The sequence below is a fragment of the Kluyvera sp. CHPC 1.2972 genome (genome assembly GCF_036759925.1).
GTDB lineage: Bacteria > Pseudomonadota > Gammaproteobacteria > Enterobacterales > Enterobacteriaceae > Kluyvera.
In genome coordinates, this window is sequence record NZ_JAPKIB010000010.1 from 57672 (window position 1) to 114781 (window position 57110).

A 57110-nucleotide genomic window follows, 5' to 3' on the forward strand; every position below is an offset into this window, starting at 1 on the left:
CGGCACCGGGAAAGAGCTAGTGGCAAAGGCGATTCACGAAGGCTCGCCGCGCGCAGTCAGCCCGCTGGTTTACCTGAACTGCGCCGCGCTGCCGGAGAGCGTGGCCGAGAGTGAGCTGTTTGGTCACGTCAAAGGGGCGTTTACCGGGGCTATCAGCAACCGCAGCGGCAAGTTTGAGATGGCCGATAACGGCACGCTGTTCTTAGATGAAATTGGCGAGCTGTCGCTGGCGCTACAGGCCAAGCTGCTGCGCGTGCTGCAGTATGGCGATATTCAGCGCGTCGGGGATGACCGCAGCCTGCGCGTCGATGTGCGGGTGTTGGCTGCGACCAACCGCGACCTGCGCGAAGAGGTGCTGGCCGGTAATTTCCGCGCCGACCTGTTCCATCGCTTGAGCGTATTCCCGCTGTCCGTGCCGCCGCTGCGCGAACGGGGTGACGACGTGGTGCTGCTGGCGGGTTACTTCTGTGAGCAGTGTCGGCTGCGGCTCGGATTGTCGCGAGTGGTATTAAGCAGCGGCGCGCGGGCGCATCTGCAAAGCTACGGCTGGCCGGGTAACGTGCGCGAGCTTGAGCACGCGGTACACCGTGCGGTGGTGCTGGCGCGGGCAACCACGCGCAGCAACGGTGAAGTGGTGCTGGAAGCGCAGCATTTTTCGTTCCAGGAAGGTACACCGACGGAAACAGTCGTAGAGGCGGTAGCCCCGGTGGCAATGGTGAACAACCTGCGCGATGCCACCGAGCATTTTCAGCGGCAGATGATTCGTCAGGCGTTAGAGACACATCAACACAACTGGGCGGCAAGCGCCAGAGCGCTGGAGACAGACGTCGCCAACCTGCATCGGCTGGCGAAGCGTCTGGGGCTGAAGGATTAAAGGATCCCGGCCTGGTAGAAGTTTTGCAGGTTAATCGCGCCGACCAGTCGATGATTTTCATCCACTACCGGGGCGGCGCTGATTTTCTGCTTCATCAACTGTTCTTTGGCGTCGACGGCGCGGGTCTGATCGTGCAGGGTCACGCCGCCCTTGGTCATCGCGTCGTTAACGCAATCCGCCAGAGAACCGCCGCTCACCAGCCAGCGACGCAGATCGCCGTCGGTGAACACGCCCTGAACCTGTGATTGATCGTTGCAGACCGCCACCATCCCCATGCCGGTGCGGCTGAGTTCCAGCATCGCATCCATTACGCTGGCGTGAACGGTGACCTGCGGGACATCGCTCTCTTGACGCATCAGGTGGTGAACGCGGTTGAGCAGTCTCGCGCCTAGCGCGCCTGCCGGGTGAGAGCGCGCAAAATCTTCTTCGTTAAAACCGCGCGCCTGCATCACGGCAATCGCCAGCGCGTCGCCCATCATCAGCGTGTTGACGGTGCTGGAGGTTGGCGCCAGGTGCATAGGGCAGGCTTCACGTTCAACGGAAATATCGATAACGGCGTCGGCCGCCAGCGCCAGCGCGGAGTTGGCTTTGCCAGTCATTGCCAGCAGCACCACGGATTTCTCTTTCAAACGTGGAATGATGTAGTCGAGCTCTTTGGCGCTGCCGGAGTAGGAGATAAACAGCATCACGTCGCGGCTTTCCACCATGCCCAGGTCGCCGTGCAGCGCTTCCGCCGGGTGAACGAAGAACGCGGGGGTGCCGGTGCTGGCGAAAGTGGCGGCCAGCTTTTTGCCGATATGGCCGGATTTGCCCATCCCGGAAACAATCAGTTTGCCCTTGCAGTTCAGGATGGCGTGGGCGGCCTGAACAAAAGTCTCGTCAAGACGGTCGGGTAGGCGGCTTGCTTCCTGCAGTTCCAGTAACAGGGCCTTACGCCCGGCCTCTAACAAAAAATCACTCATTGCTCTCTCCAGTTATGATCACTTCAATCCCTTTGTCTTCCAGCGCTTGACGAAACGCCGGGTCGATTCCCGCGTCGGTAATCAGCTTATCAACGCTTTCCAGACTGCACACCACGTTAGGGCTTTTGCGTCCGAATTTTGACGAGTCCGCCATCAGAATCACTTCGCGTGCGGCGTTGCACATCGCTTTACTGACGGTATAGACCTCGTTAAAGGTGGTCACACCGGCGTTCAGATCGATGCCGTCAGTGCCCATAAAGAGTTTATCAAAGCTGAAATGCTCAAAGGCATTTTCCGCCAGTTGCCCGTGGAACGAGGCCGATTTTTTGCGGAAGGTGCCACCGGGCATCAGGATCGTCTGCTCATTGTCCAGTTCCGACAGCGCGTTAACGATATGCAGGCTGTTGGTCATGACGGTGATGTTGCGAAAGCGGGCGAGCATGGGAACCATCTGTAGCACGGTGCTGCCCGCATCCAGAATGATGGAGTCACCGTCGTGGATAAAGGCAACTGCGGCCTCTGCGATGCGCTCTTTTTGGTGGGTGTTGATGAGCGTTTTGTGATCGATAGGCGGGTCGGTCTCATCTTTGTTTAACACCACGCCGCCGTAGGTTCGAATGACGGTTCCCGCGTTTTCCAGAATGACCAGATCCTTGCGAATGGTGGTTCCCGTGGTGTCAAAGTACTGGGCCAACTCTTCAACCGAGCATTTTCCCTGCTTTTGCAGGTGCTCAAGAATAGCGGCCTGACGCTGACGAGGTTTCATAGGCGTGATTACCCTGACATAAATTTGCGAAATGATAATTTCGCAAGCTATTAGCATTCACAACGAAATTACCCATGTTTCAGTTTAAGCGCCAATGATAGTGCATTCTGCGAGAGAGGATCATGGGGAAAGATCACATCAGGCTGTAATTCATCACGATGTTTTCCGTTCACTCCGTCAATTTTCCCCGGTCTGGCGAACACGGTAACCCCTTTCATAAACAGCGTATCGACGACATGGAAGTGCTCATCCAGCGCGATAGCAACCACGACGCGGGGTTTAAAGCGTCCGCCGGATCGCCCTACGCCAACTCGACCCTGTTGGCAGAGTTGGTCGAACGCCCGGTTGAAGCGGTGGATTTGCCAGCCGCCCAGCGCGAGCTGAGCACACCAGGCGATAACGGCAACGGTAATCAGAGCTGAGACCATGATGTGCTCCTTGGTTGCCCGGTAAGCGTAGCGCCACCGGGCAAAACGTTTAGAACATCACCTGTCCGCCGGTGACGTTGATTGACTGACCGGTACAGTAGGAGGCTTTCTGGCTGGCATAGAACAGCAGCATGTTCAGCACATCCTGGTAGTCGCAGCCGCGTTTTAGCGGCACTTTATCAATGTAGTATTGCTCCACGTCACCTGGCTCAATGCCAAGCTTAGTAGCGTACTGCGGCAGCAGCGACTGAAACATGGGTGATTTCAGCAGGTTGCCAAGCATTAGTGAGTGCACGGTAATGCCGTACTCGGCCAGATCTAACGCCAGCGATTGCGTTAAGCCTACGCCGCCAAACTTTGCCGCACTGTAGCCGGAGTTGTGCTTGCTGCCCACCTTGCCGGATTTTGAGTTGATTTGAATGATTCGCCCGGCAATACCGTCACGGATCATCAGTCGGGAGAATTCGCGGGCGCAGAGGAAATAGCCCACCAGATTGACCTGGAGCGAGCGGTCGAAATCACCAAGTTGGAAATCGCTGATAAATGCGGCTTTGGCAATGCCCGCGCTGTAGACCAGTAGATCCACGCGGCCAAAAATTTCATCGACGCCGCGCGAGAGTGCCAGCACGCTTTGCTCGCTGGTGGCATCGGCACCAAAGCCACAGGCCATTCCCTCGCCAAATTCGGCGTTAATCTCTTGCGCCACGCTGGCGGCTTTATCGCTTTGAATATCGACCACGGCGATGCGGTATCCTTCTGCGGCGAGGCCGCGGCAGAGGAATGCCCCCAGGGTTTGGCCTCCACCAATAACAACGGCAACCTGCTTCATTATTTTCTCCTTAAATATTAATCCATAAACTGCAAAATGGTGCCCGGTACGATACCGTCCGGCGTTGATCCAGCGAGGTGTACCGTGCCGGGAAACTTTGCTTCGCTTTGTCCATCGAAGCACAGGGTGATATGCCCCAGTTCACGTAAGTTCTGTTCGGCTACGCCGCCTACTGCGGTGACCCGATAGCGCTGCTCGCCAATCTCAAAGTGCATGCCGCTCTGGAGAGGGCCACTTAAACAGCCGGGGCGGTGGATGTAGCAAAACTCTTCAATATCTGCCGGTGCACCTTCCCTGAAGGTGATCAGCATCTGGTCGTCCAACGCCTCTGCGGCGCTCTGACCAATGCGGGTAATGGTGGTCTGATAAATCACGGTCATCACAGATTCCCTATTGGTAGATAAAGCCGGAAACAAACCAGGCAATCAGCACGGTTGGGGCTCCGGTCAGAAAGCGGCTCACCAGCACGGAAGGCACGCCCACGCGTACGGTGTTCTGCCGCGCCTCGGCGAGGGATAATCCCACTGGAATAAAATCGCATGCGGCCTGCGCGTTAATCGCAAACAGAGCAGGTAACGCCAGGTGTGGTGGGATATTGCCGAGCCCAATTTGCACGCCTATTAGGACGCCAATCACCTGAGCGATAACTGCCCCAGGCCCGAGGAAGGGGGATAGCAGGGGGAAAGAGCAGATTAGCGCCAGCGTGACCAGCCCGAGCGGGTGGCTGGCAAGCGGTGCCAGACCGTGGGCTATCCAGTCACCGAGGCCTGACGCCATGATGATGCCGATAAGCGCCGAGACGAACGCCATAAAGGGAAGAATGGTCTTGAGTACCGTATCAATGGTGTCGCTACCCGCCTGAAACAGTACCGCTACCGCCGAACCCATACCCATGCCGACTTTGGCGAGCAGGCCATCGCTCTGTTCGGTGATCTTTTTCGTGGCGTCGTAATCGCGTCCGCTGGCGGCCATTGGTTTTGCTGGTGGAACCGCGTTGGCTGCTTCGCTGGTTTCACCGGCAAAGTGGATGTTCTCTTCCCTGACGCCGGAGACGTAAATATCCTCCAGAATAAACTGCGCCAGCGGGCCAGATTTGCCGGTGGCATGGATATTAATGGTGGGAATACGGCGCTTCGGATAGATGCCGCAACGCAGTGTGCCGCCGCAATCGATGATTGCGACCCCAATTTCCGCTTCAGGCGGTTCACCTTCTTTAAATCCGTCTATCGCAGGCCAACCGGTAAGCTCCGCGAGCTTATCAACGATGGCCGGGCGAGTTCCGGCCGTGATGTAGACGATTTTCTTGCCGGGTTCGGCGTCCAACTCAAGCGGGCCACCCCAGCCGCCGGTTCCTCTTTCAATACGAATACGCGTCATGATGTCGCTCCCGACAGTTGAACGTTCTGTTCCAGTTGAATGCCCATTTTTTTCTCAAAGACGGTGGTGGTGAAGTCCGTAATCCAGCCGCGGAAGAAGTTGGTGACCAGACCAAGCAACAGGTAGCTCACCGCCAGCGGCCCGAGCGGCAGCCCGAGCGTGGTCAGGCCGTTGGCTATCCCCAGATAGACAAACAGTTCGCCAGGGTTGATGTGGGGAAATAGCCCGTTCATGGAGTGGCAGCTGTAGGAAGCCGCGGCGTAGTAGCTGGGCTTGTACTTCTCTGGCATAAAGCGCCCCAGGCTCAGCGTCATGGGGTTACAAAACACAAATGTGCCAATGCAGGGCAGCAACAGGTAGCGGGAGACCGGATTGCCGGCACAGCGCTGAGCAAATCGCTCAATACGATGCTGACCGATGAAGTTAATGAGCGCGTTCATGATAACCAGCAGGCTAATCAGCAGCGGAAGGATACCGGTCACCATGCCGGTGAAGACCTCTCCGCCTTTCTGAAACAGCCCGATGAACCATTCAGCACCGAGGGTAATGGTGTCGACCATAGTTATCTCCTGTAGGGATTTATCGTTTTATACACTTCATCCTTCAAGCCGCCTCGGCGTTGGCTGCGCTCGCTCACCCCAGTCACTTACTAGAGTAAGCTCCTGGGGATTCACTCTCTTGCCGCCTTCCTGCAACTCGAATTATTTAGGGTATATGACCAAAAGGTGGGTGATTTTAATCAGATTGAAAGATTTTAAAGTGTTATTATGATCGCAAAATGAAAGATAAATATTTTATTGTGAAAGTTATTGCGAGCGTGACCGCAGGAAAAAGAGAAAACGAAGTGTGGAAATGAGAAATTCTGCGAGTGAGCGCGACAACCGCTTCCTTGCAGCGTGGCGGATGCTTTACCATATTTAACTCTTGCTGATATTGTTAAACGGATGTCCCATGTTGAAGCGTCGTGTTCTGGCTTTACTCCCCCTGTGTGTCCTGCTCGCTGCCTGTAGCAGCAAACCTAAAACGGCTGAATCTCCGGCAACCACCTCCGGCGGTTTTCTTCTTGAACCTCAGCACAATGCGCTGATGCCAACCGGTGATTTTGCCAATAATCCGGCGGCCGAGCAGTTCATTGACAAGATGGTGAGCAAACACGGCTTTGACCGACAGCAGCTGCATGAAATTCTCTCTCAGGCCAAGCGCCTGGACTACGTGCTGCGCCTGATGGACAGGCAGGCGCCGACCGGCCTGCCGCCAACCGGCCCGAACGGTGCGTGGCTGCGCTATCGCAATCAGTTTATTACGCCGGATAACGTCCAGAACGGTGTGGTGTTCTGGAACCAGCATCAGGACGCGCTACAGCGTGCTTCGCAGGTGTACGGCGTACCGCCGGAAATTATCGTCGGGATTATCGGTGTAGAAACTCGCTGGGGCCGCGTGATGGGTAAAACGCGCATTCTCGATGCCCTGGCGACGCTCTCCTTCAACTATCCGCGCCGCGCGGCGTATTTCTCCGGCGAGCTGGAAACCTTCCTGCTGATGGCGCGTGACGAGCAGGACGACCCGCTGGATCTGAAAGGCTCGTTTGCCGGGGCAATGGGCTACGGGCAGTTTATGCCGTCCTCCTACAAAGAGTATGCGGTTGATTTCAATGGCGATGGTCATATCAACCTGTGGGATCCGGAAGATGCCATCGGCAGCGTGGCGAACTACTTCAAACAGCACGGTTGGGTGAGCGGCGACGCGGTGGCGGTGCAGGCGATGGGGCAGGCTCCGGGGCTGGAGAATGGCTTCAAAACCAAGTACAGCGTTTCGCAGCTGTCGGCGGCAGGCTTAACGCCGATGCAGCCGCTGGGTAATCATCAGCAGGCGAGCCTGCTGCGGCTGGATATCGGCACGGGATACCAATACTGGTACGGTCTGCCGAACTTCTACACCATCACCCGCTATAACCACAGCACCCACTATGCGATGGCCGTCTGGCAGCTGGGTCTGGCGGTCTCTCAGGCGCGCGGTCAGTAATCCTTCCTTCTGGCTCCCCTCGGTTCAGAGGGGGGCTTGTTACATTTAGCATCATTTCCTGCCGTTTACATCTTAGCGCTAATCCAATATTGTTATGTTATAACATTTGATGGTGAGGCAAAGATGTTCACTCCTGTTTTTATGGCCAGCAGCGTAACGCGGGTTTTGCTGGCCTGCGCGCTATTGAGCGTGCTGTGGCTGATGGTCTGGTGGGCGGTGTCGCTGCCATGATTGAACTGGACAACCTGGTGGCAGGCTATGAAGGCGTGGCGATTACGCCGTCGCTGAGCGGTGTGATTCACAAAGGCAGCATGACGGCGATTGTTGGCCTGAACGGCTGCGGAAAATCCACTTTACTGAAAACGCTGGCGGGATTTATTCCGCCGGTAAGCGGCGTCATTCGCTGGACGCCTTCACGCCCGGTGATCGGCTGGCTGGCCCAGCGTCACGCGCTGGAGTCGCAGTTTCCGTTAACCGTGCTGGACGTGGTGAGCCAGGGGGCGTGGCCGAGAATTTCATTGCTGCGTGGCCTGCGTAGCGACACGCGCCAGCGTATTGCCGCTTCACTGGCGCGAGTGGGTCTGGAAAGCATGGCGAAAACGCCAATTGACGCACTTTCCGGCGGCCAGTTCCAGCGCATGCTTTTTGCCCGCGTGCTGGTACAGCGTGCGCCGCTGGTGATGCTGGATGAGCCCTTCACCGGCATAGATGAAGCCACCAGTCATGACCTGATGGGGGTGATTCAGGAGATGCATCAGCAGGGGCAAACCGTGCTGGCGGTGCTGCATGATAACCAGCGCGTAGCGGAGTACTTCCCGGAAACGCTGCTGCTGGCGCCGCAGAATGCCTGCTGGGGGCATACCCATGACGTGCTGCCCGCGTTTAACTCCGCGAGGCACGCATGATCTGGCACACCTTCTTCCAACCCTTTATCGAGTTTGGCTTTATGCGCCGGGCGCTGGTGGTGTGCCTCGCGCTGTCGCTCAGTACCACCATCCTTGGCGTCTTTTTATTGCTGCGGCGGATGAGCCTGATGGGGGACGCGCTGTCGCACGCCATTCTTCCCGGCGTGGCGGTGGGCTATCTGGTGAACGGCATGTCGCTGCTGGCGATGACCGTTGGCGGCTTTATTGCCGGCATTACGGTGGCGCTGGTGGCCGGTTGGGTCAGCCGACGCACGCCACTGAAAGAGGATGCCAGCTTCGCCGGATTCTACTTAGGGTCGCTGGCGCTGGGGGTCACGCTGGTCTCGCTGCGCGGTTCTAACGTTGACCTGCTGCATCTGTTGTTCGGCTCGATTCTGGCGGTGGATAACGATGCGGCGCTGTTTGTGGCGGGTGTCGCCAGCCTGACGTTGCTCTGCATTGCGCTTTTCTACCGGGGGCTGGTGAGCGAAGCGTTTGATAGCAGTTGGCTGCAGGTGAATGCGCGCTGGCTGCCCGTGTTGCTGCACGGGCTATTTCTGGCGCTGCTGGTGCTCAACCTGGTGGCTGGTTTTCAGGTGCTGGGCACGCTGATGGCGGTGGGGGTCATGATGCTGCCCGCCGTTGCGGCGCGCTGCTGGGCGAAAACCTTACCGTCAATTCTGCTGCTCGCGGCGCTAATCGGGGGCGTATGCGCCTGGATGGGGCTCAGCCTGTCGTGGGCGGCCAATCTGCCTGCAGGGCCGTCGATTGTGCTAACTGCGAGCGGTATCTTTTTGATTTCAGTGTTGTTTGGCAAGCGAAGCCGGCTGACCGTGAGCTGGTTAAAATAAAGAGGAAAGGGGACAAGATGAAACGTATTGGGGTGATTATGGCGCTGGCGTTAGGGCTGGCGGCGCAGGGGGCGATGGCAAAAACGCTCAACGTGGTCAGCAGCTTTTCGGTGCTGGGCGACATGGTGAAGCAGGTCGGCGGCGATCACGTTCACGTCGACACGCTGGTTGGCCCGGACGGCGACCCGCATACTTTTGAGCCGTCGCCGAAAGATAGCGCTCTACTCAGCAAAGCGGATGTGGTGGTGGTCAATGGCCTGGGGCTGGAAGGCTGGATGGACCGCCTTATCAAAGCATCGGGCTTTAAAGGTGAGTTGGTGGTGGCTTCAACGGGCGTAAAAACCCACACCCTGGATGAAGAGGGTAAAACGGTGACCGACCCGCACGCCTGGAACAGCGCGGCAAACGGCGCACTGTACGCGCAGAATATCCTGACTGGCCTGGTGAAGGCTGACCCGGAAGATAGCGCGGCGCTCAATGCTTCCGGCAAACGCTACATTGGCGAGCTTAACGATATTCATCGCTGGACGAAGCAGCAGTTCAGCGCTATTCCGCAGGCGAAGCGTAAGGTGCTGACCAGCCACGATGCCTTTGGCTACTTCTCTCGCGCCTACGGCGTCACCTTCCTGGCACCGCAGGGGCTCTCTTCAGAAAGCGAAGCCAGCGCGGCGCAGGTGGCAGCGTTGATTCAGCAAATTAAGGCCGATGGCGTACACACCTGGTTTATGGAAAACCAGCTCGATCCGCGCCTGGTGAAGCAGATTGCCGCGGCCACCGGCTCGCAGCCGGGCGGCGAACTGTATCCGGAAGCGCTGTCGAAACCGGGCGGCGTGGCGGACAGCTACGTCAAAATGCTGCGTCATAACGTGGAGCTTATCGCCGCCAGTATGCGCTAAATCTGGCACTTCCACGCCCCGGTTCTTCCGGGGCGTTCAATTTCGGAATCCCCCTCGTAAAATCGCCATCCCATCCCCATATATCTCCTGAAAGTGCTATCTTTGATGGCCTCTTTATCGGGCTGAAGCGGAGCGATGATGACAGATTCAGAATTAATGCAGCTGAGTGAAAAGGTTGGCCTGGCGCTGAAAGCGCGTGGGGCGACGATGACCACCGCAGAGTCCTGCACCGGCGGCTGGATAGCCAAAACCATTACCGATATTGCCGGCAGTTCTGCCTGGTTTGAGCGTGGGTTTGTGACCTACAGCAACGAGGCAAAATCGCAGATGATTGGTGTGCGTGAAGTGACGCTCGAACAGCATGGTGCGGTGAGTGAACCGGTGGTCGTTGAGATGGCCATTGGCGCACTGCGCGCGGCGCGGGCTGACTTTGCAGTCTCGGTTAGCGGCATTGCCGGGCCGGATGGCGGCAGCGCAGAAAAGCCGGTTGGCACGGTCTGGTTCGGCGTAGCAAGCGCCACCGGGCAAGGCGTTACCCAGCGTGAATGCTTCGACGGCGACCGTGAATCGGTGCGTCGACAGGCGACCGCTTATGCGCTCAATCTCCTCTGGCAACAATTTCTACAAAATACTTGATACTGTATGACCATACAGTATAATTGCCTCAACAGAACAGAATTCACTATCCGGTAACACCCGGTATGACAGGAGTAATAATGGCTATCGACGAAAACAAACAGAAAGCGTTGGCTGCAGCGCTGGGCCAGATCGAAAAGCAATTCGGTAAAGGCTCCATCATGCGTCTGGGTGAAGACCGCTCCATGGACGTGGAAACTATCTCTACCGGTTCGCTTTCACTGGATATCGCGCTGGGTGCTGGCGGCCTGCCAATGGGCCGTATCGTCGAAATTTACGGGCCAGAATCCTCCGGTAAAACCACCCTGACGCTGCAGGTTATCGCTGCCGCGCAGCGTGAAGGCAAAACCTGTGCGTTTATCGATGCTGAACACGCGCTGGACCCGGTTTATGCTCGCAAGCTGGGCGTTGATATCGACAACCTGCTGTGCTCCCAGCCGGACACTGGCGAACAGGCTCTGGAAATCTGTGACGCGCTGGCGCGTTCCGGTGCCGTAGACGTTATCGTCGTTGACTCCGTTGCGGCGCTGACGCCGAAAGCGGAAATCGAAGGCGAAATCGGTGACTCTCACATGGGCCTCGCGGCACGTATGATGAGCCAGGCGATGCGTAAACTGGCGGGTAACCTGAAGCAGTCCAACACCCTGCTGATCTTCATCAACCAGATCCGTATGAAAATCGGCGTGATGTTTGGTAACCCGGAAACCACTACCGGTGGTAACGCGCTGAAGTTCTACGCTTCCGTACGTCTTGATATCCGTCGTATCGGCGCGGTGAAAGAGGGCGACAACGTGGTGGGTAGCGAAACCCGCGTGAAGGTCGTGAAGAACAAAATTGCTGCACCGTTTAAACAGGCTGAATTCCAGATCCTCTACGGCGAAGGTATCAACTTCTTCGGTGAGCTGGTCGACCTCGGCGTGAAAGAAAAGCTGATTGAAAAAGCGGGCGCCTGGTACAGCTACAACGGCGACAAAATTGGTCAGGGTAAAGCGAATGCTATCTCCTGGCTGAAAGAGAACCCGGCTGCGGCGAAAGAAATTGAGAAGAAAGTGCGTGAGCTGCTGCTCAACAACCAGGACTCTACGCCGGACTTCGCCGTTGATAACAACAGCGTCGAAGAAACCAACGAAGACTTCTAATCATGTAGCCCGGCCGAGTGAAACGACGCCGGGAATGCGCTCAGAGTCCCCCGGGGTCGGTGCTATCGCACCTTGTCCGGGCTACTTGATTGTGCACATTTGAAGGGCTGCTTATGCAGCCCTTTTTGCATTTACCACGACGGTAAAACATCATGACCGAAAACTCACCGCGCCGTTCCGCCTACGCCAGACTGCTGGACCGCGCTATTCGCATTCTGGCAATGCGTGACCACAGCGAACAGGAGCTGCGGCGTAAACTTACCGCCCCGGTGATGGGGAAAAATGGCCCTGAGCCTATCGACGCGCCGCCGGAAGAGGTTGAAAAGGTGGTGGCCTGGTGCTTTGAAAACCGCTACCTCGACGACAGCCGCTTCGTGCAGCAGTTTATGGCCGGACGCAGCCGCAAAGGATATGGCCCGGCACGCATTCGTCAGGAGCTGGGGCAGAAGGGCATTGCACGCGAAGCTATCGAGCAGGCCATGCGCGAGTGCGACATTGATTGGGCTATACTGGCGCGCGATCAGGCGGTGAGAAAATACGGTGAACCGCTGCCGACCGCCTTTGCTGAAAAGGTCAAAATCCAGCGATTTTTGCTCTATCGCGGCTACCTGATGGAAGATATCCAGGAAATATGGCGAAATTTTGCTGATTGACCTCACTGGGGATTTTACTTCCCTTTAAAGAAAACTTATCTTATTCCCACTTTTTCCGTCCGGAGGCGGGTTGTTTTTAAAGCAATCCGCGTCGGTGACGAATATTCCTTAATACACAAAATCATTCAAACCGCATCAGAGTGGTGGGAAAGAGAAGCCTCAGACGCGAACTTCAGTCCGTGATTGGGGGTGAAAACAGCCGTTGACTCGGCGGTTTGAAGGATGAAGTGTAGCTTGATGTCAGGATAATTATGAGCAAGAGCACCGCTGAGATCCGTCAGGCGTTTCTCGACTTTTTCCATAGTAAAGGCCATCAGATAGTTGCCAGCAGCTCCCTGGTGCCGAATAACGACCCTACTTTGCTGTTTACCAATGCCGGGATGAACCAGTTCAAAGATGTGTTCCTCGGTCTCGACAAGCGTAATTATTCTCGCGCGACCACCGCGCAGCGTTGCGTGCGTGCGGGCGGTAAACACAATGACCTGGAAAACGTCGGTTACACCGCACGTCACCACACCTTCTTCGAAATGCTGGGTAACTTCAGCTTCGGCGACTACTTCAAGCACGACGCTATTCAGTACGCGTGGGAACTGCTGACCGGTGAAAACTGGTTCGCCCTGCCGAAAGAGCGTCTGTGGGTCACCGTCTATGAGAGCGATGACGAAGCTTACGAAATCTGGGAAAAAGAAGTCGGCATCCCGCGTGAGCGCATCATCCGTATCGGCGACAACAAAGGCGCGCCGTACGCATCGGATAACTTCTGGCAGATGGGCGACACCGGTCCTTGCGGCCCGTGCACCGAAATCTTCTATGACCACGGCGACCACATTTGGGGTGGCCCTCCGGGTTCCGCAGAAGAAGACGGTGACCGTTACATTGAGATCTGGAACATCGTCTTCATGCAGTTCAACCGTCAGGCTGACGGAACCATGGAACCGCTGCCGAAGCCGTCCGTGGATACCGGTATGGGTCTGGAGCGTATCACCGCTGTGCTGCAGCACGTGAACTCCAACTATGACATCGACCTGTTCCGTAAACTGATCGACGCGGTGGCGAAAGCGACCGGCGCGACCGATCTGAGCAACAAGTCTCTGCGCGTGATTGCGGACCACATTCGTTCTTGTGCGTTCCTGATTGCCGATGGCGTGATGCCGTCTAACGAAAGCCGCGGCTACGTGCTGCGTCGTATCATTCGCCGCGCCGTCCGCCATGGCAACATGCTGGGCGCGAAAGACACCTTCTTCTACAAGCTGGTTGGCCCGCTGGTAGAAGTGATGGGTGCAGCAGGCGAAGAGCTGAAACGTCAGCAGGCGCAGGTTGAGCAGGTACTGAAAACCGAAGAAGAGCAGTTTGCTCGTACGCTGGAGCGCGGTCTGGCGCTGCTCGACGAAGAGCTAGCAAAACTGACCGGCGACACGCTGGACGGCGAAACCGCTTTCCGTCTGTACGATACCTACGGCTTCCCGGTTGACCTGACGGCGGACGTTTGCCGTGAGCGCAACATCAAGGTTGACGAAGCTGGCTTCGAAGCCGCGATGGAAGAGCAGCGCCGCCGTGCGCGTGAGTCCAGCGGTTTTGGCGCAGACTACAACGCGATGATTCGCGTTGATGGTGCTTCAGAATTTAAAGGCTATGACCACCTGGAGCTGAACGGCAAAGTGACTGCGCTGTTCGTTGACGGCAAAGCGGTAGACGCTATTGCTGCCGGTCAGGAAGCGGTTGTAGTGCTTGATCAGACTCCGTTCTATGCAGAATCCGGCGGTCAGGTTGGCGATAAGGGTGAACTGAAAGGCGCGGGCTTTAGCTTTGCGGTCAACGACACCCAGAAATACGGCCAGGCAATTGGGCACCTCGGCAAACTGGCTACCGGCGCGCTGAAGGTGGGCGATGGTGTGCAGGCTGACGTTGATGTTGCACGCCGTGCACGCATCCGTCTGAACCACTCTGCAACGCACCTGATGCACGCGGCGCTGCGCCAGGTTCTGGGCATGCACGTTGCGCAGAAAGGCTCGCTGGTGAACGACAAGGTTCTGCGTTTCGACTTCTCTCATTTCGAAGCCATGAAGCCGGAAGAGATTCGCGCGGTTGAAGATCTGGTCAACGCCCAGATTCGTCGCAACCTGCCAATCGAAACCAACATCATGGATCTCGAAGCGGCGAAAGCGAAGGGCGCGATGGCGCTGTTCGGTGAGAAATATGACGACCACGTTCGCGTGCTGAGCATGGGCGACTTCTCTACCGAGCTGTGCGGTGGTACCCACGCCTCTCGTACCGGCGATATCGGTCTGTTCCGCATTGTGTCTGAGTCCGGCACCGCGGCAGGCGTTCGTCGTATCGAAGCCGTGACCGGTGAAGGTGCAATTGCCACGCTGCACGCTGAAAGCGATCGCCTGAGCGATATTGCGCAGTTGCTGAAAGGCGACAGCCACAACGTCACCGAAAAAGTGCGTACCGTTATTGAACGTACACGTCAGTTGGAAAAAGAGCTGCAGCAGCTGAAAGAGCAGGCGGCAGCACAGGAAAGCGCAAACCTTTCCAGCAAAGCTGAGACTATTAACGGCGTTAACCTGCTGGTGAGCGAGCTCGCCGGCGTTGAGCCGAAGATGCTGCGTACTATGGTCGACGATCTGAAGAACCAGCTGGGTTCTGCGGTTATCGTACTGGCAACAGTAGCAGAAGGTAAGGTTTCTCTGATTGCAGGCGTGTCTAAGGATGTGACCGACCGTGTGAAAGCAGGGGAGCTGGTTGGCATGGTCGCCCAGCAGGTGGGTGGCAAAGGGGGCGGTCGTCCGGATATGGCGCAAGCTGGCGGTACCGACGCGGCTGCGCTCCCTGCTGCACTGTCCAGTGTGAAAGGCTGGGTCAGCGCTAAACTGTAATAACAATAAACGCATGCGGGTGCCTTAACGTTAAATGTTAAGGCATCTTGCATATGCGGTACTGATAACGATAAAGTCAGGTTGAAGTCATGTAGATCGGCTAAACTTACATTTAACAGAGTGTGATGCCGTGACCGCTTACACGAAGGTGTTTGTCATAGCTGACCTTTTGGCGTTATATGATGGAGAATGCCGGGATACAGAGAGACCCGACTCTTTTAATCTTTCAAGGAGCAAAGAATGCTGATTCTGACTCGTCGAGTTGGTGAGACCCTCATGATTGGAGATGAGGTCACTGTGACAGTTTTAGGGGTGAAGGGTAACCAGGTGCGCATCGGCGTAAATGCCCCTAAAGAAGTCTCTGTTCACCGTGAAGAGATCTACCAGCGTATCCAGGCTGAAAAATCCCAGCAGTCCAGTTACTAAGTTCTCGCGTCTCACCCCGCGGGTGAGACGCACCTCCCACTGTTTTCTTCGTTTTACTCTCGTTTCTCTCCCTTTTTTCCTCGCCCCAGCACCTTTGCACCCATTTTCTTTTTTGCTGCTATACCGGCAAAAACGCAATTTATCTGTTGATAAAACGTGCATTCTGTCTTTTTTAACAGCTTATTGCGTGTGAAATGTGCAAACGAAAAAAAACTGCGGAAAATTGTTTGACTTATAAGTCCCAGAAAGTAATATGTGCGCCACACAGCGACGATGAGCAGAAACAAGTTCTTCGAAGCACTCGCAAGAGGTGTTGTTGGTGAGGTGGCCGAGAGGCTGAAGGCGCTCCCCTGCTAAGGGAGTATGCGGTCAAAAGCTGCATCCGGGGTTCGAATCCCCGCCTCACCGCCATTTGCATCCGTAGCTCAGCTGGATAGAGTACTCGGCTACGAACCGAGCGGTCGGAGGTTCGAATCCTCCCGGATGCACCATCTTCTCTGAGATAACGCATTAGCGTTGTTACAGAAAATCGATAGCGCCTTAGCAGCGATATCAAATCTGCAGTAAAGTAAGTTTCCCGATGCATCCGTAGCTCAGCTGGATAGAGTACTCGGCTACGAACCGAGCGGTCGGAGGTTCGAATCCTCCCGGATGCACCATATTCTCCGAGATAACAGCTAAACTGTTGTTTCAAGGTGTGCGAGTTAATCGCAAGCACCAGGGAGGATAGCGTTGCTTTAGCAACGACTCGAAGGGCGAGGCGCAGCCGAGTAATCCTCCCGGATGCACCATCTCTTACTTGATATCGTTTTTATAGCGGTATCAATATCGGCAGTAAAGCAAATTTCCCGATGCATCCGTAGCTCAGCTGGATAGAGTACTCGGCTACGAACCGAGCGGTCGGAGGTTCGAATCCTCCCGGATGCACCATATTCTCCGAGATAACAGTTGCGCTGTTGTTTCAAGGTCTGCGAATTCTTCGCAAGCACCAGGGAGGATAACGTTGCTTCAGCAACGGCCCGTTAGGGCGAGGCGCAGCCGAGTAATCCTCTCGGATGCACCATTCTTTTGTTTTGCACGATAATTAGCTTTTCCGATGCATCCGTAGCTCAGCTGGATAGAGTACTCGGCTACGAACCGAGCGGTCGGAGGTTCGAATCCTCCCGGATGCACCATCTTCTCCGAGATAACAGTTGCGCTGTTGTTTCAAGGTCTGCGAGTTTTTCGCAAGCACCAGGGAGGATAACGTTGCTTCAGCAACGGCCCGTTAGGGCGAGGCGCAGCCGAGTAATCCTTCCGGATGCACCATCTTCTCTGAAATCTTCCTGTTTTTTTAATCTCTCGCAAACCTGTCAGCTTTTCGCTCAAAAAATTTTCTTCACACTTTTCTGATTGGCAACCCATTCTTTCCACTATAATTTATCTCTGATACACCCTTATTCTGGTGACCTGAGTGCAAGGAGAGAAATCCATGAAATGGTTCAAAGCAATGGCTGCGTCTTGCGCCGCGCTTCTGGTAGCTATCTCGCTATCTGGCTGTGCGGGTTCTTCAACCAAGGAAAGTACCGGTGGTTATATCGATGATACGGTCGTAACCACTAAGGTGAAAACGGCGCTGTTCAGCGATAAACAGATTAAATCCAGTGAAATTAACGTACAGACCTTTAAAGGTCGCGTGCAGCTGAGCGGCTTTGTGTCGTCGGCGGCTGATGCAAAACGTGCGGTAGAAGTGACGCGCCAGGTACAGGGCGTGCGGGTTGTTGAAAACGACATGCAGATTAAATAATCCCTCCGTCAGCAATATGGACAAAGGCACCGATAAGGTGCCTTTGTCGTCTCTGCGGCGGGAAGCGACAATCTGCCCCTTTTGCGATAAAGTAACGTCACGTTGGCTAAGGTGAGAAGACAATGTACGAACGCTATGCTGGATTGATTTTTGATATGGATGGCACCATTCTTGATACGGAACCTACGCATCGTAAAGCGTGGCGTGACGTGCTGGGACGATATGGAATGCAGTTCGACGAACAGGCGATGGTTGCCCTGAATGGCTCTCCGACCTGGCGCATTGCCCAGGCGATTATTGAAAGCCATGAGGCCGATTTAGATCCCCATCTTCTCGCACGTGAAAAAACCGCTGCGGTAAAATCGATGCTGCTGGACTCGGTCACGCCATTACCGCTTATTGAGGTGGTGAAGGAGTGGCACGGTCGTCGCCCTATGGCGGTCGGCACCGGTAGCGAAAGCGCCGTGGCTGAAGCGCTGCTTGCGCATCTGGGACTGCGTCACTATTTTGCGGCCGTTGTCGCCGCCGATCATGTTAAACAGCATAAACCTGCGCCGGATACGTTCTTACTGTGCGCGGAGTTGATCGGCGTGCCGCCTGAGCGCTGCGTGGTGTTTGAAGATGCCGATTTTGGACTTCAGGCCGCTGCGGCGGCGGGAATGGACGCCGTTGACGTGCGTCTGCTGTGAGTGAATTTCTGGCGCTGGGGTCGCTGTTTGCAAGCAGCTTCCTCAGTGCAACGCTGCTGCCGGGTAACTCCGAAGCCGTGCTGGTCGCGCTGCTGCTTTCGGGCGCGAGTAAGCCCTGGCTTCTGGTAGTAATAGCAACAATGGGTAATAGCCTTGGCGGGGCTACTAACGTTATTCTTGGTCGTTTTTTTCCATTACGCAAAACATCGCGATGGCAGGAAAAGGCGGTGGGCTGGCTCCGACGCTACGGCGCGGCGACGCTGCTGCTGAGCTGGATGCCGGTTATCGGCGATTTGCTGTGCCTGTTGGCAGGGTGGATGCGTATTTCCTGGGGACCAGTACTCTTTTTTTTATGCCTGGGGAAAGCGTTACGGTACGTCGCAGTCGCGGCGCTGACGCTTCAGGGCATGACGTGGTGGCACTAATTGGATGGCAGGTGGAATATCGCATCTCCACGATGACAATTATGCTTAATAAAATGAATTCGACAGGCGGGAGGTCAATTTGATCCCGGACGTATCACAGGCGCTGTCCTGGCTGGAAAAACATCCTCAGGCTCTTCAGGGGATCCACCGCGGACTTGAGCGCGAAACGCTGCGTGTTAATGCAGATGGTTCTCTGGCAACAACCGGTCACCCGGAAGCGCTTGGCGCAACCCTGACCCATAAATGGATCACCACGGACTTTGCAGAAGCCTTGCTGGAGTTTATTACTCCGGTCGACGGCGACATTGACCATATGCTGACGCTGCTGCGTGACGTGCATCGCTACACCGCGCGTCAGCTGGGCGACGAACGTATGTGGCCGCTGAGTATGCCCTGCTACATTGCGCCGGGCCAGGAGATTGAGCTGGCGCAGTACGGCACGTCGAATATCGGCCGTCTGAAAACGCTGTACCGCGAAGGTCTGAAAAACCGCTACGGCGCGCTGATGCAGACCATCTCTGGCGTACACTACAACTTCTCGCTGCCAATGGCATTCTGGCAGGCGAAGTGTGGTACAGACGATAAAGAAGCGATTTCAGCCGGTTATTTCCGTCTGATTCGCAACTACTATCGCTTTGGCTGGGTGATCCCGTATCTGTTCGGGGCGTCGCCGGCAATCTGCTCTTCGTTCCTGCAGGGCAAACCGACCACGCTGCCGTTTGAGAAAACGGAATGCGGCATGTACTACCTGCCGTACGCCACCTCTCTGCGCCTTAGCGACCTTGGCTATACCAATAAATCGCAAAGCAATCTCGGAATTACGTTTAACGAACTGCACGAGTATGTGGCAGGATTAAAGCGCGCGATTAAAACCCCGTCGGAAGAGTATGCCCGTATCGGCCTTGAGAAGGACGGTAAGCATCTGCAGATCAACAGCAACATTCTGCAGATTGAAAACGAGCTGTACGCGCCCATTCGTCCTAAGCGCGTCACGCGCGATGGCGAAACCCCTTCCGATGCGCTGCTGCGCGGCGGTATCGAGTACATTGAAGTGCGTTCACTCGATATCAACCCGTTCTCGCCAATTGGCGTCGACGAGCAGCAGATTCGCTTCCTTGACCTGTTTATGGTCTGGTGCGTGCTGGCGGATGCGCCAGAGATGAGCAGCGATGAGCTGCTGTGTACGCGTACGAACTGGAACCGCGTGATCCTGGAAGGGCGTAAGCCGGGCCTGACGCTGGGGATTGGCTGCGAAACGGCGCAGTTCCCGCTGACGAAAGTGGGTAAAGATCTGTTCCACGATCTTAAGCGCGTGGCGCAGACGCTGGACGGCATCAACGGCGGAACGGCATACCAGAAGGTATGTGATGAGCTAGTCGCCTGCTTTGATAATCCAGATTTAACCTTCTCTGCGCGTATTCTGCGTTCTATGCTTGATGAAGGCATTGGTGGTACGGGCAAGGCGCTGGCCGAACAGTATCGTACGATGCTGCGTGAGGAGCCACTGGAGATTCTGAGCGAAGAGGATTTTGCGAAGGAGCGTGATGCTTCCCGCGCACGTCAGCAGCAGATTGAAGAGTCGGATAACGAACCGTTTGAAGCACTGCTGGCGAGACACGCTTGATACAAAAGAAAAAGGCCACATCACTGTGGCCAAAATATACATCTCTGAATCAGGGATGATGATAACAAATGCGCGTCTTTCATATACTAAGACTGGCATGGGAACAAAGAGTTCAGTTTATTTTTAAAAAAATCACATTATCCTGAAGCGGAGCGCGGTGAATTGCATAAAGTTGAATCTATTCATGTGGTTAGTTGATTTTGTGGATAGAAAAAAAGTGCAGCACGCGTGAGCATGAAGGTGATATCGGAGGTTACGAAATGCCGTTGTTAGATAGCTTCACAGTCGATCATACCCGTATGGAAGCCCCAGCCGTTCGCGTGGCGAAGAAAATGAACACCCCGCACGGCGACGCGATCACGGTTTTTGACCTGCGTTTTTGCATTCCGAACAAGGAAGTGATGCCGGAAAGAGGGATCCACACCCTGGAGCACCTGTTTGCTGGCTTTATGCGTGACCATCTGAACGGTAACGGCGTTGAGATTATCGATATCTCACCAATGGGTTGCCGCACCGGTTTCTACATGAGCCTGATTGGTACGCCGGACGAGCAGCGCGTAGCCGATGCCTGGAAAGCGGCAATGGCAGACGTACTGAAAGTGCAGGATCAAAATCAGATCCCAGAGCTGAACGTTTACCAGTGTGGGACTTATGAGATGCACTCCCTCAGCGAAGCGCAGGAGATTGCGCGCCACATTATCGACCGTGGTGTCCGCATCAATAGCAATGATGAACTGGCGCTGCCAAAAGAGACCCTGAAAGAACTGCACATCTAGCGTTGTGTGTTCAGCAGGTTGATAAAACCCGGGTCGCTCCGGGTTTTTTATTGCCTATTATTTTTATATTTGTGATTTCTCTGCAATGAAATAATTTATATTTAAAATAAGTGTGACGATTTTTAATTTGTGAGCCACAAAACAAAAAACCTATCCCTCGTTTATGAGATCCGTTTCGCGATCACATAAAGCGAAAAACATAACCGAATAGCTGAAAAACATAATAGATCCCAGCCAGATAACTGTAAAAAATAGCCCCCGCAGAAACCGATTTCATAACATAAAAATCAAAACGGGAGTTTATATGTCTACAGGGGATAGGATTTCTATCAAAGAGAAGATTGGCTATAGCCTTGGGGATGCCGCCAGCCATATTGTGTTCGATTCTTCGGTCGCCATTCTTGCTTATTTTTACACCGATATTTATGGTCTGCCGCCAGCGGTAATGGGGACGATGTTCCTGTTAGTGCGCCTGCTGGACGCCATCACCGACCCGATTATGGGGGCGATTGCTGATGCCACCGCGACCCGCTGGGGCCGCTTCCGTCCGTGGCTGCTGGCGATTTGCGTCCCGTTCGCCGTGAGCTGCGTACTGGTCTACTCCATCCCTTCGTTTTCCGATACTGGCAAGGTGGTCTACGCGGTTGCGGCCTATATCTTTATGACGCTGATGTATACCGCCATTAACATTCCGTACTGCTCATTGGGGGCCGCACTGACCTCCGACCCGCGCGAAAGCCTATCGCTGCAGTCATGGCGTTTTGCCATCACCCCTATCGGCGGCGCGCTGGGCACGGCGCTGATTCTGCCGCTGGCGGATTTCCTCTATCCAGGCGACCGGGCTACCGGTATTCAGGTATCAATGGCGCTGTTTGGCGTGATTGGCTGCCTGATGTTTATCGTCTGTTTCTTTACCACCAAAGAACGCGTTCAGCCGATTAAAGAAGAGAACCTCAATATTGCCCGCGACGTGAAGATCCTGTTCAAAAACGATCAGTGGCTGATCCTCTCGGTGTACAACTTTATGATGCTGGTCGCCGTGGTGCTGCGCGGCGGCGCGGTGGTTTACTACATCAATACCGTGCTCAACAAAGGCGCGGATATCATCACGCTGTTTATGCTGGGCGGGATGCTCGCGTCGATGGCGGGTTCGGTGCTGGCTAAACCGTTTGGCACCCGTTTTTGTAAAGTGAAACTCTCATTCTGGGTGAATTTAATCACCGCCGGATTTGGCGTTATCTGTTTCTTCGTGCCACCGCAAATGTGGATCGCTATATTCGCCATTCATATCATTATTTCTATTATTCAGGGTGGCAACGGGGCGCTGCAATGGTCAATGATCACTGATTCCAATAATTACGGCGAATGGAAAACGCGTCGTAGAATTACTGGTATGAATGTGGCTGCCAATATATTTGTGATTAAGCTGGGCGTTGCCGTGGGTGGCGCAATTCTTGGGTGGGTATTGGCTTATTTCCATTACGAATCGGGCGTGTCCTCGCAATCGGATTCGGCGGCACAAGGGGTAATGCTGTTATTCACGCTGGTTCCTGCACTGTTTTATGTGCTGACGGCATTCTCAATTAAGTTCTACCGCTTAAATGAAGACCGGATGAATCACGTTGTTGATGACCTGAAAAACGGCACCTTCGCGCATTCAGAAGCGTAATGGCAATTAAGGAATCCACCCGTATGCATCAGCGTCTGCCAGGCAGGCCCCTGGAGGGGTTTGCCGAATTCTCAATGAACGTGGCGGCACAGGGTGCCGTGCTGCTCAAAAACAGGCCGGAGACGTTGCCTCTGGATAGCCTGGACCGCGTCGCCATTTTTGGCCGCACGCAAATTAACTACTACCGCAGCGGTACCGGGTCAGGGGGCGCGGTCAATGTGGTCTCCACCTGCAACCTGCTGGAGGCGATGCGTGAGCGCTGTGGCGCGCGGGTCAACGGCCTGCTGGCACAGCGCTATGAACAGTGGGTGATGACGCATCCGTTTGATAACGGCGGTGGCGGGTGGGCGCAGGAACCCTGGTATCAACAGGAGATGCCGCTTGCTGATGATATCGTGGCCCAGGCGAAGCGGGTCTCAAATAAAGCGGTGGTGGTGATTGGGCGTACCGCCGGTGAAGATAAAGATAATGCCGACGTGTCGGGAGGCTACCGTTTAACCGAGCTGGAATATGCCATGCTGCGCACGGTATGTCGCTACTTCAGCAACGTTATCGTGGTGTTGAACGTTTCTTCAATCATGGATATGTCATGGGCGGAAGACCCACTGCTGCGTCCGCATCTTGGGGCTATTCTGTACGCCTGGCACGGCGGTCCGGACGGCGGCAGGGCGGTTGCCGCTTTGCTCTGCGGTGAGGTGACGCCCTCCGGCAAGCTGACGGATACAATAGCCCGTTCGCTGGATGATTATCCCTCTACGGCCTGCTGGGGTAACAGCGAACAGAATATCTACCAGGAAGATATCTACGTTGGCTACCGCTACTTTGAAACCTTCTGCCCGCAGCAGGTGCGCTATCCCTTTGGTTTTGGGCTCTCCTATACCCGATTTGCTATTCATTCGCTGCGTGCCGAGCGTATGGCAGATAATCCACTGTTTTTCCAGATAACGGCGAAGGTCGATAACGTTGGTGAACGCTTTGCGGGCAGTGAAGTGGTGCAAATCTACCTCGAGGCGCCGCAGGGGGCGCTGGGCAAACCGGCACGCGCGTTGGTGGCGTTTGCCAAAACCCGGCTGTTGCAGCCAGGAGAGAGCGAATCGCTGACCCTGACCGTGCCGCTGGAGCGTTTGGCATCCTGGGACGACAGTGGTGCGACCGGCAATCCTCACTGCTGGGTGCTTGAGCCGGGCTTGTATCGGTTCTGGGGAGGCAACTGCGTGAATCAGCTACAGCCGATTCGTATGCAGGGGGAAGAGGGATATGCCCAGCCGCTGCTGCGGGTGCTTTCCTGTCACGAACAGGCGCTGGCACCGACGGTCTCCTTTTCACGACTGCGTCCGGGGAAATGTACGCAGCCCGGTATCTGGCAGGCGGAGTGGGAAGAGGTGCCCCGGCGTAAAATTTCCCTGCGTGAGCGTATTCACGGCCGCCTTCCGCCAGCGCTCGCCATCACCGGTGATAAAGGCTTTAAGCTGGTTGATGTGGTTGATGGTCGCGTCAGCATGGAGACGTTTATCGCCCAGCTAAGCGAAGAGGAGCTGGCGTGCCTGGTGCGCGGTGAGGGAATGTGCAGCCATAAGGTGACGCCGGGCGTTGCTTCTGCGTTCGGCGGTACCGGCGATAGCCTGCTGGAAAAGGGGATCCCGCTGGCGGCTACCGCGGATGGCCCGTCGGGGATCCGCATGGACAACGGCGACCACGCGACGCTGATGCCCAGCGGTACGCTGCTGGCTTGCACCTGGGACCCGGTGTTGGTGGAGCGTTTGTACGTGATGGAAGGTAAGGAGTTACAGCAAAACCAGATAGACCTGCTGCTGGGGCCGGGGATGAATATTCATCGTCATCCCCTTAACGGGCGTAATTTTGAATACTTCTCTGAGGACCCGCTGGTGACCGGCATGATGGCTGCGGCGATGGTCAGAGGAATACGCAGCGGCGGCGGGATCGCCACGCTGAAGCATTTTGCCTGCAATAGCCAGGAGCATGCGCGGGCTCAGGCCGATGCGGTGGTGTCCGCGCGTGCGCTACGTGAAATCTATCTCAAGGGATTTGAGTACGCGGTGAAGCAGGGCGGTGCGATGGCGGTGATGACGGCCTATAACCCGGTTAACGGCCACTGGTCGGCATCAAACTACTGCCTGAACACCACGATACTGCGCGATGACTGGGGCTTTAACGGCATCGTGATGACCGACTGGTGGGCCAAAATGAACGATGCAATTGGCGGCGGTGAAGCGACGGTCAATAATACCGCGGCGATGATCCGCGCGCAGAACGATCTTTATATGGTCATCAACAACAATGGCGCGGAAATTAACGCCGGGAATGACAATACGCTCGCCGCACTGGCTGAGGGATTGCTGACCTTAGGTGAGCTTCAGCGCAGTGCGCGGAATATTCTGTCGTTTATGCTGCATACCCAGGTGGTGAAGCGCGGCGAGGTGCCGAAGGTGAACGTGCCAACGATGGCGGCTGACGCGTCGCTGTATATCGAAGATGCCATTAAAATCGCGCCGGAATCGCGGCTACGCTATAGCGATACGCTGGCTATCCATATCGAGCGTGAAGGGGTTTATGATCTATTAGTGAGCGTTAACTCTCCGGCAATGCCGCTGGCGCAGACGGCGACCAATCTGTTGTTCAACGGTAAGTTTGTCGCCACCGTGCAGACTCGTGGCACGATGGGGCAGACGGTGACCCAGAAGCTGTGCCGCATACAGTTGCTGCCGGGATATTATCAGGTACAGACCGAGGTGATTAAACCGGGGCTGGCGATCGACTGGCTGGCGTTTCGCCGCGTCGCTTCCCCGGCGTCGGCGTAAACGCCTCGTCCGGGCTACTCGTAGGCCGGATAAGACGGTCATTCAGGCCAATAAAAGCCAGCTCAACCGAGCTGGCTTTTTTATCAGTGGGCGCCCCCACCTCCGCCACCCGCGCCAAATGGCGGTCTGGCGAACCATACCAGGCCCAACAGAATGAGGAATATCCCGGCCGAAACCCAGAAGATTTCGTTGGCGGAGACAATCAGTCCCTGGTTGGTGATCTGCTGGGCTATCCAGCCGGAAGCCTGCTGCTGCGTCATACCCATTCCCTGCAGCTGATCGTACATCTGCTGGGCGTTCGGGTTGAACGGCGTCACGGACTCCGTTAACTGCGCATGGTGCAACGCCTCGCGGTTGGTCCACAGCGTGGTGGTTATCGAGGTGCCGATAGAACCGGCTAGCGTACGGGTAAAGTTCGACAAGCTCGAGGCGGCCGCCAGACGCTCAGGCGGTAGCCCGGAGAGCGTGATGGTGGTCAACGGCATGAAGAAGCACGCCACGGCGAAGCCCTGAATAAACTGCGGCCACGCCGACGCGCCGAAGTCCATCCCCGGTTCGAAGGTATAGGCACGCCAGTAGAAACAGACGGCATACATAATAAAGCTGAAGGTGACCAGACGGCGCATATCCAGCTTGTGGGCAAAGCGACCGATAATCGGCGACAGCAGTACCGGAATCACCCCGACCGGCGCGGACGCCAGACCTGCCCAGGTTGCGGTGTACCCGTAGACCTCCTGCAATAGCTGCGGCAACAGAACAATGGCGCCGAAGTAGAGCATATAGGCAAGGCTGATACACAGACAGCCGATGGTAAAGTTTCGCGACTTAAACAACGACAAATCGACTATCGGGTTATCGTCGGTCAACTCCCAGACAATCAGGAAGCTCAGCGATACCACTGCCACTACCGTCAGCACGACTATCTCCGTTGAGTTGAACCAGTCGAGCTCTTTACCCTGGTCGAGCATAACCTGCAGGCTACCAATACCCAGCACCAGCAGCGCCAGACCAATACCATCGATACGCCGCTGCTCGGTCTTCGTCTCACGGCCGCGCAGGCTCTGGAGGCTTAACAGCACGACCAGGGCACCGATGGGCACGTTGATGAAGAAGATCCAGCCCCAGTGATAGTTATCGCTGATATAGCCGCCCAGAATTGGCCCGCAAATAGGCGCCACAATCACCGTCATTGACCACAGTGCCAGCGCAACGGCCCGTTTAGCCGGTGGGTAGTTGTTCAGCAACAGGCTTTGCGACAGTGGGATCAGCGGCCCGGCAACAACCCCCTGAATCACGCGGAAGAAGATCAGCATGCCCAGGCTGTTAGATACCCCGCACGCCCACGACGCAATGACGAAGGCGACGGTTGACCACAGGAACAGCTTCACCTCGCCGACGCGTTTTGCCAGCCAGCCGGTAATCGGAATGGAGATGGCGTTCGCCACCCCAAACGAGGTGATGACCCATGTCCCCTGGCTCAGCGATGAGCCAAGGTTACCGGCGATGGTCGGAATCGCCACGTTGGCGATGGTGGAGTCCAGCACCTGCATGAAGGTGGCCAGCGACAGCGCAATGGTCATAATGACCAGCTGCGCGCCTTCCAGCGGTTTTTGCTGTTGCATTACGCGCACCCCAGCATTAGTTGGCGTTGGCCTGGACGATGTCGTTGATCAGCTTGTTAACCGGGTCGAGGCTGATTTCACGCGCGTTACTCTCGTAAACCGGGCTGGTGCGGATCTGGTTAGCCAGCATCTGACCGTCGCGGTTAGAGGTGTCGACTTTCACCAGCGTAGACAGACCAATACGCAGCGGGTGTTGTTCCAGCTGTTTCTCATCCAGCTCGATACGGACCGGCAGACGCTGTACCACTTTGATCCAGTTACCGGTGGCGTTCTGCGCCGGCAGCAGGGAGAAGGCGCTACCGGTACCCATATCCAGACCGACCACTTTACCGGTGTATTTCACATCATCGCCGTAAATATCGCTGACGACGGTGACCGGCTGGCCAATACGCATATGCGCAAGCTGCGTCTCTTTGAAGTTCGCGTCTACCCACAGGTTGCTGGCAGGCACAACGGCCATCAGCGGTGTGGTTGGGCTAATCTGCGCGCCCGGCTGTACGGAACGACGGGAAACGTAGCCGCTCATCGGGCTAACGATTTTCGTACGCTGCAGGGCAAGCCATGCGTTACGGACTTCGGTCGCTGCCTGACGAACCGTTGGCTGATCTTCCAGCTTAGTACCGAGGATCATTGCCTGGTTAGCGTTGTACTGTTGAACCGCCACGTCCAGAGCGGCCTGCGCGCTGGTGACGGCGTCTTTGGCGTGCTGCAGCTCTTCGCGGCCAATCAGATTGGCGGTACCCAGCGGAATACGACGGTTAAGGTCGGTTTGCGCCTGAGCCAGCGTGGTTTTGCGAATATCGATATTCGCCTGCAGTTGCTTGTTGTTGATCATCAACTGACGCATCTGACGGACGCTTGAGGCAAGCTGAGTCTGCGCTTTCTCAAAGGCCTGTTGAGCATCGGTCTGATCGAGGGTGACCAGCACGTCGCCCTGCTTAATATAGTCGGTGTTATCAGCCCAGACTTTGGTCACGCTGCCAGATACCTGCGCCATGATTTGAACCTGGTTACCTGCCACGTAAGCGTCATCGGTTTCTTCATAATGACGCAACACCAAAAACCAGTAGCTCCCATAGGCTACGGCAATAATAACAAAGAGCAAGGTCAACAAGATGAGGGCGCGTTTACGTTTGCCTTTCTTGTTGGCGGTTTGCTGCGGGGCTTGAGTCTCCGCATTTGCGCTCATGTGATTCTCCACATTCTTATTATTTGTTTCGGCTTAGCCGACCTGTTTTTCCTACCAGAAAGGCCAGCAGAAGTTATCTGCTGGCCTTTCATCTACTTTTTTAACACGGTGATATCAGCGCAGGGCATCCAGAACGGAACCGTCTTCTTCCATCTGATCCAGACGGGTGAGAAGCTTGCGGGTGATATGTTCGAGCTGGTCTTTTTCAGCCAGGCTCAATGAAGACCAAAGCTGATGCAGACAGTGATGCTGAGGAGGCAGCACCTCGCGCAGGAACTCATGACCTTTTTCGGTCAACTGCAGGTGCAGACAACGGCGGTCATTGTCGCTTTCACGACGTTCAATCCAGCCGCGTTTTTCCAGTTCATCGGCAATACGCGTGGCGTTGGTGCGCGATGAACCCAGCGCGCAGCTGAGCTCGGAAGGCTGAATACTGTGATTTTCTTGAGACTCCAGCGTGATTAGCGCCATAAACAACGTCTCGTTAATCCCCTGAGCCTTCAGCATTTTATTACGATTGTCCAGCAGCTTGCCCTGCATGTGCATGCAAAGGCGGGTGAGAAGGATCTCCTGGAAAGGGAACTCTTCACTGCGGCTGGCGCGGAATTTCAGCATTTGTTCAATGGGCGTAAACGAACTATCCATCTGGGCATTACCTCATTAGTTACAGTCGATATAGTAACGATAGTGACAAATAAAGTAAATGAATTATTGTCCGTAATTTATGTGGTTAGTCTATGACATAACGCTGCCGGATACGTACACCCGGCAGCAGCGCCGTTATTCCGCGTCCTGACGATGATAGCCACACCACCAGACTAACAGGTTAGCGATGGCCATCAGACTGCCCGCGAGGCACACGCCCAGCCATCCGGCGTGCTGCCAGGCGGAGGCCGAGAGCAGCGAGCCCGCCGCGCCGCCGATAAAGTAGCTGGTCATATAGCCTGCGGTGAGGCGATTACGGGCATCTGGCTGTACGCGGTAAATCACCGTCTGGTTAGTGATATGCACACCTTGCACCATCAGGTCGAGCACCAGAATCCCGATTATCAGCGCAATAGCGGACGTATGTCCGTACCAGATAGCCACCCAGGATAGCAGCAGCAACACCAGACCCCAGGTGGTGGTCAGATGCGCTTTACCTTTATCCGCCAGCCCGCCGACCGGACGTGCGCCCAGCGCACCGGCTGCACCCGCAAGGCCAAACAGGCCGATAGTGCCTTCAGAATAGTTAAACGGCGCGCCGGAGAGCAGAAATGCCATCGACGTCCACAGAATGCTGAAGTTGGCGAAGGTCAGGCAGCCGAGCAGCGCGCGGGTGCGCAGCAGCTTGTCGTTGGCAAAGAGGCTGAAGATAGAACCGAGCAGCTGTGGGTAGTTAAGATGCGTCTCCTGCTTGAGCTTCGGCAGCCCGCGCCACAACGCGAAGGCCAGCAGCACCATCAGCGCGGAGGCCACCCAGTAAACGGTGCGCCAGCCGCCGAGGCTTGCCAGCAGCCCGGCAACGGTGCGCGCCAGCAGGATCCCCAGCAGCAGTCCGCTCATCACCGTACCGACGACTTTGCCGCGTTTTTCCGGCGCGGCAAGAGTGGCGGCCATTGGCACCAGCAGTTGGGCGACGACGGAGAACAGCCCGGTCAGTGCAGTACCGAGGATCATCATGCCGAGCGAGCTGCTGCTGGCGGTGATCAGCATGCCGCCTGCGGCCAGCAGGGTCATGAAAACGATAAGCGAACGGCGCTCGAACATATCGCCAAGCGGCACCAGGAACAGCAGCCCGGCGGCGTAGCCTAGCTGGGCGGCGGTGACGATAAAACCGGCCTGTCCAGCGCTAAGCGAGAAGTGGCGGGCGATGGTCTCCAGCAGCGGCTGCGCGTAGTAGTTACTGGCAACGGCAAGGCCGGTGGCGACCGACATTAAAACGATCAAAGCCGGGCTAAGCCCGTGAGCAGGTTTAGTCATGGTATTGAGAAAGTAAGGAAAGATGGGGTCGATAATAGCGAAAGGCGCGGGGGAGGGGGGAAATGATGCGTAGCGGATTGTGCTTTTTGGTGGACGCCGAGCCTTCCCGGCGTCGCGTTGCTCGGCCGGGCTACTAATATGATGTAGCCCGGCCGAGCAACGATTTATTTATTTCTGCGCGGCCAGCGCCTCTTTCACCCAACCATCAAATACCTGCTGGTGGGCGTTGATCCAACCGTCGACCTGACCCTGCACGTCGGCTTCTGATGCTTTGCCGTCATGCATCATGGCGTTCTGTGCGTTGATGTCGGACAGCGGCAGCTTCATGATGGCAAACAGCTTCGCCGCCGCCGGGTTTTTCTCGGCCCAGGCTTTGTTGGCGACAATGTGCATGGTGCTGACCGGGAAGCCGTAGTTTGCGCCGTTAGCGAGCTTAGTATCGATATTTTTCTGTACGCCCGGCAGGGAGGAGAACGGCACCTGCAGCCAGACGACATCTTTACCCGGCTTCAGCACATCGCTTACCCAGTAAGGCGTCCAGGTGTAGTACAGAATCGGCTTACCTTCTTTGAAGCGGGTGATGGTGTCGGCCATCATTGCCGCATAGTTACCCTGGTTGTGCTCGACGGTTTTAGTCAGCTCATAGGCGTCCATCTGGTGGTTAATCACCGCTTCACAGCCCCAGCCAGGGTTACAGCCGGTGAGATCGGCTTTGCCGTTACCGTTGGTGTCAAACAGCTTGGCAATCTTAGGGTCTTTCAACTGCTCAATATTGGTGATGTGGTATTGGTCGGCGGTTTTTTTATCAATCAGATAACCCTGCGCCGCGCCGTTAACCAGCGTGCCTTCACGATAGAATTTCTTGTCACCACCGGCGGCAGCGTACATATCATCATGCAGTGGGATCCAGTTGACGGCGGTGAAGGTGGCATCACCCGCGGCCAGTGAGGTGTAAGCCACGTTGTAGTCGACTTCGTTTGGCTTATCGACGGTGTAGCCCAGTTTTTCCAGCGCGCGGCTCACCAGCAGCGTCTGGAAGGTCTCTTCGGAGAGGGTACTCTGCACCGGCTGAACGGTAATGCCTTTCCCTGGGAGGTCGGCGGCGAACGTGCTGGCTGAAACCAGCGTAGTAAAAGCGGTAGCTAAGACGAATGAGTGTCGCATCGTTGTTCCTTTAATAGTGATTGTTGCGGAGCATTGGCCCGACGCCTGCTGGGCCAATACGATGGTTACTTAGAGAAGGGACGCATCAGGAGGCCAACCGGGCCGGTATTGAACCAGCGGCGATTGCCTTTGCTGCGAGAATCGCGGCCCACGGCCTGCGTCAGGCGGTCGAGAATAATCGCGAGGATAACGATCCCTACGCCGCCCACAGTGGCAAGGCCCATATCCAGACGACCGATACCGCGCAGTACCATCTGGCCCAGACCGCCAACGGCGATCATCGAGGCGATAACCACCATCGACAGCGCCAGCATCAGCGTCTGGTTCACACCGGCCATAATGGTCGGCATCGCCAGCGGCAGCTGCACTTTGAACAGCATCTGGCGCGGGCTGGCACCAAAGGAACGCGACGCTTCGATAAGGTCGGCCGGTACCTGGTTAATCCCGAGAATGGTCAGACGCACAATCGGCGGCAGGGCAAAGATAATGGTCACCACCACGCCCGGTACGTTACCGATACCGAACAGCATGACGATCGGCACCAGATAAACGAACGCTGGCGTGGTCTGCATCGCATCGAGCAGCGGCCGGATAATCTTCGACGCCCGTGGGCTGCGCGCCAGCCATATGCCGAGCGGCAGGCCTATCACCACGCAGAACAGCAGCGCGGTCAGCACCAGGGCAAGGGTAATCATCGCCTGCGACCATGCGCCGATAGCGCCGATAGCAATCAGCGAAATCAGGGTCGCAATGCCCATACCGACGCTGGAAATCTGCCAGGCGATCAGGGCGAAAATAATAATCGCCACCGGTGCAGGCATCCCCAGCAGTAGCTGCTGGAAGGCGCTCAGGATGTAATCGACGGGCACGCGAATGCCCTGGAACACCGGGCGGAAGTGCGTGACCACCCAGTCGATCCCCTGCGTCACCCAGCTATCAAGCGGGATCAGCGTCTTATGGAACGGATCCATAATATTGAAGTGCTCCGGTTGCGGTGCAGGCGCGTTATGCAGCCAGTCGGTGCCGCCGCCGGACGGTGCTGATGCCGGTGAACCCCAGGCATCGGCGGAGTTAGCTGCACTATCGGCAGCCGGTGTGGTATCCCACGGATTTGATTGATCAGCCATTGTTCGTTGCCCCCTCGCGATCTAATGCCTGTAGCAGCATTCTTTTTGAAATAACGCCGACGTACTGCTGTTCTTCTCCAACAACCGGTACGGCGCAGGGTGCATGACCCACGTGAGAGAGCAATTCGCTAAGCGGTGTCTGGGCATCGACGGCCAGTGGCTCGTCAATTAATGCCGCCTCGATTCCCTGATTCGCCTTTAGGGCCTCTTTCAATGAATCGATGGAGACAATGCCAACAAACTTATTACCGCGTTCGATGACGTAACCATATTCACGGTCATCATCCTGTAATAATTTCAATGCCGAACGAGGGCCGAAACCTGGCGTTTTACGGATAAGGCCATCCGGGTTACGGCGGGCAATATCTTTGGCGCTAAAGACCTGGCTAATATCCACGCCGCGGAAGAAGGTGCGGACATAATCATTGGCCGGGTTATTCAGAATTTCATCAGGCGTGCCGACCTGTACGACTTCGCCATTTTGCATAATGGCAATACGGTCGCCAATTCGCATCGCTTCATCGAGGTCATGGGAAATAAAGACCACGGTGCGCTGATGCTTCGCCTGTAATTTTACCAACTCATCCTGCATCTCGGTGCGGATTAATGGGTCGAGCGCCGAGAAGGCCTCATCCATTAATAGAATGTCGGGGTTGATGGCGAGCGCGCGGGCTAAACCGACGCGCTGACGCATGCCGCCGGAGAGTTCGTCCGGGTAACCATGAGCGTAGTTCTCAAGGCCAACCTGACGCAGCGCGTCCAGCGCTTTCTCCTGACGTTCCTGGGCGGGAACGCCGGCGAGATCCATGCCGAAGGCGGTATTCTCCAGCACGCTCATATGCGGCATGAGCGCAAATGACTGGAATACCATCGCGATTTTTTTACGGCGAACTTCCCGCAGCTCGGCATCGGATATTTTGGCAATATCCATACCGTCTATCAGCACCTGACCGCGAGTCGGTTCTATCAGACGATTGAGAAGGCGTACCATGGTGGATTTGCCGGAGCCAGATAACCCCATGATGACAAATATCTCGCCTTCTTCAATGGCCAGACTGGCGTCTTTAACGCCAAGTGATAATCCAGTTTTATCGAGAATTTGCTCTTTGGTAAAACCTTTCTCGATATATTTAAATGCTCGCTGTGGGTGCTCGCCGAATATTTTATAAAGATTCTTAACTTCTAATTTAACTGCCATGCAATATGCGATTTCCTGTTTTTAGTTTATGTCGATATGCTACCTGATGAAAATAATGACCTGTTTATACCCTAGCATACTGAGACGATGTGACAACCCTCAATCCGTTTTCAATCGAAATAGCCAATAGGGTGATATCGCCGTCATTTCCCATGATATAAGGGCTGAGGGCGAATTGACGCTGATTGATTTTTTTATGAATTTCGATGCGAAATTTGGTTGAGATCTAAAAAACGGCATGAATATTGTCTGAAAAATCACTGCTGAATTTTGAGTGATATTTGTATGATGATGGCGATTTTTTGAGAAATATCCGGGTAATCATCAGGGGGATATTTGGCAGGAAAATGGAGAATAATGGTGGGAAATTAACGCCCGCAAATAGCGATTATTTGCGGGCGTTTTTTCACTACATCCGCATGCTGACGGCAAGGCGGTTAAAGGCGTTCATCAGGCTGATGGCGAAGGTCATATCGCTAATCTGCTCGGCGCTGAAATGAACCAGCAGCGGCTGGTACACGCTGTCTTCTGCGCGGTTTTCAGCGATGTGGGTCAGATCTTCTGCCCAGGCCAGCGCTGCACGCTCGGCGTCGCTGAAGTGATTGCTCACTCGCCATCCCGCCAGCGCATCCAGCTTCACCTGATCCACGCCAGACTTACGCAGCGCTTTGCTGTGCATCTCCAGACAGAAGGCGCAGCCGTTAATCTGCGACACGCGCAGGTAAAGCAGCTCCAGCAGAGGGCGCTCCAGCGAGCTTTTTTCCAGGGCGATGCTGGCTTGAACCAGTCCGGCATAGACGTTCGGGCTCAGTTCACTATAGGGTTGGCGTAATGCAGTCATATTGTCACTCCTCGTTCAAGATGGGACAAAAATAGCACTATAATGGTCTTAAAAAGATAGCCATATTTGGAGTAAAAAATAAGACCATGAAACCGGGCGGCGTACCACGCTATCAGCAGATTGCCAGAGAACTGAAAGCGGCGATGGAACAGGGTGAACTGAAGGCGGGCAGGCGCTTACCCTCCAGCCGGGTTTATGCGCAGGAGCTTGGCGTTTCGAGGGTGACGGTGGAAAACGCCTACGGCGAGCTGGTGGCGCAAGGCTGGCTGGAGCGTCGCGGGCAGGCGGGCACGTTTGTAAGCGATCACTTAACCCTTGAGCCAGTTGCTGCCGAGCCTCTCGGTTTTGGCGGGGAACACTTCCAGCCGCAGCCTTTCCAGCTTGGTCTTCCCGCGCTGGATCTCTTTCCCCGTGGCCAGTGGGCGCGGGTGATGGGGCATCGGCTGCGCATACAAACGCGCTTCGACCTTGCGCTGGGCGACGTGTGCGGCGAACTGTCACTGCGTCAGGCCATCGTCGAGTATCTCCGTCTCTCCCGCAGCATTGAGTGCGAGGCCGAACAGGTGTTTATCACCTCCGGCTACGCGGCTTCTATGGGGCTTATCCTGCAGGCGCTGGAGGCGCGTGGGGAGGGAATGTGGATGGAAGACCCCGGGTTTCCATTGATTCGCCCGGTCATTGAACAGGCGGGCGTGACGCTACATCCGGTGGCGGTAGATGAGGACGGTATGGACGTAGAATGGATAACCCAGCGCCCCACGACCGCGCGCTTTGCGCTGCTCACCCCGGCCCATCAAAGCCCTACCGGCGTGGCGCTATCGCTGCCACGACGTCGACAGCTGCTGGATTGGGCCGCACATCATGACGCGTGGATTATTGAAGATGATTACGACAGCGAGTTTCGCTATCAGGGTAAACCGCTGCCGCCGTTAAAAAGCCTGGATGCGCCGCAGCGAGTTATCTATGCCGGTACCTTCAGTAAGTCGCTGTTCCCGGCGCTGCGTACCGCCTGGCTGGTGGTGCCGTTACCGTTGGTGGCGGCATTTCGTCGGCAGGCACAGCGGCTGGCCTGCCCGGTGCCGGTGCTCTGCCAGCAGACGCTGGCGGATTTTCTGCGCGAAGGGCACTTCTGGCGGCATCTGAAGAAGATGCGCGTTCACTACGCCGAGCGTCGGCGCTGGCTGGAAACATCGCTACGGGCTAACGGCTTTCAGGTGCTGGAGCAGTTGGGGGGCATTCAACTGGTGGTGACGGTAGACGGTGACGACCGACTCATGGCGCAGCGGGCCAGACAAGCGGGGCTGGCGGTGCAGGCGGTAAACGACTGGCGAGTCAGCCAACGCGGTAAAGCCGGGCTTATCATGAGCTTTACCAATATCGTGTCGCAGCAGATGGCCGATGCTCAGGTCGCGGCGCTGAAGGCCGCCATAAAATAAAAAACCCCGGGTATCAAAGATACTCCGGGGGAGACGCGTTTTTATTATCAACATCGTTGTGATGATATTATCGACGACTGCCCAATAATACGCCAATAAAAATCCCCACTGCCGCGGCAGCGCTCACACTTTGCCACGGTTTATCGCGAATATAGTCATCGGCACAGCCCGCAACGTCACATACGCTTTGCTGTATGCGGGTACGACCATTAATGCGCGCACGGGTTTCGCTCAGCAATTTCTTCGCATTGTGGCGGACGGCCTCAATTTCGTCTTTGTCTTCGCTGGCCCAGCTCTTCAGGATGCTCTCAAGGCTGTCGGCTAATTGGCTGACGTCATTATGAATATCCTGGACTTCATCATCAGCATCGTGGCGATTAAGTGATTTAAACATGAGGTTCTCCACAAAATTTGTTGGAGCAATAAGTGTAGGTCACCCGACATAATTTGCCGGAGATTGGTAGGTTTCTGGAATTATCTGAAAGCGAGGCGAATACTGATTACGGTAAGGTGGCGATGCAGTAAAAGATAAAGAGGATAATATATGTATTTACGACCTGATGAGGTGGCGCGCGTTCTTGAAAAAGCGGGCTTTACCATGGATGCGGTAACCTCGAAAGCCTACGGTTACCGTCGTGGTGAGAATTATGTGTACGTCAACCGCGAAGCGCGAATGGGGCGCACGGCGCTGATCATTCATCCGGCGCTTAAAGATCGCAGTAACAAATTTGCCGAGCCGGCTTCTGATATTAAGGCCTGCGATCACTACGCAGAGTTTCCGCTCTATTTAGGCGGCGAAGTTGAGCAGCATTACGGTATCCCGCACGGCTTTAGTTCACGAATGGCGTTAGAGCGCTTTATTGATGGGCTATTTGGCGAGAAGTTGTAAGTAAGTGACTGGCTGGCTTAGCCAGTCACCTATACCAATATGATTACGCTTTTGCCTGGGTGTACTGTTCCACGCGGAACAGGCGACGGCAGAAATCGAGGAAGTAGCCGTACGCGGCTCCCATCACCAGCGATACCACGGCGTTAGAACTTACCGCCGCCAGGATCTGGTGCCAGTCGGCACCCACGCTCAGCAGAATCAGCACATACACCGGCGACTGGAAGGTGACATAAGCCAGCGGATCCGCTACGCGTTTTACCCAACCCGCCGGGCTAATGCGAGCCGCCTGTCGCATAATAAAGTCGCGATAAATACCGTACGGCCACGCAATAATAATGTTGACCGGGATAGCAACCAGACGCGATGAAAGTGACTGCTCAAAGGTCATTCCTGAGAGAAATATTTCAATCATCATGTTCACGACGGAACAGTAGACAACCATGGCGAAAGTGTCTGCTGCCGCATGACGCAGGCGTGACTGCGCAGAGAACATCGGTATGCTCCTCGAAAATGAACGGTTAATACAGAAAGCGGTCTGTTTTATGGCGTTTTGGGTTGGTTTAATTGACGTGTATAGATTATCCATCTAGATTGGAACAAACAACTAGTGAAATATTTTTATTTAATGCGGTTTTGTCAATAAAATGCTCTGTTTTTGATTGTTTTATGTTCGCCGCGCTATTTTTGTTTTTGTTGTCTATTTTTTATATAAAAATCATTTAGTTAATCTCTGTTTCGAAATCGTAAAAAAGGATGAGAGATCGTGTGTGTTGGCGTAAAGGCACGGCAATGCTGATTTTTATGTGAATAAGGTCACGTTCAGCGTTTTTATCCGAAAATAAGCGGTTAATTTGGCGTTTAGTTCTGCAATGGATGTTCGGGGGATATGCGGGATTTGTGGGTAACTATTCATAAATGTCGAAATGAGGCGGTGAGCGACGCTCACCGCAGCGCAACATCAGCAAACGCCAAAGTCGCCTTCTTCACTATACGGCGCAACGTCCGCCGCCTTTAACGTGTACTGCTTGCCGTTTTCATCGCTGGCCTGTACTGCAACGATGCTGTCTTCATGTGCTTCAATCACTTTTAACTTTGGTCCGCCCATTTTCGGTTGAACCAGATCGCCAGGTGCAAACATCTCAGGTGCTCCTTTGTTATTAAGTTCTTATACGCCGGTGGTGGATGAGCGCCGATTCCACGGCATCACCGCCAGCAGTCGCGCCATGCCGCAAAACCCCGTCACTCCGGCAAAGGTTAACCCTGCACCCACAAAGGCGCTGAGCAGGAAGAACGCGCTGGAGAGGCTATAGCCGAGCACGACGCCCAGTAAAATTAGCACGCCAGCGGCAATCTGTACCTGGCGCATTAGGGGTAGGGGCTGCGATCTATCCATCGCGGTGGCGAGCCCGGCCTGACGCCAGGCTTCAATGCCGCCTGTGAGGAGTTTGACTTGCGCCGGGGCCGCGGCGGCGATTAGGCGGCTCAGGTTGTTACGCGTGCGGTTGCCGGACTGGCAGTGAAAGATAACCACCGCGTCGGCGCTGGCGGTAAGCGTTGCGCCTTGTTCTATGGCACCCAGCGGCAGCAGGCGAGCGGCGGGGATGTGTTCACGGGCATATTCGTCCGCATCGCGGATATCGACGAGGGTCGCACCTTGCTCAATCAACGCAAGGGCCGCTTGTGGGGAGATCTCTTCAACGGTCATTTAGCTTCTCTCTTAGGGACAGTAGAGCGATTTTAAGGTGGCGACAATCTGCTGTACCGCCTCGTTCCGGATGGAATAGTGAATCCGCTGCGCATCGCGCTGGCTGTCAATCAGCCCCTCTTCCCGCATGCGGGCAAGGTGCTGAGAGGTAGCCGATGGGCTGAGCCCGCTGGCTTTCGCCAGTTCACCGGCGCTGGTGCCGGGGGCATCGCACAGCATGCAGAGGATCAGCAACCGGTTGGGGTTGCTCATCGCTTTTAGCAGCGCTGCCGCTTCACTTGCGCGTGTATTCAGGAGTTCACTGTCATTCATATCTATTTTAGGATTTACTTAATTAAGGAAATGCTAAACTAAAGATCGAGCTTTTACCAGCTAAGCGTTCAGCTTGTTAATGAATATGTTGAATTATGTGTGAGCGGTCTAAAAAATCTGCAGCAAGGGAAAAATGGAGGTAGGAATATTCTTAGTTTAACTTAAAAAAATAGCATTTTATGTGATAAAAGACGAGCGACGATGTGCATGTGGTAGTTAATTTCGTTAAATTTACATCGGTAATGTTACAATGCCGCCCTGTTTCTGAATATTAAATGTGTTCTCGTTTTTATTTTTAGATAACATGAATTCATAGTTTGTTATTTTTATTTATACGACGTAAATATTCTAACGGCTATCTCACTAAACAATAATTTTGCATCGTGAATTAATGGTAATATTATTAATGTCGTATACCTAATGAATTAGCTTTCATTGGTTGTTGATTCAACAATAAATATTAAAAGACTTCTGTTTGTATACATTAAACAGAGGGGTGGTTGCGCATTAAATACCCTGCGGATGGAATGAATACATTATAAACATGGAGGATGTGATGGCCTCAAGGTCGGTAGGTAATATTTTAAACCAGATCTTCGGCTTAACTATAAGTTAAATTGAGAACAATTATGAATACACAATTCCGCATTATGGCGTGCCTCGTTGCCGCATTAGTTTCTGGCGCGGCCAACGCTGCAGCAGCCTCTGCGCCGACTGCGCAAGGGGCTGGTGGACAGGTCAACTTTAAAGGCACTATCACGGATGCTTCCTGCAACATAGACGCAGGTAGTAAAGGACAGGATGTCGACTTGGGTACCTGGGATAAGAGCTATTTTAGTGGTGCTGCTGAAACGACAAAAACGGCCTTCAATATCAAAGTGACCGATTGCCCTAATTCGGTGAAGCAGGTATCCGTTTTGTTTGATGGTCAGAAGGACTCGCAGAAGCAAGAGCTACTTGCTGTGGCATCCGGTGGCGCTACCGGTGTGGGTATCAAACTGTACGAAGACGACCAAACCAGTAAGGTTGCGCTGGGTACTGCATCTAAAAAGCAAAACGTAATAGCCGGTTCCCAGGGGAATGGTTCTGCCGTTCTGACGTTCTATGCGGACTATATGTCTAACGGAGCGCCGATTACCGCAGGCCCGGCAAACGGCGTTGCTGATTTTAATATGATTTACAACTAATAAAACCGAGAGCAGAAGGTGACTTCTGTTCTCGGTTTCATCCTGGAACGTTGGGTATTCCCATGAATCGATTGATTACGAGCCTCGCTCTTTCTTTATTTTTTATCTCGGCTACAGCGCATGCGGGAATTGTGATGGGTGGTACCCGTGTAATATATGAGGAAGGCAAGCGCGAAGCCTCTATTTCGGTAACCAATGCCGACAGTAGCACGCCTTATTTAGTGCAGTCGTGGGTTGATAATTATTCGGCGAGTGATAAAGTTCACCCCCCCTTTATTGTCACACCGCCACTTTTTCGTCTCGACCCGGAACAAAAAAACGTTCTCCGTATTAATTTTACCGGTGCGAAACTTCCCGCTGACCGTGAGTCTGTCTTCTGGCTGGACGTAAAAAGTATTGCTCCATCGAATAAGAACGACACGAATAAATTACAGGTCAATATTAAGTCGAAGTTTAAGATTTTCTATCGTCCGAATCATCTTGCCGGTGAGGCCAACGATGCGTTTCAACAGCTCACGTTTGAAACCCGTGGTGCCAGCGTCGTTGCGCATAATCCTACGCCGTACTTTGTCTCCTTTTTCTCATTATCCGTTGGTGGCGTTGAGCTGGAATCGCCGGGGATGATTGCACCGTTTGGCGAGAGAACCTGGTCGGTCAGCCGCACCGGTGTGGTGAAGTGGCGGGCGATCAATGACTTTGGCGGCGCGACTGACTTCGCGCAACGGTAACCGTTTTGACGGCTTCTCTCATGAAAAAATACGCCCCAGCTACACCTCCCGACGAGGCGATGGTTGCTGCCAGCGCGCTGCTGGCCTGCGTACCGACGGCGCTATTGCTGATGTGCTACCAGGCTCCCGCCAGAGCGGACGACTATTTTGACCCGGCGGCGGTGGAGTTGAGTGACCCGCAGCAGAAAACCGCCGATCTGCACTATTTCGCCAAATCTGGCGGCCAGCAGCCCGGGCGCTATCCGGTGTCGGTGTGGATTAACAATCAGCAAGTGGCCCAGGAGACGATTGAGTTTGTCGAGGACGATGGTCAGCTACTGCCGCGTCTGACCACATCCCAGCTTGCTGAATACGGTGTCAACGTGAGCGCCTTCGCCACGTTTAATCAACTGCACGACGGCGAACCGCTGACTCGCATTGGGCGATTTATTCCCGATGCCAGCAGCAAGTTTGACTTCACCGCGCAACGGCTGAACTTGAGCATTCCGCAGGCGGCGATGAACCAGCAAAATCAGGGCTACGTTGACCCGGCGCGCTGGGATGACGGTATTCCGGCGGCTTTTGTCGACTACAACCTCACCGGGGCGCAGGCGCGACAGGATGGCGGCGACAGCCGCAGCAGCTACCTGAATCTGCGCAGCGGCGTTAATCTCGGCAGCTGGCGGTTGCGCAATATTGCCGCGATGCAGTATGACAAAACCCGCCGCTGGCGCTCGCAAAGCACTTATCTGCAGCGTGATATTCGGGCGCTGAAAAGCCAACTGCGGATGGGTGATACCTATACCAGCGGCGATGTTTTTGACAGCGTGCAGTTTCGCGGTGTGCAGCTGATGTCGCAGGAAGAGATGTTGCCGGATAGCCAGCGCGGCTTCGCCCCGGTGATCCGTGGGATGGCGCACAGCAACGCGAAAGTGACCGTTTCTCAGCACGGCTATGTCATTTATGAAACCTTCGTGGCCCCCGGCGCGTTCGCGATTAGCGACCTCTATCCCACCGCACAAAGCGGCGATCTGGAGGTGACGGTGACCGAGAGCGACGGTTCAGTGCGCCACTTTACCCAGCCGTTTTCCGCCGTGCCGTTTATGCTGCGTCAGGGGCGCATAAAGTACAGCGCCAGCATCGGGCGCTACTACTCAACTCAGCCGCAGACCCGTCAGCCGCAGTTTATGCAGTCGACGCTGTTTTACGGCCTGCCCGCTGATATTACCTTCTACGGCGGGGTGCAGCTGGCGGATGACTATCAGGCGTGGTCGGTTGGTCTGGGCCACGGCTTTGGCGAACTCGGTTCACTGGGCGCGGATTACACCAGCGCCGCCACCCGTACGCCTTCCGGGCAACGCTTTCACGGTAACTCCGCACGGTTGCAGTACCAAAAGAGCTTTGCCGCCATCGGCACGACGCTGAGCCTGGCGAGCTATCGCTACTCGTCCAGCCGCTATTACGATTTTGGCGAAGCGAATGCGCTGGAGGGGCGCTACGGCGTCTCCGATAACAAGCGCAGCCGTGAAGAACTGTCGTTATCGCAGTCGCTCGGCGATATGGGCAGTGTGTCTGCATCGGCCTGGACTCAGACCTACTGGCATTCTCAAGGGCAGGATGAGACCGTGCACGTCGGTTTTTATAGCGCCTGGAAAGGGATCTCCTGGGGCGTGGGCTACTACTTTACGCAGTCGAGCCAGAGCAATAAAAACGACCGATCGTTCTCCTTTAATCTGAACATCCCCCTCGGCAGTCAGCTGGCGGATAGCTCCGTCAGCTACAGCACCACCTCCGATAACAACGGCTACACCTCGCAACAAGTGTCGTTGTACGGTTCGGCGCTGGAGAAAAATAACCTCTACTACACCGTCCAGCAGGGCTACGGCAACAAAGGGCAGGGGAGCAACAGCGGCGTGTCGCTGGACTATCGCGGCGGCTATGGCGAAACGCAGCTCGGCTATCAGCACGATAGCGTGAATAGCCAGGTCACCTGGGGAGCGTCGGGGTCGATTGTGGCGCACCCGCACGGCATCACCTTCGGCCAGTACACCGGCGATAGCTTTGCCGTTGTGCGTGCGCCGGGCGCCAGCAACGTCGATATTCAGAACGGCACCGATCTGCATACCGACTGGCGCGGCTATGCGATTGTGCCGACGCTCACCGCCTATCGAAAAAATGATATCAGCCTCGATACCGAATCGCTGCCCGACGACGCCGACGTGGAGCTGCAGGCGCAGACCGTGATCCCCGATGGCGGCGCGATTGTTGAAGCCGACTATCACGCCCACATCGGCAGCCGCGTGATCTTTACGCTGCGCGGGGCGCAGGGGCCGCTGCCGTTTGGTGCCAGCGCGCGCCTGGTTGGCGACGACGAGGCGGCATCCGGCATTGTGGCAGAGCAGGGGCAAGTTTATCTCAGCGGGATGCCGGATGAGGGCATCGTTGAAGTCAGTTGGATGGATAGCCGCGTCGCGCAGACCTGCCGTGCCCGTTACCATCTCCCCACTACTATGCAGGCTAACCCGGTGAAAACGGTTAGCGCGCAGTGTCTTTAAAAGGTGTGCCTATGTGCAGAAGCCACGTTGTTATCCGTCTGTTTATTCTGCTGGCTGTCGCCATTGGCTGTCCACGGGTGTGGGCAGAAAGCTGCAGTAATACCATCGGTGATATGACCATTAATACCCAGAACATACAGTATCTGCCCACGCTGCCGGTGAACTCGCAGATGTCACATTCTATGGCCGACAACGGCAGCGGAGTGCGATTTACCTGCGATCTTCAGCTGCCTGCGGCAGACTGGAAGCGGGTGGTCTATCAGCAGGTCGTGACCTCGGGGTCGGCATTGGCCGTCAATGGGGTGCATATTTTTGCCACTCAACTGGCGGGTCTTGGCTATTCGCTGGGCTTTCAGTGCAACGGCGGCGCGGTGCACTATATTGACGGCAGCAGCTCTCCGGCAGGAAGTGACTCAGCGACGATTTGCGACAGCAACGACCTACCGGCGCTGCTGACGCAAAAAGAGATTGTGATTAAAGCCTACGTCACCTTCTATAAAACCGGCGACGTCAATCTGGCGGGCGGCAACCACACCAACGTCAATGCCCAGCCGCAGGTCGGCAAACTGTTTGTGGAGCAGCGTTCTTCGGCGGTTAACGGCACGACCAGTACATCGCCAACCTTTCTGGGACTGTCGGCGCTGAACGTGGATATCGGTGCCAGCGGCAGTTGTCAGGTATCCAGGCCGACCATCACGGTGGGGCTGGGGGCGGTGAATAAAGCGGAGTTTAAGGGGGTGAATACCACCGGCGGCGCGGCGCAAAACTTTGCGATCCCGGTTTACTGTTCCCAACCGACCGACGTGCGCATTGGCTTCTTTGGTCAGGAGGCCGACCCGGCGTTCCCGGATACGCTGGCGATTACACCGGGGAGCGGCGCGGCAGGCGGCGTCGGGGTGAAGCTGAGCTATGGTAACAACGGCGCACCGGCTCCGGCAGCGGGTACGGCGGTGCATATCAACGAAGCGACTAATCTGCCGCTGCTGAAAACGGTGAAGGCGAGCCAGGTTGCTAACGCTGAGGATATCAACTTTACCGCCCAGTATGTGCAGACCGGCAGCGTGGTGAGTGCGGGGATGGCGAATAGTATGGCGACATTTACGCTTATCTATAACTGAGGGTAGGGAAAGACGGTGCTGGAACCCTCACCCCGACCCTCTCCCTTAAAAAGGGAGAGGGAGAAAACCGCACCGAACGGTTCCCTCGCCCCTTTGGGGAGAGGGTGAGGGGGAAAAGACATCACTACTGCGCAGGCTTCTGCGCATGCAAAATCCGCTGCGTCTCATCGTCACTGAGTTTGTAATCAAAGAAACGCTGATAGAAATCCTGCGTCACCTTCGTCATATCAACCCCAGGGAAACTGGTAGGATGCAGCATCAGCGCCGCCCACTGGATCTGCAGTGCGCTTTCGGTGCCGTAACGATCCCACGGGAATACCCCCGCCGGGTTTTGCAGCACCTTGCCGTTTTTCACCGCCTTGAGCTCTGAGAACAGCGCCGCGTAGGGTGAATCGGCAATCTGCCCGCTGTTTGCCCCGAGGATAATCACGTCTGGTTGCCAGGCAAGCACCCGCTCCGGCGACACCTCTTTCATATTGCCCTGAATCTCCGCCGCCGCGTTTTTACCCCCGGCGAGGTGAATCCACGTGTCAATCAGCGTCTGGCTGCCGTCCACCTTCAGCGGCTTCAGCGACTGAATATGCAGCACGCTGGGCCGCTGCTCGGCGGTCAGCCCGTGCATTTTGCTTTGTACGGTATCAATGGTGGTTTGCAGATACTGGTTATAGGCCTTTGCCCGCGCCCGCGCGTCGTCGGTACCCAGCACCTCGGCGGTGGTGGTGACCGATTTCATCAGCGACGGATAGTCGGTAAAGGCCATTTGTAGCGTAGGCAGCCCTGCCTGGCGGTAGCTCTCCGCTTTATCATTGCCTGCCGAGGTGAACACCACATCCACCTTTTTAGCCAGCAGGCTCTCGGGGTTAAATGCGGTGCCGCGAACCTGCAGAGCCTGATTCAACGTCGGCGCGATTTTGAACATCCACGGCTGGCTTTCCGGATGGTTGACGGTGGCGACGATTTTACTCCCCGCCCCCAGGGTCATCAGCACCGAGTGGTGCGCGAACCAGCCGTCGGCGATGGTGTTCACCTGGTCGGGAACGGTAACGGTATGACCGGCATCATCCACGACCTGGCGGGAAGCCAGGGCGGGGAAAGCCAGCCAGGCGCAGAGTAACCACGCTTGGCGACGTTTCATCGAACTACTCCTTAAAAATCAATCTGCATAGAGAGTTGAGCCTCTCGCGGTGCCCCAAGCTGAGCGCTGGCGTTGCCCGCGCCGGTATACCCGGTTAACGCGCCAGGAACCACGTTGGTCCAGTAGCGACGGTTAGTCAGGTTGGTGACATCCAGACGGAAGGTAACGGGGGTGTTGTACATTCGGGTGGCGTAGCTTGCTCCGGCATCCACCGTGGTGTAGCTGCCCACCCAACTGTCATTGGCGTTATCGGTCGCGCGGCGGCCAACGTAGCGCACGTTGGTATCCACATCGACGCCCGGTAGCTGCTCAATGCTGTAAACCGCCAGCATGCTGGCGGTGAAGCGCGGTACGCCGACCACCTGTTTGCCGTCAGCGCTGGCGCTGGCCGTGTCGTGCAGACGCGGGTCAAGCCAGGTCGCGCCGCCGAACAGGCGTAGGTTGTGGGTGACGTGGCCGTCGGCCATCAGCTCCAGCCCGCGGTTTTTCTGCGTGCCGTCCTGGGCGAAATCACCGCTGTCATTGGTATACGCGAAAGGACGCTCCGCCTGGAACAGCGCGGCGGAGAGCATCAGGTCACGCATTGGGGCATATTTCGCGCCGACTTCCACCTGATGGCTGCGGTACGGGTCGAGGATCTGTCCGGCGTTGTTTGCGCCGCTTGGGGCAGTGTCGCCCTGCTGCATGCTGTCAGCCCACGTGGTGTAGAGCGTGATGTTGTCGATAGGTTTGTACATCAGGCTGGCCGAACCGCTGGCGCCGCTGTCTTTTTTGTCGCTGGTTTGCTTGCCGGTCTTGTTGTAGTTGCTGACCGTAAACAGGTTTTCGCTACCCGAAAGCAGCAGGCTCCACTGCGGGCTGAAGTGCAGGGTGTCGCTCAGCAGGAAGGCATGCTGCGTGGTGGTCGCAGACTGATAGCGTTTATTAAAGTCCGGATACGGCGGACGCGGGTAGACCGGGTGCTGATCCAGCGAGGAACTCCCGAGCGTAAAGGTGCCGCCGTCGACCGGGTTATAGTTTTTCCACACAAAGCCGCGCACGCCGGTGCTGATGTCGTGGGTTAACCAGCCGGTGTCCACGCTACCGGTCAGGTTTGCCATATAGCTGTTGATGGTAAAGCGACTGGCGGCGGAGTCGGAGGTGGTGGTGGTGTAGCTGCCGTGATTATCGGTCAGGGTGTTGGTGACGGTGGTGGATTCGCGGTCGGCAATCTGACGCAGCACGCCGACATCCAGCAACCAGTTGCCGTCAAAATCATGCTTCAGGTGCAGGCTGGCGGTGCTGGTTTCATCATCGTTACCGGCATAGCTCTGGCCGTACTGCGCTTTGGTCGGGTCGAGCGGGGAAGGGAAATGCACCCCTTTTGCCAGCGCAAACGAGCCCGGCATGCCTTTTTCGTAGTAGTGGTAGTAGCTGAAGTTGCTCTCCAGTACCGTTTTATCGGTGAGCTGGAAGTCGAGGCCAAGACCGGCGTACTGGCGGCGTTTGTGGCTGCCGCTGGTGTAACCGTGGCCTTCGTCGTTGAGCAGGTTGAGGCGGTATTTCACGCGGTCGCCGTCATCGATAGGGCCGCTAAAGTCCATTGAGGTCAGCGTGCCGTTACCGGTGCTACCGCCGACGGTCACACGGTGCAGCGGGGTATCCGTTGGGCGTTTGGACACCAGGTTAAACATCCCCGCCGGGTTCGCCGGGCCGTACAGCGAGCCTGCCAGGCCGCTCAGTACTTCGACGCTCTGGAACTGCTCAGCCGGATATTCGGTGGTGGAGACGGCGTTCAGGCCATCAATCATATGGTTTTGCACCACGCTGCCCTGCATGCCGCGGGTTTGTGGGCGAACCCCATCACCCTGTACGGAAGGCATATAGCGGTAGACATCTTTGACGCTTTTGAGCTGCTGCTCGTTGATAATCGGCGAGGAGAGGGTCTGAACTGACCAGGGAACATCCATCACCGTTCGTTTTCCCAGACTGCCTAAGGTAGCCTGCTTCTCTGAAGCCGGCGGCTCCTGCGCGCTGCTGTTATCGGCAGCGGCGGCGCTGGCAGAGACCACCATAGTGTCCTCCGCATAGCCAGATTGCGATATCGCCAGGCACGAGAATGCCAGGAGCCCCGAAGCGAGCGGTATTGTTTTATTATCGAACATTTTTAAATTCAGTGTGTTAGCCGAAAGACTGGTGGTAACCGGGTTACCATCTACGCATGAGGGGAACAGCTATTATTATTTGTATGACGAATATCATGAGGATTGTCGCTATATATGTCAATACACAACGAGTGGTAGGTAAAACGGGGGGACAGAGGTGCGGGGGTGTCCTGACAGGCATAAAAAAAGCCGCATCAGCGGCTTTTTTTGACTCGGTAAGTTAGTGTTATTCGCTGACTTTTTTCTCCAGTTCAGCGGCACCGTCTTTGGTTTTATCCCAACCTTTCTGCGCCCCATCTTTGGTCGCGTCCCACCCTTTTTGGGAGGCATCTTTGGTTTTATTCCAGCCTTTCTGGGCACCTTCTTTGGTGGCATCCCACCCTTTTTCAGTCCCTTCTTTGGTTTTATGCCAGGTTTTCTGAGCGCCTTCGCTCACCTGACTACCTACGCTGTCGCTCTTACCTTCGGTGGCGTGCTTAGATTTCAGCTTAAGCTCTTCACCCTGGTTCTGTGCCTGATGCAGTTTTTCTTTCGCGGTATTCGCGTTTGCCTGTGCCTGGGCAACCGTGTCGTCGGTGGCGTGTGTGGTCGCTGCGAAAACAGGGGAAGCCAGCAGGAGTGCTGAAAGTGCAATTGTTGTTTTTTTCATAACAAATCCTCATCAGTGTGTGAGCGTTAGAAAGGATGGCACAGACGTTGGCATGAGGCTTTAGGAATAAACTGTAATTGAATCATCGTGTTCCAACAGGCGGTTTTGGCGAGTGCGCGAAACCGCCCGTGAATCATCATCTTTCCAGTACGATAAGCGGGGCGTCATCGCGGGTTCGGGTAACGGCCACTTCCGCTTGATAGAGGTTACGCAGCGCGGATTCCGTCAACACCTCCTTCGGTGTGCCGCTATCAACCACCTGACCTTTTTCCAACAGCACGATGCGGTCGGCATAGCGCGCGGCGAGGTTGAGGTCGTGCAGCACACAGCAGACGTTAAACTGCCGCTGCTGCACCAGTTCGCGCAGCAGGCGGAACAGCTGCTGCTGGTGGTGAATATCCAGCGCCGAGGTGGGTTCGTCGAGAAACAGCCACTTTGGCGTGGGTTCCGGCTCCCAAAGCTGCACCAGCAGGCGCGCCAGCTGTACCCGCTGCTGTTCGCCGCCGGAGAGATGGCGGTAATCGCGGGAAGCCAGTTCGCGGCAGCCGCATAGCGCCATGATGTGCTCCGTCTCATCGCGCGGGTTGCTGCTGCGATGCGGGTGGCGGCCCATGCGGATCACCTCCATCACGCTAAAGGGAAACGCCATATCCTGGTTCTGGCGCATCACCGCGCGAGTGCGGGCTAGCGTCTCCGTTGGCCACGCCTCCAGCGCTTTGCCAAACATCGAACAGGTTCCGCTATCCGGTTTCAGGTAGCCGGTCAGCTGGCGCAGTAGCGTTGATTTGCCCGCACCGTTTGGCCCGAGGATGGCGACGATCTCCCCGCCGGGTAGCGTGAGTGAGACGTTATGGGTCAGGCGGCGGCCGTTGATGCTGTAGGTGAGATTCCGGGCTTCAATCATAGTGCTCTCCGTGTCCGCAGGATCAGCCAAAGAAAATAGGGGCCGCCAATCAGGCTGGTCAGCAGGCCAACCGGCATTTCAGCAGGCTGCACCAACGTGCGTGCCAGGGTGTCCGCAACCAGCAACAGGCAGGCTCCGGCCAGCGTCGAGCAGGGCAGCAGCCAGCGGTGGTCGGCACCGATGGTCATGCGGATAAGATGCGGAATGACCAGGCCGATAAAGCCAATCACGCCGCTCACCGACACCGCCGCACCCACCAACAGGGAACTGAGTAACAGCAGTAGCTGGCGTTTACGCTTGACGTTCACGCCGAGGTAGTGCGCCTCTTCATCGCCCAATTGCAGCAGGTTCAGCGTGGTGGCAAGCCAGGCGGTGGCGATCATTGCTGGCAGCGCAAACGAGGCGGCAACCAACAGCGTAGGCCACTGCGCCTGCCCCAGGCTGCCCATCATCCATAAGGTGAGCTGGCGCAGCTGCTGTTCATCGCCGACGTAGCTCAGGATACCGATCGCCGCGCCGCAGAGCGCGTTGATGGCGATCCCCGCCAGCAGCAACTGGATCATGCCGCCGTGCTGGTGGCGCAGGCTAATCAGGAAGATCACGGCGCACACTACCAGGCTGCCGACGACGGCGAAAATCATCTGTTCGTACAGCAGAAAGGCGGCGGGGAGTGAAACGGGGAAGATAATCGCCACCCCGACCATCAGCGCCGAGCCGCTGCTCACCCCTAGCAGACCGGGGTCGGCCATCGGGTTACGAAACAGCCCCTGCATGATCACCCCGGCGGTAGCCAGCGCGCCGCCAACCAGCACTGCCAGCAGCACCCGTGGCAGGCGAATGTTGAGCCAGATATCGCGGTAGTGCGCATCCTGCAACGAGGCGAAGGTGATTTTTAGCGCCCCCTGGCTGGCACCGACCAGTACGAGGGTCGCCAGTATCAGCAGCAGGCCGATAAAAACGCTGAAAGAAGAGAGTGAATCCTTGAACACGCAAAGCTCCGTTACATCGATGCGGCGCGAGGTGCCGCGCCGCAGGGGAATTACGCCGGTTTGAGGCCCGGCTCAACCAGGCTGTAAACCTGCTGGTCGAGCGCCGGGGCGCTGGCTAACGCCTGAATATGCGCCGCGACGTCCGCGCGCTGCACAAATCCGTGGACTTCCTGTTGCTGCACGCGCAGCGCGTTACCGGTCGCCTCACCGCTAAGCAGCCCGGCAGGGCGCAGAATGGCGTAGTCCAGCGTACTGGTTTGCAGCCAGCTTTCCGCCAGGCTTTTTTCACGCACGGCCTGACCAAACGCCGCCTTGGCACGCGGTGAGAGGAACGGCCAGCTATCGCCGCAGCCGAGTGAGGTCACCAGAATCATCCGGTGAATGCCCGCTTTTTCGGCTTCATCAATCACCGTGCGGTGGGTGAGATAATCCTGCGCGCCGCCCATGGTGGAGATAACCGTTGCCGTTTCACCGGCGGCCTGACAGGCCCTGGCGACCATGTCAGCGTCGCAGGCATCGCCAATAAAAACCTGCGCGCCCAGCGCTTCCAGCCGCGCAGCGGCCTCTGGGTTACGCACCAGCGCCACCACCGGGCGTTTTTCTGCCAGTGCCAGTTCGGCCGTGAGCGCGCCGACGCCTTTACCGCCCGCGCCAAACATTAACCACGGGGTCATCATGCCTCTCCCTTCAGCACGGCGGCGAGGGTACGGAAGGCGTCAACCTGCTCGCTGAGCAGCTGGCGATGGTCGTCGCGGCCGAGGAAAATTTTAAACATCGCGCTGCCTGCGGCGTTAAAGAACAGGATTGAGGCGGTATCCATCGCCATAAATTTGCGTTCCACCAGCGCAATGTGGGTGCAGTTTTCCGCCTTGATGTGGCCGGTCATGCCTTTCTTGCCGCGCAGGTTGAAGTAGCCGTGGCGGTGGAAGCCGGACGGCAGTTCACCGGTGAATTCCAGAATCACATCGGCGGTGTGCACAAGCGTTGTGACTTTGCCCCATTCCGCGACGGTGTCCCACACGGTGTCAAACTTGTCGCCCGTCACCAGCGTGTGGGATGGCAGGTTTTTTACCACCTCCAGCAGCGTGGTGTGGTACTGGCTGGCGATCGCTTCCAGCGTGCCGTCAGGCTCGGTTTTTAAAAAGTCCTGTAGGGATACGTTGCTCATCGTTCACTCCTGTTATTGGGTTTCAACCGCAATGCGCGGTGCGTTAAGTGCCTGAATAAGTTCATCAAGAGACTGCAAAATGTTACTTGCCCAGAAGCGTCCTTCATTGGTCAGACGCAGGCAGGTTGAGTCGTCGCGCGTCAGCCCAGCGCGGTGCCATTGCGCCAGCAGCGGGGCGAGTTTCGCGGCGTGTGGGGTCAGCGCATCCAGCGGTACGCGGGCGGTTTCTACGCCAGACTGCAGCAGGTGTCGCCACTGGAAGCCGCGCTCGGCGGTACGCATCATCATCATCAGCGGCTTTTTGCCTGCGGCGATGGCGTCGTGCCAGGTCTCGAGATTGCGCTCGACCATCCACGAATAGCCGTTGACGGAGCCGCCCGCGCCGGAGCCCAGCGCCAGGCAGTCTGCGCCCTGTTTAATCAGTAAATTGTAGAGATTGCGCTCGCGGGTGGTGCGTGCCCAGTGGCTGTTGCTAATGCAGCTCCAGCCAGCCTTGTCCATAAAGTCGCAGCCCTGAAGGTAGAGATCACGGCGTTCGGCGGGCTGCGGCACACTGGTGCGCCCGTTCTCAACCGCTTTGCCGAGCGGCGTGTTAGGCAGCAGGTTGAGGGCGTAAAGATCGACGCCATCGAGGCCGATATCGCGGGCGATCGCCAGATCTTCGCCCCACAGCGCGGCGTTCTGACCTGGCAGACCAAACAGCAGATCGCAGACCACCGCCGCGCGGTCGCGCTTGACCAATCCTTCCATAAAGGCGATAGCGGTAGGGCCATCGGAGGTGCGGGCCATCTTCTTACGAATTTTACTGTTAAACGACTGAATGCCGATGGAGAAACGGTTCGCACCAGCGTCCAGACAGGCGTCGATTCGCGCATCGTCGAAGTTCAGCACCCGGCCTTCTATGGTGATTTCACAGTCTGGCGCCAGCGGCAGGCGCTCGCGCAGGGTGGTGATAATGCGTGCCAGATCGCGGGCTGACAGCGCCGACGGCGTGCCGCCGCCGAAATAGACCGCGTGAATAGGCGCGGACTGGTGCAGTACGCTGTCGGCCTCCATCTCGATCTCACGCAGCAGTGCGTCGGTGTAACGCGCGCAGTGATCCTCTTCATAGCGGTTCTGGTAAAAACCGCAGAAGGTGCAGTGGGTGGCGCAAAACGGAATGTGCAGATACAGCAGGCGCTTACGTGGCGGCGCGGCGTGGTTCAGCACCTCCTGCCAGGTTTGCTCAAGCTGTTCTCTGGCGATAGGCACCGCGCCGCGCCAGGGCATCGTCGCCCGACGGTCTTTAAAAGGCTGGCCGCCCTCCAGCGCAAAGTGCGGGGTTAAATCCAGGTCGATAGGGGTATTCAACATCATCGGTCTTTCAACATCCTTTAGTGTGGCCAGAACTGGCGGTGCAGCGTTTCAACCGCGTCGGCGACGCGCGGGCCCATGCCGAGGATCAGGGCCTGATCGATAACGACGATGCGCTGGTTTTTCCACGCGTTGGTGCGGGTGATCCCGGCGATCGCGCTCAGACGGTTAAGATCGCCGTTGACCATTTGCGCGGTGACGATAATCACCTCCGGGTTGGCGGCAATCAGCGCCTCCGCGCTGTAGCTACGATACTGCGGGTGCTGAGCCACGTTGCGGGCCCCGGCGAGCGTCATGATGGCGTCGGCAACGCTGCCTTTCCCCGCTACCTGCGGGGCGCTGCCGCCCGCGCTGAGAATAAACAGCGCGTTCACCGGTGCCGGTTTACTGGCGCTGCTCTGCGCCACCTTTTCCAGACGCTGGCGAATGTCGCCTACCAGCGCGGTACCGCTGTCCTCACGCCCCAGAGCGCTGGCAAGCGTGTGGATATTGGCGTACATCTGCTCAACGGTGGCAGGGACTCGCGGCAGGGTGAGCACCTCGACATGCTGGCTGCGCAACTGGTCAAACACCAACTGCGGGCCCGCGTCCTGCCAGGTGATAAAGCGGTTTGGGTGCAGCGATAAAATGCCTTCGCTGCTGAGCTGCTTCCAGTAACCGATGTGCGGCAGCGCGGCGGTTTCCGGCGGGTATGAGGTGGTTTCATCCACCCCGACCACCTGGCTGCCCGCGCCCAGCGCGTAAATCAGCTCGCTGAGCGAACCGCCGGCCACCACGATGCGGTCAGCCGCCTGAGCGCTGAACACGGTGACCAGCGCCAGTAATCCGATAGCCAGTTTTTTCATCATCAGAAGTTCCATGCAAAGCCGACCGCGGCGTTAAAGCCCTCCGCCGGAATGGATTCATGCGCCGTGCGGTAGCGTTTATCGGTCAGGTTGTTGAGCGCCAGGTTGACCTGATACTGATCGTTGGCACCGAATTCGGTGTTTACCGCCAGGTTAAGCGTGGCCCAGCCAGGCGTGCGGGTCTCTTCCGTACCGGTATCGTCTTTGGCGCTGGAGGCCGCGCGGATAAAGAGATCGGAGGTGACGTTTGCCACATTGAGCATGAGCGTGTGTTTCACCCCGACGCGGCCGTTAATCGCGGGTTCGCCGGTATTGGTGGTTTTCCCCGCCGGGGTTTCATATTCGCGGCGGATCAGGTTGCCGCTGACGTACGGTGAGACAATCCAGCCGTTATATTCGGCGCTCAACTCCATGCCCCAGGTGTTGGCGCGGTCAATGTTGTCGTAGTAATAGTTGCCACTACGCGCTGAGTTGGTCGTGCCGTTGCAGATAGCCTGGCCGGAGCAGGCGACGGTGGCGATGTAGTCCTTCGCCTGTGAGTAGTAGACCGCGCCATCAACCAGCCAAAAGTTGCCGTTGTAACGGGCACCCAGCTCATAGTTATTGGAGTGTTCGGCTTCCAGGTTGGCATTGCCGTAGGTCGTCCCGCCGCCCGCCGCGGTTTGCGAAAACAGCTGCGTCAGCGTTGGGAAGACGTAGCCCTGAGCGAACGCGGCCCGCAGCTCGATGTTGTCGAAGCCCGAGTAGCGCAGGCTGGTGGCGCTGACTAACGCATTGTCACTGGTTGACTGCGCGCCGATAGAGGTGTCTTTGGTGACGCCGTTCGTCGTGGCGTTCGAGTCGCCGCGGGTGAGTTTTGACGACAGCCAGTACTGGCGCGCGCCGAGCGTCCAGGTCCAGTTATCGGCAAAATGCCAGTCGTTCTGGGCGAACAGCGAGGTATTGCTCTGCTCAGACTCGTTATAGGCACGGGTTTGGGTTTCTCGCGAAATCGGCTTCAGGTAGGTCGAACCGTCGGTGGTTTGCGAGATGCGGTCGCGCTGGTACTGCGTGCCGACGACCAGGTCATTATTGCCGGGCAGCGAGAAGTTGCTCTGTAACGTGACACCCTGGGTGTACTGCTTATCGTTGGTTTTGGTCTGGTTATGGATAACCGACGTCAGCACCTCGTTTTCAAACTGACGCGCGATGGTCTGCTCGTAGGCATCGAGGTGAATTTTCTTCAGATAATCACCGTCGACATCCACGTCATAGAACAGACCAACCTTTTCCCGCTCCAGTTTCGGCAGCTTGACGCTAAAGGCATCGTACTCGCCGTCCGGATCTTCGTAATAGGTTTGGGTAGAGAGCTTGTAGCGGTCGAGCGACAGCCCAAAGTGCTGGTTATCCAGGTTGTAGCCGAGCCAGATACCCTGGCTGTTGTTCCGGAAATTGGTGTTCGGCAGACGGCCGTCCGGCGTATCGCGATCGCCCTGATCGGAATAGCTGCCGTTAATACGATAATCAAACTGACCAATGCTGCCCCATGCCGCAGCCGACTCTTCCCAGCCCGCCGTTGCGGAGTTATAGACCGCTTTCACCGTCCCGGCGAGCGGCTTATCGCCCCCTTTTTTGGTGATAAAGTTCACCACGCCGCCGATGGCCTGCGAGCCGTACAGCACCGAGTAAGGGCCTTTGACCACTTCGATGCGTTCCAGAGCGGATTCATCAATCAGCAACCCGGCGCCGTAGTTTTGCCCGGCGCGCTGATAGGTGACCTCCTGACCATCAATGAGGATCAGTACGCGGGAAGAGGCTTCACCGCGAATGCGGATCTGCTTGCGCCCGGCGAGCGCGTTATCTGTAATCTCTACGCCGGGAATATCCTGCAGATCGTCGGCAATTGAAGTGCTGGTGGAGTTTTGCAGCGTCTGATGGTCGATAACCTGAATGGTTGCCGGACTGTTCCAGAGCGAGCTTTCCGAACGATTGGCGGTCACCACCAGCGTCTCTTCCTTACTGGCTTTGTGCGGTGTATCTGAAGATGTAGCGGCAGAGGCCGCGCTGGAAACGCAGAAGGCCAGCGCGGAGAGTACGAAGGACCCTCGGGTAATGGAATGCAGCATCGGTATCCCTACAAATGAATATGATAATGATAATAACTATCAATTACATTTACACATCAACAGAAACAGGTCCAGCGTGGAAGGTATAAATAAAATGCATCTTTGATTTGCGTCAATTTATGCCGGAGATAGGGCAGTGAAATGTGACTTTGATCACCACAATACTGAGCATAATTAAGCGGTTAATGCTGTTGATTTGCGATAGGGAAGGTTGTTTGGCGGTTGGAGTGGTGCTGGAAGGTGAGGGGGGATTAATAGATTACAGGAATGTGTTGGGTGTCGGCGGTCGTAATGAACGCTAGCGAGATAAAAAAGGAATCAGACGGTTTATTACATTGTTGAATAGGCACTATCTGAGGTGAATATACTTATTTAAATTAATCTAATCCTTATTGAGTATAAATAGGGGTATAGCCTGCTGAAATTAAAAAATAATACCCTCAGTGATTAAAAGGGGTATAAGATATGCAACATATTTTCCCATTCCAGACCGCGCCTGACCGCGTGGAAAGAGAGGCAGAATCATGCAGCGAATCATCATCCCCACCCATTACGTTCATACCCGTACCACGCCGCTGTGGACCAAAGAAACCGCGCCCGCATCCATCTGGAAGCGCCATCTTGATGCCGGTACGCGACAGGGCGTGTTCCCACGTCTGGCGGTAATGCAGGGGGCGATACGCTATTATGGTTATGCCGATGAGACCAGCCCGGAACCTGTTGAGACGATGACCATCGAAGCCGGGCAGTTTGGCGTTTTCCCGGCTGAGAAATGGCACCGTATTGAAGCATTAAGCGACGACACCGTATTTAACGTTGATTTCTATGTCGATCCTAAGATTTTGATAGAAGGATGAAACTGAACTGATGAACAGTGAAAATAAAGGGTATTCCCTGGCGGTTATTAATGGCAATAACAAAGAGAAGCAGGAAAAAGTCTATCTGAAACCGATGGCGCTTTATGTTCCTGATATTGCTGTACAGGCCGTCGCCGAGCTTATTTCTCCGCTCTCTCCTGATAATGCGCAGGGTAAAGGTTTCTTGCTGACCGTCACCAATAATAATAACGGTGTCTCGGTGGATAAAGAATTTGCGGAATTGAGCGAGTTGCAGGACCCGACCGTCGCCGCCGATGCGGTAAAAGACCTGGTGAACATCGTTCGCGGGTATGAGTCGGATGAAGAGACTAACGTCTGCGGTTGGTAGTACTGTCGTTCCCTTCTGAGCTTTGCTTTACCGTTAGCAGATACCCTGGACAGGTTTATCGGGTTATCTGCTGCTGTCCCTTCTTAAGAACTTTCTGAATTGACGATATTTAACCCCCTATTGTTTGGAGCTAACGTTACAAACAATTAGGCAACATTTTTCGTTGTCG

55 protein-coding genes and 5 tRNA genes (1 of these 60 only partly in view) are annotated in these 57110 nt (G+C 55.9%); 30 read left to right on the top strand and 30 right to left on the bottom strand.

Annotation, left to right across the window (positions count from 1 at the left end; translation table 11 throughout):
* Positions 1 to 874 carry the 3' portion of a nitric oxide reductase transcriptional regulator NorR gene (gene norR / locus V6944_RS15730; RefSeq protein ID WP_333499640.1) on the top strand. It extends 650 nt beyond the left edge of the window, so 874 of the gene's 1524 nt are visible here — the last part of the coding sequence; its start codon lies beyond the left edge, outside the window; its stop codon occupies positions 872 to 874.
* Here the strand turns inward: norR and gutQ are convergent.
* The 7 genes from gutQ to srlA form a co-directional block, all read right to left on the bottom strand.
* Positions 871 to 1836 carry an arabinose-5-phosphate isomerase GutQ gene (gene gutQ / locus V6944_RS15735; protein ID WP_333499641.1) on the bottom strand — a complete coding sequence of 322 codons (966 nt, stop codon included), beginning with the start codon at positions 1834 to 1836 and terminating at the stop codon, positions 871 to 873. The two genes, norR and gutQ, sit on opposite strands and share 4 nt — an antisense overlap.
* Positions 1829 to 2602, bottom strand: coding sequence for a glucitol operon DNA-binding transcriptional repressor SrlR (gene srlR / locus V6944_RS15740; RefSeq protein ID WP_333499642.1), 774 nt, complete (start codon positions 2600 to 2602; stop codon positions 1829 to 1831). Before srlR ends, gutQ begins: the two co-directional genes overlap by 8 nt.
* A gap of 68 nt (positions 2603 to 2670) precedes the next feature.
* On the bottom strand, positions 2671 to 3030 hold the full coding sequence (gene gutM, locus V6944_RS15745) for a transcriptional regulator GutM (RefSeq protein ID WP_333499643.1): 360 nt from the start codon (positions 3028 to 3030) through the stop codon (positions 2671 to 2673).
* Positions 3031 to 3079: 49 nt separating this feature from the next.
* Positions 3080 to 3859, bottom strand: a complete 780-nt coding sequence (srlD, locus tag V6944_RS15750) for a sorbitol-6-phosphate dehydrogenase (RefSeq protein ID WP_333499644.1) — start codon at positions 3857 to 3859, stop codon at positions 3080 to 3082.
* 17 nt (positions 3860 to 3876) lie between these two features.
* Complete coding sequence (srlB, locus tag V6944_RS15755) at positions 3877 to 4239, bottom strand: PTS glucitol/sorbitol transporter subunit IIA (RefSeq protein ID WP_333499645.1); 363 nt, start codon at positions 4237 to 4239, stop codon at positions 3877 to 3879.
* Positions 4240 to 4249: 10 nt separating this feature from the next.
* The gene (gene srlE / locus V6944_RS15760; RefSeq protein ID WP_333499646.1) at positions 4250 to 5236 is read right to left on the bottom strand and encodes a PTS glucitol/sorbitol transporter subunit IIB; all 987 of its coding nucleotides are present in this window, start codon (positions 5234 to 5236) and stop codon (positions 4250 to 4252) included.
* Positions 5233 to 5796: a PTS glucitol/sorbitol transporter subunit IIC gene (srlA, locus tag V6944_RS15765; RefSeq protein ID WP_333499647.1), complete on the bottom strand. Its 564-nt coding sequence runs from the start codon at positions 5794 to 5796 to the stop codon at positions 5233 to 5235. Before srlA ends, srlE begins: the two co-directional genes overlap by 4 nt.
* A 391-nt stretch (positions 5797 to 6187) precedes the next feature.
* On the opposite strand from srlA, the gene mltB reads away from it, so the two are divergent.
* The 21 genes from mltB (at position 6188) to V6944_RS15870 (ending at position 25431) form a co-directional block, all read left to right on the top strand.
* Positions 6188 to 7258, top strand: coding sequence for a lytic murein transglycosylase B (gene mltB, locus V6944_RS15770; protein WP_333499648.1), 1071 nt, complete (start codon positions 6188 to 6190; stop codon positions 7256 to 7258).
* A gap of 194 nt (positions 7259 to 7452) precedes the next feature.
* Positions 7453 to 8163: a metal ABC transporter ATP-binding protein gene (locus V6944_RS15775; RefSeq protein ID WP_333499649.1), complete on the top strand. Its 711-nt coding sequence runs from the start codon at positions 7453 to 7455 to the stop codon at positions 8161 to 8163.
* Positions 8160 to 9014, top strand: a complete 855-nt coding sequence (locus tag V6944_RS15780; RefSeq protein WP_185668070.1) for a metal ABC transporter permease — start codon at positions 8160 to 8162, stop codon at positions 9012 to 9014. Before V6944_RS15775 ends, V6944_RS15780 begins: the two co-directional genes overlap by 4 nt.
* A 17-nt stretch (positions 9015 to 9031) precedes the next feature.
* The gene (locus V6944_RS15785; RefSeq protein ID WP_333499650.1) at positions 9032 to 9910 is read left to right on the top strand and encodes a metal ABC transporter substrate-binding protein; all 879 of its coding nucleotides are present in this window, start codon (positions 9032 to 9034) and stop codon (positions 9908 to 9910) included.
* 138 nt (positions 9911 to 10048) lie between these two features.
* Positions 10049 to 10546, top strand: coding sequence for a nicotinamide-nucleotide amidase (gene pncC, locus V6944_RS15790; protein WP_185668079.1), 498 nt, complete (start codon positions 10049 to 10051; stop codon positions 10544 to 10546).
* An 80-nt stretch (positions 10547 to 10626) separates the two neighbouring features.
* Positions 10627 to 11685 carry a recombinase RecA gene (recA, locus tag V6944_RS15795; protein ID WP_035892538.1) on the top strand — a complete coding sequence of 353 codons (1059 nt, stop codon included), beginning with the start codon at positions 10627 to 10629 and terminating at the stop codon, positions 11683 to 11685.
* Positions 11686 to 11837: 152 nt separating this feature from the next.
* The gene (recX, locus tag V6944_RS15800) at positions 11838 to 12338 is read left to right on the top strand and encodes a recombination regulator RecX (protein WP_333499651.1); all 501 of its coding nucleotides are present in this window, start codon (positions 11838 to 11840) and stop codon (positions 12336 to 12338) included.
* 251 nt (positions 12339 to 12589) lie between these two features.
* Positions 12590 to 15217, top strand: coding sequence for an alanine--tRNA ligase (gene alaS, locus V6944_RS15805; protein WP_333499652.1), 2628 nt, complete (start codon positions 12590 to 12592; stop codon positions 15215 to 15217).
* 240 nt (positions 15218 to 15457) lie between these two features.
* Complete coding sequence (gene csrA, locus V6944_RS15810) at positions 15458 to 15643, top strand: carbon storage regulator CsrA (protein WP_000906486.1); 186 nt, start codon at positions 15458 to 15460, stop codon at positions 15641 to 15643.
* 318 nt (positions 15644 to 15961) lie between these two features.
* Positions 15962 to 16054, top strand: a tRNA-Ser gene (locus V6944_RS15815).
* Positions 16055 to 16057: 3 nt separating this feature from the next.
* A tRNA-Arg gene (locus tag V6944_RS15820) sits at positions 16058 to 16134 on the top strand.
* 91 nt (positions 16135 to 16225) lie between these two features.
* Positions 16226 to 16302 (top strand) — tRNA-Arg (locus V6944_RS15825).
* Between the two features lie 194 nt (positions 16303 to 16496).
* Positions 16497 to 16573 (top strand) — tRNA-Arg (locus V6944_RS15830).
* A 168-nt stretch (positions 16574 to 16741) separates the two neighbouring features.
* A tRNA-Arg gene (locus tag V6944_RS15835) sits at positions 16742 to 16818 on the top strand.
* Between the two features lie 296 nt (positions 16819 to 17114).
* Positions 17115 to 17429 carry a BON domain-containing protein gene (locus tag V6944_RS15840; protein ID WP_035897502.1) on the top strand — a complete coding sequence of 105 codons (315 nt, stop codon included), beginning with the start codon at positions 17115 to 17117 and terminating at the stop codon, positions 17427 to 17429.
* A 122-nt stretch (positions 17430 to 17551) separates the two neighbouring features.
* Entirely contained in the window at positions 17552 to 18118 is a 567-nt protein-coding gene (gene yqaB, locus V6944_RS15845; RefSeq protein ID WP_185668705.1) for a fructose-1-phosphate/6-phosphogluconate phosphatase, read from the top strand.
* Positions 18115 to 18543: a YqaA family protein gene (locus V6944_RS15850; protein WP_185668706.1), complete on the top strand. Its 429-nt coding sequence runs from the start codon at positions 18115 to 18117 to the stop codon at positions 18541 to 18543. The genes yqaB and V6944_RS15850 overlap by 4 nt, the downstream gene beginning before the upstream one ends.
* Positions 18544 to 18622: 79 nt before the next feature.
* Entirely contained in the window at positions 18623 to 20167 is a 1545-nt protein-coding gene (gshA, locus tag V6944_RS15855) for a glutamate--cysteine ligase (protein ID WP_333499653.1), read from the top strand.
* Positions 20168 to 20427: 260 nt separating this feature from the next.
* Positions 20428 to 20943 carry an S-ribosylhomocysteine lyase gene (gene luxS / locus V6944_RS15860; RefSeq protein WP_185668708.1) on the top strand — a complete coding sequence of 172 codons (516 nt, stop codon included), beginning with the start codon at positions 20428 to 20430 and terminating at the stop codon, positions 20941 to 20943.
* A gap of 304 nt (positions 20944 to 21247) precedes the next feature.
* Entirely contained in the window at positions 21248 to 22612 is a 1365-nt protein-coding gene (locus tag V6944_RS15865; RefSeq protein WP_333499654.1) for a glycoside-pentoside-hexuronide (GPH):cation symporter, read from the top strand.
* On the top strand, positions 22612 to 25431 hold the full coding sequence (locus V6944_RS15870) for a glycoside hydrolase family 3 protein (RefSeq protein ID WP_333499655.1): 2820 nt from the start codon (positions 22612 to 22614) through the stop codon (positions 25429 to 25431). The genes V6944_RS15865 and V6944_RS15870 overlap by 1 nt, the downstream gene beginning before the upstream one ends.
* 83 nt (positions 25432 to 25514) lie before the next feature.
* Here the strand turns inward: V6944_RS15870 and emrB are convergent, their stop codons facing one another.
* The 8 genes from emrB to V6944_RS15910 form a co-directional block, all read right to left on the bottom strand.
* Positions 25515 to 27053, bottom strand: coding sequence for a multidrug efflux MFS transporter permease subunit EmrB (gene emrB / locus V6944_RS15875; protein ID WP_333496711.1), 1539 nt, complete (start codon positions 27051 to 27053; stop codon positions 25515 to 25517).
* A 16-nt stretch (positions 27054 to 27069) separates the two neighbouring features.
* On the bottom strand, positions 27070 to 28242 hold the full coding sequence (gene emrA / locus V6944_RS15880; protein ID WP_333499656.1) for a multidrug efflux MFS transporter periplasmic adaptor subunit EmrA: 1173 nt from the start codon (positions 28240 to 28242) through the stop codon (positions 27070 to 27072).
* A 114-nt stretch (positions 28243 to 28356) separates the two neighbouring features.
* The gene (gene mprA, locus V6944_RS15885; protein ID WP_185668712.1) at positions 28357 to 28887 is read right to left on the bottom strand and encodes a transcriptional repressor MprA; all 531 of its coding nucleotides are present in this window, start codon (positions 28885 to 28887) and stop codon (positions 28357 to 28359) included.
* Positions 28888 to 29022: 135 nt separating this feature from the next.
* Positions 29023 to 30204 (bottom strand): MFS transporter, encoded by a 1182-nt coding sequence (locus tag V6944_RS15890; RefSeq protein WP_333499657.1) that lies wholly within the window; start codon positions 30202 to 30204, stop codon positions 29023 to 29025.
* Between the two features lie 168 nt (positions 30205 to 30372).
* Positions 30373 to 31368, bottom strand: coding sequence for a glycine betaine/L-proline ABC transporter substrate-binding protein ProX (gene proX / locus V6944_RS15895; RefSeq protein WP_333499658.1), 996 nt, complete (start codon positions 31366 to 31368; stop codon positions 30373 to 30375).
* A gap of 65 nt (positions 31369 to 31433) precedes the next feature.
* Positions 31434 to 32495, bottom strand: a complete 1062-nt coding sequence (proW, locus tag V6944_RS15900) for a glycine betaine/L-proline ABC transporter permease ProW (RefSeq protein ID WP_333499659.1) — start codon at positions 32493 to 32495, stop codon at positions 31434 to 31436.
* A complete protein-coding gene (proV, locus tag V6944_RS15905) occupies positions 32488 to 33693 on the bottom strand; it encodes a glycine betaine/L-proline ABC transporter ATP-binding protein ProV (protein ID WP_220440948.1) in 1206 nt (401 codons plus the stop codon). The genes proW and proV overlap by 8 nt, the downstream gene beginning before the upstream one ends.
* 409 nt (positions 33694 to 34102) lie before the next feature.
* A complete protein-coding gene (locus V6944_RS15910; RefSeq protein WP_185668717.1) occupies positions 34103 to 34534 on the bottom strand; it encodes a carboxymuconolactone decarboxylase family protein in 432 nt (143 codons plus the stop codon).
* Positions 34535 to 34620: 86 nt separating this feature from the next.
* Here V6944_RS15910 and pdxR point away from each other — a divergent pair, with 86 nt between their 5' ends.
* A complete protein-coding gene (pdxR, locus tag V6944_RS15915) occupies positions 34621 to 35970 on the top strand; it encodes a MocR-like pyridoxine biosynthesis transcription factor PdxR (RefSeq protein WP_333499660.1) in 1350 nt (449 codons plus the stop codon).
* A gap of 67 nt (positions 35971 to 36037) precedes the next feature.
* Here the strand turns inward: pdxR and V6944_RS15920 are convergent, their stop codons facing one another.
* On the bottom strand, positions 36038 to 36364 hold the full coding sequence (locus V6944_RS15920) for a DUF883 family protein (protein WP_185668719.1): 327 nt from the start codon (positions 36362 to 36364) through the stop codon (positions 36038 to 36040).
* A 150-nt stretch (positions 36365 to 36514) separates the two neighbouring features.
* On the opposite strand from V6944_RS15920, the gene V6944_RS15925 reads away from it, so the two are divergent.
* Positions 36515 to 36859, top strand: coding sequence for a DUF2002 family protein (locus V6944_RS15925; RefSeq protein WP_333496718.1), 345 nt, complete (start codon positions 36515 to 36517; stop codon positions 36857 to 36859).
* A gap of 43 nt (positions 36860 to 36902) precedes the next feature.
* Here the strand turns inward: V6944_RS15925 and alaE are convergent, their stop codons facing one another.
* The 4 genes from alaE to V6944_RS15945 all read right to left on the bottom strand — a co-directional run bounded on the left by alaE (position 36903) and on the right by V6944_RS15945 (position 38876).
* Positions 36903 to 37352, bottom strand: coding sequence for an L-alanine exporter AlaE (alaE, locus tag V6944_RS15930; protein WP_123652669.1), 450 nt, complete (start codon positions 37350 to 37352; stop codon positions 36903 to 36905).
* 465 nt (positions 37353 to 37817) lie between these two features.
* Complete coding sequence (locus V6944_RS15935) at positions 37818 to 37997, bottom strand: hypothetical protein (protein ID WP_185668721.1); 180 nt, start codon at positions 37995 to 37997, stop codon at positions 37818 to 37820.
* Between the two features lie 27 nt (positions 37998 to 38024).
* Complete coding sequence (locus V6944_RS15940; protein ID WP_333499661.1) at positions 38025 to 38564, bottom strand: rhodanese family protein; 540 nt, start codon at positions 38562 to 38564, stop codon at positions 38025 to 38027.
* 12 nt (positions 38565 to 38576) lie between these two features.
* Positions 38577 to 38876 carry an ArsR/SmtB family transcription factor gene (locus V6944_RS15945; RefSeq protein WP_333499662.1) on the bottom strand — a complete coding sequence of 100 codons (300 nt, stop codon included), beginning with the start codon at positions 38874 to 38876 and terminating at the stop codon, positions 38577 to 38579.
* Between the two features lie 629 nt (positions 38877 to 39505).
* Between V6944_RS15945 and V6944_RS15950 the strand changes: the two genes are divergently transcribed.
* The 4 genes from V6944_RS15950 to V6944_RS15965 all read left to right on the top strand — a co-directional run bounded on the left by V6944_RS15950 (position 39506) and on the right by V6944_RS15965 (position 44443).
* Positions 39506 to 40063, top strand: coding sequence for a fimbrial protein (locus V6944_RS15950; protein ID WP_333499663.1), 558 nt, complete (start codon positions 39506 to 39508; stop codon positions 40061 to 40063).
* 62 nt (positions 40064 to 40125) lie between these two features.
* Positions 40126 to 40791, top strand: a complete 666-nt coding sequence (locus V6944_RS15955) for a fimbrial biogenesis chaperone (protein WP_333499664.1) — start codon at positions 40126 to 40128, stop codon at positions 40789 to 40791.
* A gap of 20 nt (positions 40792 to 40811) precedes the next feature.
* Positions 40812 to 43325: a fimbria/pilus outer membrane usher protein gene (locus V6944_RS15960; protein ID WP_442910748.1), complete on the top strand. Its 2514-nt coding sequence runs from the start codon at positions 40812 to 40814 to the stop codon at positions 43323 to 43325.
* 11 nt (positions 43326 to 43336) lie between these two features.
* Positions 43337 to 44443, top strand: coding sequence for a fimbrial protein (locus V6944_RS15965; RefSeq protein WP_333499665.1), 1107 nt, complete (start codon positions 43337 to 43339; stop codon positions 44441 to 44443).
* Positions 44444 to 44567: 124 nt separating this feature from the next.
* Here the strand turns inward: V6944_RS15965 and V6944_RS15970 are convergent, their stop codons facing one another.
* The 10 genes from V6944_RS15970 to V6944_RS16015 form a co-directional block, all read right to left on the bottom strand.
* A complete protein-coding gene (locus V6944_RS15970; protein ID WP_333499666.1) occupies positions 44568 to 45578 on the bottom strand; it encodes an ABC transporter substrate-binding protein in 1011 nt (336 codons plus the stop codon).
* Positions 45579 to 45589: 11 nt separating this feature from the next.
* Positions 45590 to 47722 (bottom strand): TonB-dependent receptor, encoded by a 2133-nt coding sequence (locus V6944_RS15975; protein WP_333499667.1) that lies wholly within the window; start codon positions 47720 to 47722, stop codon positions 45590 to 45592.
* Positions 47723 to 47948: 226 nt separating this feature from the next.
* A complete protein-coding gene (locus tag V6944_RS15980; RefSeq protein WP_333496727.1) occupies positions 47949 to 48371 on the bottom strand; it encodes a hypothetical protein in 423 nt (140 codons plus the stop codon).
* 136 nt (positions 48372 to 48507) lie between these two features.
* Positions 48508 to 49275, bottom strand: a complete 768-nt coding sequence (locus V6944_RS15985; protein WP_333499668.1) for a heme ABC transporter ATP-binding protein — start codon at positions 49273 to 49275, stop codon at positions 48508 to 48510.
* Positions 49272 to 50264, bottom strand: a complete 993-nt coding sequence (locus V6944_RS15990; RefSeq protein ID WP_333012646.1) for a FecCD family ABC transporter permease — start codon at positions 50262 to 50264, stop codon at positions 49272 to 49274. Before V6944_RS15990 ends, V6944_RS15985 begins: the two co-directional genes overlap by 4 nt.
* 50 nt (positions 50265 to 50314) lie before the next feature.
* Positions 50315 to 50938, bottom strand: coding sequence for an anaerobilin reductase (chuY, locus tag V6944_RS15995; RefSeq protein ID WP_333499689.1), 624 nt, complete (start codon positions 50936 to 50938; stop codon positions 50315 to 50317).
* Entirely contained in the window at positions 50938 to 51432 is a 495-nt protein-coding gene (gene hutX, locus V6944_RS16000; protein ID WP_185668731.1) for a heme utilization cystosolic carrier protein HutX, read from the bottom strand. Before hutX ends, chuY begins: the two co-directional genes overlap by 1 nt.
* Positions 51433 to 51444: 12 nt before the next feature.
* Positions 51445 to 52782 carry a heme anaerobic degradation radical SAM methyltransferase ChuW/HutW gene (hutW, locus tag V6944_RS16005; protein ID WP_333499690.1) on the bottom strand — a complete coding sequence of 446 codons (1338 nt, stop codon included), beginning with the start codon at positions 52780 to 52782 and terminating at the stop codon, positions 51445 to 51447.
* A gap of 23 nt (positions 52783 to 52805) precedes the next feature.
* Positions 52806 to 53630, bottom strand: coding sequence for a heme/hemin ABC transporter substrate-binding protein (locus V6944_RS16010; RefSeq protein ID WP_333499691.1), 825 nt, complete (start codon positions 53628 to 53630; stop codon positions 52806 to 52808).
* Between the two features lie 2 nt (positions 53631 to 53632).
* A complete protein-coding gene (locus V6944_RS16015) occupies positions 53633 to 55735 on the bottom strand; it encodes a TonB-dependent receptor (protein ID WP_333499669.1) in 2103 nt (700 codons plus the stop codon).
* Positions 55736 to 56259: 524 nt separating this feature from the next.
* Here V6944_RS16015 and V6944_RS16020 point away from each other — a divergent pair.
* Together V6944_RS16020 and V6944_RS16025 are read left to right on the top strand one after the other, a co-directional pair.
* The gene (locus V6944_RS16020) at positions 56260 to 56592 is read left to right on the top strand and encodes a DUF1971 domain-containing protein (RefSeq protein ID WP_185668736.1); all 333 of its coding nucleotides are present in this window, start codon (positions 56260 to 56262) and stop codon (positions 56590 to 56592) included.
* A gap of 10 nt (positions 56593 to 56602) precedes the next feature.
* The gene (locus V6944_RS16025) at positions 56603 to 56941 is read left to right on the top strand and encodes a DUF1869 domain-containing protein (RefSeq protein ID WP_333496732.1); all 339 of its coding nucleotides are present in this window, start codon (positions 56603 to 56605) and stop codon (positions 56939 to 56941) included.
* Positions 56942 to 57110: the final 169 nt, after the last annotated feature.

Coding starts and splice junctions, on each gene's coding strand:
- chuY (WP_333499689.1), bottom strand. CDS start 50,938: ATGACCCCGTGGTTAATGTTTGGCGCGGGCGGTAAAGGCGTCGGCGCG.
- V6944_RS15925 (WP_333496718.1), top strand. CDS start 36,515: ATGTATTTACGACCTGATGAGGTGGCGCGCGTTCTTGAAAAAGCGGGC.
- proX (WP_333499658.1), bottom strand. CDS start 31,368: ATGCGACACTCATTCGTCTTAGCTACCGCTTTTACTACGCTGGTTTCA.
- V6944_RS15890 (WP_333499657.1), bottom strand. CDS start 30,204: ATGACTAAACCTGCTCACGGGCTTAGCCCGGCTTTGATCGTTTTAATG.
- V6944_RS15870 (WP_333499655.1), top strand. CDS start 22,612: ATGGCAATTAAGGAATCCACCCGTATGCATCAGCGTCTGCCAGGCAGG.
- V6944_RS15840 (WP_035897502.1), top strand. CDS start 17,115: ATGAAATGGTTCAAAGCAATGGCTGCGTCTTGCGCCGCGCTTCTGGTA.
- mltB (WP_333499648.1), top strand. CDS start 6,188: ATGTTGAAGCGTCGTGTTCTGGCTTTACTCCCCCTGTGTGTCCTGCTC.
- V6944_RS15965 (WP_333499665.1), top strand. CDS start 43,337: ATGTGCAGAAGCCACGTTGTTATCCGTCTGTTTATTCTGCTGGCTGTC.
- luxS (WP_185668708.1), top strand. CDS start 20,428: ATGCCGTTGTTAGATAGCTTCACAGTCGATCATACCCGTATGGAAGCC.
- proW (WP_333499659.1), bottom strand. CDS start 32,495: ATGGCTGATCAATCAAATCCGTGGGATACCACACCGGCTGCCGATAGT.
- emrB (WP_333496711.1), bottom strand. CDS start 27,053: ATGCAACAGCAAAAACCGCTGGAAGGCGCGCAGCTGGTCATTATGACC.
- V6944_RS16020 (WP_185668736.1), top strand. CDS start 56,260: ATGCAGCGAATCATCATCCCCACCCATTACGTTCATACCCGTACCACG.
- V6944_RS15955 (WP_333499664.1), top strand. CDS start 40,126: ATGAATCGATTGATTACGAGCCTCGCTCTTTCTTTATTTTTTATCTCG.
- srlA (WP_333499647.1), bottom strand. CDS start 5,796: ATGGTCGACACCATTACCCTCGGTGCTGAATGGTTCATCGGGCTGTTT.
- srlE (WP_333499646.1), bottom strand. CDS start 5,236: ATGACGCGTATTCGTATTGAAAGAGGAACCGGCGGCTGGGGTGGCCCG.
- hutX (WP_185668731.1), bottom strand. CDS start 51,432: ATGAGCAACGTATCCCTACAGGACTTTTTAAAAACCGAGCCTGACGGC.
- V6944_RS16015 (WP_333499669.1), bottom strand. CDS start 55,735: ATGCTGCATTCCATTACCCGAGGGTCCTTCGTACTCTCCGCGCTGGCC.
- V6944_RS15865 (WP_333499654.1), top strand. CDS start 21,248: ATGTCTACAGGGGATAGGATTTCTATCAAAGAGAAGATTGGCTATAGC.
- srlB (WP_333499645.1), bottom strand. CDS start 4,239: ATGACCGTGATTTATCAGACCACCATTACCCGCATTGGTCAGAGCGCC.
- V6944_RS15960 (WP_442910748.1), top strand. CDS start 40,812: ATGAAAAAATACGCCCCAGCTACACCTCCCGACGAGGCGATGGTTGCT.
- V6944_RS15975 (WP_333499667.1), bottom strand. CDS start 47,722: ATGTTCGATAATAAAACAATACCGCTCGCTTCGGGGCTCCTGGCATTC.
- proV (WP_220440948.1), bottom strand. CDS start 33,693: ATGGCAGTTAAATTAGAAGTTAAGAATCTTTATAAAATATTCGGCGAG.
- recA (WP_035892538.1), top strand. CDS start 10,627: ATGGCTATCGACGAAAACAAACAGAAAGCGTTGGCTGCAGCGCTGGGC.
- V6944_RS15970 (WP_333499666.1), bottom strand. CDS start 45,578: ATGAAACGTCGCCAAGCGTGGTTACTCTGCGCCTGGCTGGCTTTCCCC.
- V6944_RS15945 (WP_333499662.1), bottom strand. CDS start 38,876: ATGAATGACAGTGAACTCCTGAATACACGCGCAAGTGAAGCGGCAGCG.
- V6944_RS15935 (WP_185668721.1), bottom strand. CDS start 37,997: ATGTTTGCACCTGGCGATCTGGTTCAACCGAAAATGGGCGGACCAAAG.
- V6944_RS16010 (WP_333499691.1), bottom strand. CDS start 53,630: ATGAAAAAACTGGCTATCGGATTACTGGCGCTGGTCACCGTGTTCAGC.
- alaE (WP_123652669.1), bottom strand. CDS start 37,352: ATGTTCTCTGCGCAGTCACGCCTGCGTCATGCGGCAGCAGACACTTTC.
- V6944_RS15920 (WP_185668719.1), bottom strand. CDS start 36,364: ATGTTTAAATCACTTAATCGCCACGATGCTGATGATGAAGTCCAGGAT.
- pncC (WP_185668079.1), top strand. CDS start 10,049: ATGACAGATTCAGAATTAATGCAGCTGAGTGAAAAGGTTGGCCTGGCG.
- V6944_RS15985 (WP_333499668.1), bottom strand. CDS start 49,275: ATGATTGAAGCCCGGAATCTCACCTACAGCATCAACGGCCGCCGCCTG.
- csrA (WP_000906486.1), top strand. CDS start 15,458: ATGCTGATTCTGACTCGTCGAGTTGGTGAGACCCTCATGATTGGAGAT.
- srlR (WP_333499642.1), bottom strand. CDS start 2,602: ATGAAACCTCGTCAGCGTCAGGCCGCTATTCTTGAGCACCTGCAAAAG.
- V6944_RS15910 (WP_185668717.1), bottom strand. CDS start 34,534: ATGACTGCATTACGCCAACCCTATAGTGAACTGAGCCCGAACGTCTAT.
- V6944_RS15780 (WP_185668070.1), top strand. CDS start 8,160: ATGATCTGGCACACCTTCTTCCAACCCTTTATCGAGTTTGGCTTTATG.
- V6944_RS15950 (WP_333499663.1), top strand. CDS start 39,506: ATGAATACACAATTCCGCATTATGGCGTGCCTCGTTGCCGCATTAGTT.
- emrA (WP_333499656.1), bottom strand. CDS start 28,242: ATGAGCGCAAATGCGGAGACTCAAGCCCCGCAGCAAACCGCCAACAAG.
- mprA (WP_185668712.1), bottom strand. CDS start 28,887: ATGGATAGTTCGTTTACGCCCATTGAACAAATGCTGAAATTCCGCGCC.
- gutM (WP_333499643.1), bottom strand. CDS start 3,030: ATGGTCTCAGCTCTGATTACCGTTGCCGTTATCGCCTGGTGTGCTCAG.
- yqaB (WP_185668705.1), top strand. CDS start 17,552: ATGTACGAACGCTATGCTGGATTGATTTTTGATATGGATGGCACCATT.
- alaS (WP_333499652.1), top strand. CDS start 12,590: ATGAGCAAGAGCACCGCTGAGATCCGTCAGGCGTTTCTCGACTTTTTC.
- V6944_RS16025 (WP_333496732.1), top strand. CDS start 56,603: ATGAACAGTGAAAATAAAGGGTATTCCCTGGCGGTTATTAATGGCAAT.
- srlD (WP_333499644.1), bottom strand. CDS start 3,859: ATGAAGCAGGTTGCCGTTGTTATTGGTGGAGGCCAAACCCTGGGGGCA.
- V6944_RS15785 (WP_333499650.1), top strand. CDS start 9,032: ATGAAACGTATTGGGGTGATTATGGCGCTGGCGTTAGGGCTGGCGGCG.
- gutQ (WP_333499641.1), bottom strand. CDS start 1,836: ATGAGTGATTTTTTGTTAGAGGCCGGGCGTAAGGCCCTGTTACTGGAA.
- V6944_RS15980 (WP_333496727.1), bottom strand. CDS start 48,371: ATGAAAAAAACAACAATTGCACTTTCAGCACTCCTGCTGGCTTCCCCT.
- pdxR (WP_333499660.1), top strand. CDS start 34,621: ATGAAACCGGGCGGCGTACCACGCTATCAGCAGATTGCCAGAGAACTG.
- recX (WP_333499651.1), top strand. CDS start 11,838: ATGACCGAAAACTCACCGCGCCGTTCCGCCTACGCCAGACTGCTGGAC.
- V6944_RS15940 (WP_333499661.1), bottom strand. CDS start 38,564: ATGACCGTTGAAGAGATCTCCCCACAAGCGGCCCTTGCGTTGATTGAG.